Here is a 56,935-nt window from a genome sequence, read left to right as displayed (position 1 = left end):
CGGGCGGTCAGCGGGTAGGCGAGCCCGGGCAGCGCGAACAGGGCGCCGCGCAGCCCGCAGCGCACCGGATCCGGCTTCCAGGGATCGGCCGCGGCGGGCGGCTCGGGGAAGCTGCGCGGCACCCGCCGGTACAGGTCCTCGGCCAGCGCGAACAGGTTGTCGTGGCCGTACTCGTCGGCGATCTGCCGGGCCGTCAAACCCTCCGACTCGAGCACCGCGGCCACCTCGTAGGCGTGCACCGCGGGCCCGATCTGCTCGGCCAGCTGGGCGGCCAGCCGGTCCACCGCCGCGTCCTTGCCCCACCGCGCCGCCCGCCGCCGGCCCGGCAGGCGCAGCGTCATCGTGGACTCGGTGGCGAGCCGCAGCATGAGGGTGTCGTCCCGGCCGTCGGGCGGCTCCAGACGGATGGGCCCGCTCATCCCGCCACCCGGACCGGCTCGTCGGCCGGTGCCCCGGCCGGGACCAGACGCAGCGCCATCGTGTCCCCGGTCCCGTCCGCACGGCGCACGGGGACCGCCCCGCCGCGCACGGACAGTTCGAGGTAGATGGCCCGGAAGGTGTCGACGGTCTGGCGCAGCGTGAACTGCTCGACGACCCGCAGCCGTGCCGCCTCGCCCATGGCCGCGCGCCGCACGGGATCGCCCAGGAGCTCCAGCGCCGCGGCGGCCATCGCGTCCGGATCGCGCGGCGGCACCACGAGACCGGTGTCGCCGACGGCCTCGCGCACCCCGCCCACGTCCGTGGAGACGGTGGCGCGCCCGCAGCTCATCGCCTCGATGAGCGTGAAGGGGAAGCCCTCGCTGATGCTCGACAGCATGACCACGTTGCCCGCGGCGTAGGCGTCCCTGATGTCCTCGACGCGGCCCTCGAAGGTGACCGCGCCGCCCTGGTCGAGCGAGGCGGCCAGCGCCTCGCACCGCTCGCGGTACGCCTCGCCGCCCCGGGGCGTGCCGCCGAACAGACGCAGCGTTGCCCCCGGGAGTTCGCCGCGCACCTTGGCGAAGGCACGGATGAGGGTCTCCAGGTCCTTGATGGGATCGACCCGGCCCGCCCAGCTGAGCGTCGGGGCCGACGGCTCGGGTCCGGCGGGCGGGAACGCCGCCGGGTCGACGCCGTTGTAGACGGTGCGTATCAGCCCGGGATCGGCCCCGCCCTGCTCCTCCCACAGCCGGTTGTACTGGTTGCCCGGCGTGATCAGCGCGGCCCGCCGGTACGTTTCCTCGGCGAGCAGCCGGAAGAACCCGAGCAGCACCGCCTTGACCGGCCAGCGGTAGGGAGCGGTCCGGTAGCCGAGGTAGCGCTCGCGCAGATAGACGCCGTGTTCGGTCAACAGCAGCGGCACGCCGTGGAGTTCGGCGCCCACCAGACCCGGCAGGACGGCCACTCCGCCGCTCACCGCGTGCGAGACGCCCTGGCTCGGCGGCTCGGCCGCGAGCGGGCGCAGCGCGTGTTCGAGGAGCCCGGTCGCGGTGACCGCGTCGTGCAGGGTGGGCCTGGCCTCGCGCACGGCGAGCCCGGGCCGGTTCCACACCTCGGTCAGCACCCGGATGGCCCGGTCACCGCGCAGCGCGGGGCTGAGCTGTCCGTCGCGGGCGGCCCGCGCCATCGTGTAGAGGGCCGGCCCGAATCCGTCCTCGGCGGACGGGTCGAGCAGGGCGGTGAGGAAGCGTTCGTACGCCGTCATCAGGCGCCGTTCCTGTCGGCCGCGCGGGGCCGAACCCCCGGGCGCGGGGCCCCACATGGGGACCGAGACCGCTTCGGACGCGTGCGGCGGGAGGTCCCACACGGTGGCTTCGCGTCCGGTGCCGGTCACCGCGATGATGTCGAAGTCGATGTCGGGCATTCCGGTGACGAGCTGGTCGCACCAGACGCTCACCCCGCCGTGGCTGTGCGGATAGGTGCCCTCGGTGAGCAGGGTGACCCGCGCCGCGCCGGAGCGCGGCGCGCGGTGTGGTACGTGCATGCGTGCGCTCCGCGGCTGAAGAGAGCGGTGGGTGGTGAATACGGCCCGGTGGCCCGCCGCCGCGGCGGCGGCGGACCCTCGGAGCGGAGGCGGACCGGCGTCAGCGCCGCTCGGCGCCGTAGGGAACCGGTTTGCTGACACCGGCGGGGACCGGAGTGCGCGGTGCGCTCGGCGACGTGCCGGGCCCGGCGCTCGCCGCGGCGTGCGCGTGCGGTGCCAGGGCGCGGGCGGGCGCCGGGGCGAGCGAGAGGGTGACACTGCTCTGCCCGGACTGCGGGGACACCCAGCCGGACACGCTCCCGGCGTACGCCTGGCCGAACGCGGTGGTGCCACCGCCGACGACCTGGCCGGTGCCGTTCGGCATCGTCGCGGTGACGGCGACGCCGGCCGGCGCCTGCACGGTCACGCTGTCGCCGATCCGGTACGCGGTGACCTGGCCGGCCTTGACCGCGGCGCTCCAGGCCCCCCGGTCGCGCAGCTCGGCGCCGATGTCCTTCATCCGCAGGTTGACCAGCGGGGCGCTCGGCGCGTACAGCGTCTTGTACTGGTCGAGGACCCCGTCCAGCACGGGGTAGCCGATCCGGTCCTCGGCGAGGTTGGACTGGTGGATGAAGTGCGGCCGGGGGTCGTTGCCGAGCACGTGGCCGAGGGCGACCCGGGTCTCCAGGGGCACGATGTGGCCGGTGTAGCCGGTGGCCGTGTCCAGCGGGGCCGGCAGACAGGTGGTGTTCGGCAGGTCGTCGCAGAGGCCGCTGCCGCCCTGGGCGCGGCTGGTGTAGATCCAGTTGTACTCGTCGACCTGCTCGGCGACGTGGCCCGCGTTGTAGAAGATGTTGATCGGGTAACGGGCGACGGTGAGCGAGGAGCCCACCGGGCGCTGGTCGGGGTCGCGCGACATGTCGGCGCCGAGCCAGGCGATGTGGTTGGCGGCGAGAGCGGGAGCGAGGTAGGGGTTGTCCTGCGGCTGCTGCGGCAGGAGCTTCATCCCCGAGTGCTCACCGGTGATCAATTCGTCGGACTGCACCGGCAGTTGGACGCCCCGCGCCCACTGCTCGTTGTCGGATATCTCCTTGGATATCTCCGTCTGGCTCACGTACTTGGTCGAGCCGTCCGGGTTCGTCGCGCACTTCCACGGCACCACCGAGACGTTCTGCTCGCAGCCGAGGAAGGCGTGGTCGTAGGTGTGGTTGATCCAGCGGAAGTCGCTCTTGCTCGCCACGAGTTGATCGGCCAGCTCGTCCGCGCCGTCGTGGTTCTCGCGGTACTCCACGCTGCCGCCGCCGTTGTAGGCGAGGTCGAGCGTGAAGCCGCGGGACTTCTCCCACGCCACGGCGTTCTGCACGTCCGCCGGGGTCATCCGGATGGAGTCCTCGACCCCCTGTCCGGGCGGGCAGTCCACATCGCCCGGCGTGCAGTTGAGGTTCGGGTCCCAGCGGTCGTCACCGGCGAAGACGTCGTCCACATGGACCGCGAAGTAGTTCCGCGACGCGCCGAGCCGGACGTTCTGGGTCATCCAGTCGACGATGCCGCGGGCGAGCAGCTTGAACTGCTGCTGGTACTGGTTGTAGGCGAAGGTGACGACGAGTTCACGGCGCCCGTCGTGACGGTACTCGCCGACGAGGCTGCCGTTGCCGGTCCTGCCCGGGATGGGCGCCTCGACGTAGGTGGTGAAGTCCGCGCCGGCGGCGGGCTGGGCGAGGAAGGCGTAACTCTCGCTCACCGAGGGCGAGTTGTCCTCGAACGGCACCGAGCCGTTGAGGTAGCCGAACGGGCCCGTGCCGCGGCCCGCGGCGGTGACCTGGGCCTTGAAGCCGTCCGCCGAGCCGCTGTAACCGCTGGTGGCGGCCGGCTGGAGCCCCACCTGCGGACGTGCGTAGGTGTACGCGTCGACCTGCGGGATCGCGTACGTCTTCTCGTACGCGGTGAGCGCGGCCATCTCCGTCGACCCGCTCGGGAAGGGGTTGTCGTTCGGCAGCACCACGGCCTGGAACTTGGCCCGGGGCGCGCCGTTCACGGTGTCGGCGAGGAAGGCCTGGTCGATCACCGGTCGGCCGGATTTGGTGAGGTCGACCCTGGTGTACGGGGTGCCTTCGCCGTCGAGCTCCGCGGTGATGGCGTCGGTGGCGGGGCCGCCGTCCGAGACGACCAGGACCTTGAGGTCGATGCGCGGCGCGGGCGTCGCCGAATACGCCGGCGCCGCCGGTAAGCCCATGGCGAGCAGGACCGTGCCCACGGCCAGGCCGGTGATGTGTCTGCTGCGCTGAGTGTTCCGCTTCACGCGGTGAAGTCCCCTCCCCTGGAGGTCCGTTCGGCTCCCCTGCCTGCCCGGACCCCGCCCACGGCGCAACGGCCGGGCCCCGGTGGGGTGGGCTCGCCGTTCCGCTCTGACGCGTCACATAGTGCGGGTCTTCGAGGAGTTTTCGAGTGGCTACTGTGAAACATGACGAAAAATTGCGGCCCGTGTGATGGGGCGCAGGGCGGTGCACGAAGCGGCGTCATTGATTCCGCACGGCTCGCGGGCGACGCGTGAGCCCCGGAAAACCGGAGTCGTCCGGCGGCGCAACCGCTTTCACCCCGGGGGCGCACGCGGGCGCAAACCATCAATGGTCCAGACAAGTAGGCGTTCCGGGACGTATCCGGTTTTCGGCCATGCGAGCGAAACATCCACTCGATTCCGGGCCGTGAACGACGAGATCCGGACATACGAAACCGGCCGACCCGGGGGGATGGGTCGGCCGGTGTCCGTGGGCCGCGGTGCGGGCGGCCGGTCGGGTGTCAGCGAGTGGCAGCCGGGGCGGGAGCGGCGCAATTGACCCGCATGGTGGGCGAGTTGAAGACGCCGTCCTTGTGGCTCTGGCTGTCGTTGTACTCGTAGTAGACGTACGAGTAGAACGCGATGTTGCCGTTGCAGCCGGAGTTGGCGGCCACCTGCACCGGGATGGTGACGGTGCGGCTCGTGCCCGGCGCGACCGGCACGGAGTAGTTCACCCCGAGCGTGGTGGTGCCGGTCCCGGTGCAGGTCACGCCCTCGCCGGAACACGAGGCGAGCGAGTACTTCAGATCGGGGCGCTGGGTGGTGGCCCAGGTGGGCTGCACCGACTGGTAGACGAACCACACGTCGGTGGTCTGGTTGTTCGTGAACGTCATGCTCAGGTTGACCGTGCCCCCGGGCACCGCCGTCGCCTGGTCGGCGCTGAAGCTCACGTCGGGAGTGTCGGCGCTCGCCGACTGGCTCATGCCGAACAGGGCGAGGGAGGAGGCGAGGGCCGCGGCGAGGCTGAAACGCCTCAGGTGTGTGATTCGCATGAGGACGGAGAGTAGGAGGAAGCACACACAACGTGCACTCGTTCCGCACCATGTGGAGAGCCGCTGGCTCGAACCCGGCAGATGTGAACTGGCCGTGAAATGGCGCCAGTTGGCGTCTTGACCGGACTCCGTGCGCAGCCCGCGAGGCTGCGGCCCGCGGCCCGGGGCGAACGTGTGACCGATAACCGATGCTGCCCCGCGCGACCAGCAATGGCGCATTCCGCCCCGGCCGGACCTCCCTCCGGCGGCATCGGCACCCCGCGTCCGGCACCTCGCGTCCGGTGCCCGCGCCCGGTGCGCCGTGCCCGGGCACCGCGACGGCCCCCCGCCCTGCGGGGCGGGGGGCCGTGTGCGGGGGGAGCGCCGCGGGCTGCTCACGGGATGGAGCCCCGCGGGCTGCTCCCGTCGGGTCAGTCCTGCCGCGGGGGCTCCTGCGCCTGCGGGGCGTCCGGAGCGCTCTGCGCCTTCTGCTGCGCCGCCTCGACCGACCGGCGGACCTCGTCCATGTCCAGACCGCGGGCCTGGCCGATGACGTCCTCCAGGGCCGCCTCGGGCAGGGCGCCCGGCTGCGCGAAGACCGCCACGTTGTCGCGGACGATCATGAGGGTCGGGATGGACCGGATCTCGAAGGCCTGGGCCAGCTCCTGCTGGGCCTCCGTGTCCACCTTCGCGAAGACCAGGTCGCCGTGGCGCTCGGACGCGGCCTCGAACACCGGGGCGAACTGACGGCACGGGCCGCACCAGGAGGCCCAGAAGTCGATCAGCACGAATCCGTTGTCGGACACGACCGAGTCGAAGTTCTCTTTGGTCAGCTCGACAGTGGCCATCACGTACACCTCTTCCCGGCCCCCGGGGGTGGGACCGCCTCGCACAACCGCGCACGCCGTCGCGGTATTCCGTCCTGGGCGGGTGCCCCTGTGGCCACCGAGTACACCGCAGACCAGACTGTGCCTATGACCGAAGCCGAGGAATACGACGTGGTGGTGCTGGGCGCGGGACCGGTGGGCGAGAACGTCGCCGACCGGGTACGGGCGGCCGGCCTGAGCTGTGCGGTGGTGGAGAGCGAACTGGTCGGCGGCGAGTGCTCGTACTGGGCGTGCATGCCGAGCAAGGCGCTGCTGCGCCCGGTGGTGGCCCGGGCCGAGGCCCGCAGGGTGCCGGGCCTTCGCCAGTCGGTGCAGGGCCCGCTCGACACCGAGGCCGTGCTCGCCCACCGCGACGACTACACCTCCCACTGGAAGGACGACGGGCAGGTCGAGTGGCTCGACGGCATCGGCGTCCACCTCTACCGCGGCCACGGGCGCCTGTACGGCACCCGCAAGGTCAGCGTGACCAGCCCCGAGGGCGAGCACCACGTGCTCACCGCCCGCCACGCGGTCGCCGTGTGCACCGGCAGCAGGGCCATGCTCCCGGACCTGCCCGGCCTCGCCGACGTGAACCCCTGGACCAGCCGCGAGGCCACCAGCGCCAAGGAGGTGCCGGGCCGGCTCGTGGTGGTCGGCGGGGGAGTGGTGGCCGTCGAGATGGCCACCGCCTGGCAGGCACTCGGCGCCCGGGTCACGGTCCTGGTGCGCGGCGACGGGCTGCTGCCGAAGATGGAGCCGTTCGCCGGGGAGCTGGTCGCCGACGCGCTGCGCGAGGCGGGCGCCGAGCTGCGTACCGGTACCTCGGTCACCGATGTCGTACGCGACGCGGCGAGCGGCGCCGTGACGGTGTCGGTCCGCGGGCCCGCAGGCGAGGAGCGGATCGAGGCCGACGAGATCCTCTTCGCGACCGGCCGCGCCCCCCGTACGGACGACATCGGTCTGGAGACCATCGGCCTCGACCCCGGCTCCTGGCTGACGGTCGACGACTCCTGCCGGGTCGAGGGCAGCGACTGGCTGTACGCGGTGGGCGACGTGAACCACCGGGCACTCCTCACCCATCAGGGCAAGTACCAGGCCCGGATCTCCGGAGCGGCCATCGCGGCCCGCGCGGCCGGCACCCCGGTGCTTGAGAGCGACCCCTGGGGCGCCCACGCGGCGACCGCCGACCACGCGGCCGTTCCGCAGGTCGTCTTCACCGACCCCGAGGCCGCCTCGGCCGGTCTGACCCTGGCCGAGGCGGAGGCCGCCGGCCACCGGGTGCGGGCCGTCGACTACGACATGAGCGGCGTAGCGGGCGCCGGGCTCTACGCCGACGGGTACACGGGCAAGGCCCGCATGGTCGTCGACGAGGACCGGGGCGTCGTGCTCGGCGTCACCTTCGTCGGCCCCGGTGTCGGCGAGCTGATCCACTCGGCGACGGTCGCCATCGCGGGCGAGGTCCCGCTGGAGCGCCTGTGGCACGCGGTCCCGTCGTACCCCACCATCAGCGAGGTGTGGCTGCGCCTTCTGGAGACGTACCGGGGGTAGGGGCGCGCCGCGGAGCTGAGGGGCGCTGCTGAGGGGCCGCACTGCTGGAGGGCCGGCCGGCTCGGGAACGTACTGGGTCGGGTCGCGCCGGCTGGGTCGGGATGTCCCCGACTGCGCCGGCCCGCCCCGGGCAGGTCGGGCGGTACCCGCTGCGTCGGCCCGCCCTGGCTGCGTCGGCCCGCGTCGGCTACGCCGCGAATGCGTCGACGCCGGTCAGCCCCGCCGAGAGCGTCCAGAGCCGGGCGGCCTGTTCGGGGTCGGTGGCGTGCGGGTGGACGCCGGGGGTCAGCACCGCGGCGTCGAGCCCGCCGTCCGCGGGCCCGTCCCCGGACCCGTCCGCGCCGTCGGCGGGTCCGTCCGCGTGCGGCCCCGCCGGTTCCGCGATGTCGCAGTCCTCGCAGTAGACACCGCCGAGGCCCGCCAGCCGTGGGGAGGTCGCCGCCCACACCTGGGTGGCGGCGCCCTGCTCGGGGGTCTTGAAGGCGGGCGACCAATTGCCCTCGGCGTCGACCCAGCCCTGCGCGATCCGCTCCTCGGCGGAGACGTGGCGCACCAGGGCGGTGTTGATCTCGCCGGGGTGCAGCGAGAACGCGCGGACACCGGCGCCCCGGCCCAGCCGGTCCAGGTGCACGGCGAACAGGACGTTGGCGGTCTTGGCCTGTCCGTAGGCGAGCCACTTGTCGTAACCGAGGCGGAAGTGCGGGTCGTCCCAGCGGATGGCGCTGAGCTGATGGCCCCGCGAGGAGACCGCCACCACCCGCGCCCCGCCGTCGGCGAGGGCCGGCCACAGCCGGTTGACCAGGGCGAAGTGGCCCAGGTGGTTGGTGGCGAACTGGGCCTCCCAGCCGGGCCCCACCCGGGTCTCCGGGCAGGCCATGACTCCCGCGCTGTTGATCAAAGCATCGATGCTGCGGCCGGAGGCGAGGAATCGGTCGGCGAAGGCGCGCACGCTGTCGAGGTCGGCGAGGTCGAGCGCCGCGACCTCGACACCGGGAATGTCCGCCACGGCGGCCCGCGCGATGTCGGTGCGGCGAGCGGGGACGACGACCGTGGCGCCCGCTGCGGCCAGCGCGCGGGTCGTTTCGAGCCCGATGCCCGAGTAGCCGCCGGTGACGACCGCGAGCCGGTTGCGGAGGTCGGTCCCGGCGAGTACGTCGGCTGCGGTGCTCCGGGCGCCGAATCCCGATGCGATGCCGCGCTGAGGGGTGTGCTGTTCGGACGTGGTCATGGCGTCGACGCTACGAGTTGGAGTGCGCTCTCAGTCAACTCCGTTGTGCCGCACGCCTGTTGAGACTGTCTCGCAGGGGTGGGGTGAGGTCAGCGCCCGTCCAGGTCGCCCTCCGGTTCCGGAGTTCGCTCGATCGCGGCGGCCTTCGGCTGCACCGCGTCGGGATCGTCCGCGACCGGCCGCCACACGCGCGGCCAACGGCGCTGCACCCGGGCCGCGATCAGGCCCGCGACGATGCCCGTGATGATGGGCTCCCCGTGTCCGTCGCCGAGCAGCAGCAGGAGCGCACCGTCCACGACGATCGCGGCGGTGAGCAGGTAAGGACGCCGGCCCGGCCGGGTGACCAGGGCGAGCCCCGCGATGCTGGTCGCGATCCGGAAGGTCAGCCCCGAGTTGCCGCCGCCGGAGGGGCCGTGCACCAGGAACGTGTCGACGCTGAACACCAGCAGGAGGGCCGGCGCGAGCGCGAGCAGCATCCGGCTGCCCCACACGCGCTCGGCGGCGAAGCCGATGAGGGCCAGCACGAACAGGTTGAAGGCCGTACCCCCGACACCGCCGTCCTGCACCATGAACGAGGTGTACGCCCGCCACCACTGGCCCTGATCGATGATCTTGTCCGAGTCGCGGTGCAGGGCGTCGTAGATGCCCGGGAACGCGAACTGGAGCAGCGAGGGAACGGCCACGAGCAGCCAGAGGCCGATCGCCACCTTCGGTGGCCTGTGCCGGTCGAACGCGAGCTGGGGCAGTCCGTCCATGACCTTCATGACCAGGACGATCATGACGACGAACAGGGCGGGCGAAAGAACATGGTCGGTCATGCCCCCTATCTACCCCGTGTTCTCCCGGCCCTGCCGACACCACGCGGTATCGGCCACGCGCGGGCCCGCCGCGCCGCACGGAGCACGCCCTCAACGGGCCGCCGGCGCCCGCGAATTCGGCTTGATCCCGCCACGGCCGCGGCTGCGTCGAGGGGTGGGTGAGGGGCGAGGGGGAGCGTCGTCGGGGCGGCCGTGCAGAGGGGGCGGGGCGGTGTGCCGGTTCGTCGCCGGCAGGCCGGCCGGTGGGCGCCCGAGGGGAGGGCCGGTCCGTCGCCGGCAGGCCGGCTGGTGCCCGCCCGAGGGGGAGGGGCAGCATCGTCACACCCACCATGGGTAATACTCTCCCCATGACCTCACGTGTTACGGGCACGACGAAGCGGAGCGGGGTGGCGGTCCGCCGCGCGACCGCGCGCGACGCCAAGCGGCTGACCGCCCTGGTGCGCTCCTCCCGTGCGTACGAGGGCCCGTACGCGCCCATGATCGCCGGGTACCGGGTGGGCCCCGACTACATCGAGGCCCACCCGGTCCACGCCGCCGTGGCCGAGGACGGCCGGGTGCTCGGCTTCTACGCGCTGCTCCTGGACCCGCCCGAACTGGACCTCCTCTTCGTCGCGGACGACGCCCAGGGTCTCGGCGTCGGGCGCCTCCTCATGACCCATCTGCGGGACACCGCCCGCGCAGCCGGCCTCGACCGGGTGCGCATCGTCTCCCACCCGCCCGCCGAGAGCTTCTACCTGGCGGTGGGGGCCCGGCGGACCGGCACCGTACGGGCCAATCCCCCGGCCGTGATGTGGGACCGGCCCGAGCTCGAACTGGCCATCTAGGAAAGCCTGTTGAGGGGCCCGGGCCATCGGTGCCGGGTCGTGCCCCCGGGCGCCGGTGCCCGGTCCGCGCCGCGCCCGGCCGGTCCGGGTGAGCGGGGTGAAGGCCCATCACTTCGCCCGGGACGGCGCGGGGTTGGTGCCCCGAATGGCGTCATCCGGTCGCCCGCCTCCGGTCGATATGCGGAGAAAGCCGGATTACGTTACTTGTCGGCAGGCCGACCGTGGCTGTCCACCGCCGAGGGTGCGCCTCCGTGCGATGCGGCCGCGCGGCTACGACGAGGCCGGGAGAAGGCGACATGGCGGACAGGTCGGGACAGCCGGTGGACGGTGGCGACCGGGGCGGCCCGGGTGGCCCGGGCGCGGGGGCCCCGGCGGGCGCCACGGCGGTGGTCGGCCGGCGCCGTCTGGTGCCGTGGCGGCCCCGGAGTGCCCTGACGCACGAGCAACGCGTGCGGCGCACCCTGGCCACGCGGGCCGCACTCGCGGCCTGCGTCCTGTGCGTGGGCACGATCGGCTACTCGGTGGGCGAGGCCCTGACCTACCCCGGGGACGACAGCACCGAGGCCCGGCTGGCGGGCTGGGCGCGGGAGCATGAGCTGGGCGCGGTGGTCGACGAGCTGGAGAACCTCCAGTACGAACTCGACCCCCCGCAGGTGGGCGGGGCCCTGCCGAACGAGGCGCTGGCCCGCATGCGGGCGACGGCCCCCGCCGTGCCGATCCACCACCAGGGCGTACCGCTGCGCGCCCCGATGCGGCCCCTGGTCACGCCCGCGCTTCCGGGCGAGGGGGTGTGGCGGGTGCTGAGCGGCGCCCATGGCGAGCCCGTGGTGCAGGGCACCTATGTACGGCCCGACGCCGACCACACCTCCTACCAGGCGGCCGTCGCCTGGATCAGCGGCACGAAGGCGCGCTTCGAACTGCACCCCGGGGTGCGCGAGCCCGGCGGCACCTTCTCCGTGCCGCCCACCCTTCCCGAGGGCACGCGCACCGGACTGCTCGCCACCTGGAACGGCGGCTTCAAGGTCACCGACGGCGGTTCGCGCGGCGGCTTCTACCTGAAGGGCGAGACGGCGGGGGAGCTGCGTGACGGCGCCGCGTCGGAGGTCTTCCGCAAGGACGGGTCGATCGCGATCGGCCAGTGGGGCCGCGACGTGCGCATGACCCCGGACGTGGTGGGTGTGCGCCAGTGCCTGGAGCTGATGGTCGACAACGGCAGGGTCGTCCCGGACATCGACGTCGACTCCAAGTGGGGCGCCACCGACCAGAGCCGCATGTTCGTGGAGCGCTCGGGGGTCGGGGTGACCGCCCAGGGCGACGTCATCATGGTCGTCGGCCAGGCCCTCACCGCCCGTACGCTCGCCGAACTCATGCAGCAGGCGGGCGCCGTGCGCGCGATGCCCCTCGACATGAACCGGGCCTGGCCCTCCTTCATGAGCTACGACCCCGCAGACGACCCGGCCAACCCGAAGCCCACCAACATCCTCGACTTCGAGAACCCGCCGGAGCGCTACTACAACCAGGCGACCCGGGACTTCGTCGCGGTGTACGCGAAGTGACACCGCCGCGGCCGGCCGGCCCCGGGCCGGGCGCCGGCCGCGGCTCGGGCGCTGCTCCCGGGCCGGGCGCTGCTCCAGGTGGGGGCGCCGCTCCCGGTCCGGGCCGGTGTCAGGTGGCCGGTACGCCGACCTGGGACCAGGCCTTGAGCACCGCCTGGATCTCGTCCCCCTCGCCGTACAGGTCGCGGGCGGTCGCCGCGGTGAGCCGCGCGAAGTCGGCGAACTGGGCGTCCGACGCCAGGTGCCCGCCGGTGAGCGTGGCGTACCAGATCCGCCCTGCCCGCTCCCAGGCGTTGCCGCCGAGGGCGGTGGCCAGCAGGTAGAAGGCGTGGTTGGGGATGCCCGAGTTGATGTGCACCCCGCCGTTGTCGCGGCTCGTGTTCACGTACTCGTCCATGATCCCCGGCTGCGGATCCTTGCCGAGCTGCGGGTCGTCGTACGCCGTGCCGGGGGCCTTCATCGAGCGCAGCGCGTCGCCGTGGACGCCCGGGCCGAGCAGCCCGGCGCCGACGAGCCAGTCGGCCTGGTCGGTGCTCTGACCCAGTGCGTACTGCTTGATGAGCGAGCCGAACACGTCCGAGACGGACTCGTTGAGCGCGCCCGACTGACCGAAGTAGTCCAGGTTCGCCGTGTACTGCGTCACGCCGTGGGTCAGCTCGTGGCCGATGACGTCGACCGGCAGCGTGAAGTCGAGGAACAGCTCGCCGTCGCCGTCGCCGAACACCATCTGCTCGCCGTTCCAGAACGCGTTGTCGTACTGCTCGCCGTAGTGCACGCTCGCGGTCAGCGGCAGCCCGGCGTCGTCGATGGAGTGGCGCCCGTAGACCTTCAGATACAACTCGAACGTGGCACCGAGGCCGGTGTGCGCGCGGTTGACACTGGCGTCCGCCGAGGGCTGGTCGCTCTCGGCGTGCACCTTGCTGCCGGGCAGCGCTTCCAGGTGCCCGGCGTCGTAGATGGTGCGGTCCGGCCTGTCGGACGGGCTGCCGGTGGGGGCGGTGGCGCCGCGGACGGTGGTGATCCGGCGCCGGGTGCGCAGCAGGGCGTCGTGCTCCAGGGTGCGGCGCGCGGGCCCGTACACGGAGGCGTCCTCGTGCTGGGCGAGCCGGTCGAGGATGTGGGGAGGTACGACCGTGCAGAAAACGGCGGGATTGTTCATGTCGAGCAATGTGGCACAGCGTGACCCAACTGTCACTGGGCGCAGTCGAGTTGGCCGGAATGTGACGTCCGGCGGGCGCCCCTGGTGGGGCAGGGGCGACCCGTGCTATCGGTCCTGCTCCGCGTCCGGGAACTCGCCCGCGAGGGCCGCGGCGACCCGCAGGTGCGGGGCGGCTTCGGCGGGGCGGCCCTGGCGCTCCAGGGTGCGGCCGAGCATCAGTGCGGCGTACTGCTCGACCGGGTCGCGCTCGAGCACGGCCCGCAGCTGGGCCTCGGCCTTCCTGAGCTGGGCCGAGTGGTAGTAGGCGCGGGCCAGGAGCAGCCGGGCGGCCACCTGCTCGGGCACCTCGGCGACGAGCCCCGCCAGGATGTCGGCTGCGGTGACGTACTCCTTCGCCTCGAAGAACATCCGGGCGCGGTCCCAGCGCTCGGCGGGGGTGCCGAACTCGTAGTAGGCGTCGGCCACTTGGGTCGCTCGGGTCGGCTGCGTCGCTTCGGTGCGTGCGGTGGTCATGGGCCGTCCTGTTCCGGGCTCGGGGGTGCAAAGCCGTGCGTCCCGTGCAACATGCCGATGTTGTTGAACATTCCACTGAACCGGGAGGCGCTGGGGGTGGGGACCGCGGCGGAGCCGGTGGGCGAAAGGGGACGCGGTGGGCCCGGGAGGCAATAGGTTGACCGCATGAGCAACCTCGATCGCCAGCCCGCGCTGTCCGTCTGCGGAGGGCGCGGCTTCGTCGTCGCCGAGCCGGTGCGCGAACTTCTGTCGCCCCGCACCGTGCGGCTCGGCGAGTCCACCGAAGTGCGCCGACTGCTGCCGAACCTCGGCCGCCGCATGGTCGGCGCCTGGGCCTTCGTCGACCACTACGGCCCCGACGACATCGCGGACGAGCCCGGCATGCAGGTGGCGCCCCACCCGCACATGGGCCTGCAGACCGTGAGCTGGCTGCACCAGGGCGAGGTGCTGCACCGCGACAGCCTGGGCAGCCTGCAGACCGTACGGCCGCGTGAGCTGGGCCTGATGACCTCGGGCCGGGCCATCAGCCACTCGGAGGAGACCCCGAGGGCGCACAGCAGGTTCCTGCACGGGGCGCAGCTCTGGGTCGCCCTGCCCGACGCCCACCGCACCGTGGAGCCGCACTTCCAGCACCACGCCGACCTGCCGCACGCGACCGCGCCCGGCCTCGACGCGACGATCATCCTGGGCGAGCTGGACGGCGCCGTGTCGCCCGGCAGCACCTACACGCCGATCGTCGGCGCGGACCTGACCCTCACGGAAGGCGCCGAGGCCCGCCTCCCCCTGAACCCGGACTTCGAGTACGCCGTCCTGTCCATGTCGGGCGAGGCGTACGTGGACGAGGTACCGGTCCTGCCGGGCTCGATGCTCTACCTGGGGTGCGGCCGCGCCGAACTCCCGCTGCGGGCAACGTCGGACGCGTCCGTGATGCTGCTCGGCGGCGAGCCGTTCGAGGAGGAGATCCTGATGTGGTGGAACTTCGTGGCCCGCACCAACGAGGAGATCCAGCAGGCCCGTTCGGACTGGATGACGGGATCACGCTTCGGCGAGGTGAAGGGCTACGACGGCCCTCCGATCCCGGCCCCCGAACTGCCGGGGGTGCCGCTGAAGGCGCGGGGTCGGGTGCGCTGAGCTGCGCGGATGTCGGGGCAGCCGCCCGCCTGATCGAGGCGGGCGACAAGGCTGGAGCTGCCCTCTCCTCTCAGTCCGGAGCTCGCTCCTTCGGTGTCGGGATGAAGGCGTGTGCTGCGGATAGTACGAGCTTGTGTGGGCGGGTTTAACGATCCCGATGCTGACCTTTCTGACGGTGCGTCATGTAGGCGGGAAAGGGCAGCGACGCGGCCTCTCGTAGTGGCTGCGGTCCGCTTGGGAGATGGGAGCCCATGCTCGGCAAGGACGACGGCTCCACCCCATGGCTCTCTCCGAGTATGCGAAAGCCGTCTCCGTACCCGGATTCAATCAGGGGCGAGGCGGCTTTCGCGTGCCTGGCGGCCTGTCAGATCTTGGCCTCGGCGTGCGTCAAGCGTGCGTCACGTGCGTCGCTCATGAGTCAAGATATCGCCCGTAACGCACACAACGCCCATAATGCACACTTGGAGAAACAGCAGGTCAGATGCCCTTATCAGTAGCCTCAAGGATCGGCACGCACTCCACAATCATCGCGCTCAAGGACCTCGGACGCGTGTGGCGGGCCCTTACCCCGCCGACTGGCGGGGGCAAGTGTGGCTGCCGTGGGGGTTCACCTCAGGTTTGTGACGCCCGAAGCTAGTAGGACTGCTGGGTCCGGACACCTTCCCTCCAGCGCATAGTTGATTTCGCGATAGGAAGATTGTGCACAAGTCATCACTTCGGGCCATGACTGTCTCAAGCCTTGTATCGGCCACTCTCCTCGGTGCTCTTGCCTCCACCGCGGCAGCGGATTCACGTCCGACGGGGGTCGAACGTACCGGGCGGGCAGTCGAAAAGGCCACCGGCACTACCGGGCTTCTGACGGCCCCCACCCAGGGAAACGCCTTCCCAGCGAATTCTTCTGGCAGGATCCTCCTGGCCACGGGTATCGGCGAGCAGATTTCCATGGGCATGCCCGAGACCAAGGACACTCTGGGTATCCGGACCGGCGCCGGAACCACCGTGTACCCCAATGCGACGTCCGGCGCAGATTTCGCCGTTCAGCCCACCACCGACGGCGCGCGGACCTTGATTGTCATCAAAAACTCCAGCGCTCCCAAGGAGTACACATTCGACCTCGGCCTTCCCCAAGGCGCCCAGGTGAAGCCGCTGCCGAGCGGCGGTCTCCTCGTGGTCAAGGACCGCATGCCGCTAGGTATTCTTGAGTCTCCGTGGGCTAAGGACGCCAATGGCAATCCTGTCGCCACCGCCTACCGGATGGAAGGCAACCAGGTTGTGCAGACGGTGGCCTTCAACGAAAGCACGGCCTTCCCTGTGGTCGCCGACCCGAATTGGAAGGCTATCGCCGCAGCCTTCAAGAAGGTAGGCGGCTTCGCGAAGGCCGCTGCGGGCAGCTACAGCGACTTCAAGAAGTGGTTCGACGGTCTGAATCCGTGGGTGCGCTACCCCCTCAAGGCCGTGATGCCGGGCATGTCGCTGTATGACCTTTGGTGGCACCTCAACCACTGACATGGCCTACAACTTGGTAGGGCCGTTGACCGAGATGAAGGGTGAGGCAGGGCGATACACATGGATGACGGCACGCCTGCGAACAGTGCCACGGAGGCAACTTGGGCCATTCCTACGGTCCTGTTGTTGCCATCCGGGCTCATCACGCTCTTCACCGGCTTGTCTACGGCCTGGTATGTAGCTGCCTGGATATGTGTATGTTGCGCAGTCCTGCTACTGATTGCTGGGTGGGTGCAGGTCACGCGTCACGGTATCCACCAAGCGACGGGCTGGCCTACCTGCGTCGGAACCCATTTTGTCCTCGGCTGGGAGCTCGTCCATCTCCTGAGCTGAAAGCTTCCGTCCCGGCGAGGTTGTCTGGTTCGAGTTTTGGTCGATGACTTTCGTCCGGTAGCCGGTGTCGGCCCACGCCTTGGCCACGCGAGTGGCTGGGGCCGAGATCTGGGTGAGCAGGCGGATGCCTCCGGTGTTGTCGGAGACACTCGTCACGGTCACCCAGACGGCCAGCAGCAGGCCGAGGCCCAGGGTGTTCTTGGGCTTGCCCACGCCTACCGGCGACGCCCGAGCAGGCCGCAGTGCGGCTCTTCTTTGGTGCAGAGAGTGCGCTGGGCGAAAGATACGGAGCGCCCCCACCCCTGAAAGCCTCCCGCCCCATCCCCTCTCGCATACAGTTCGCGCGGATCCGTGGGGATGGGGCAGGAATAAGGTCGGCTTAGGTGCCGGGTCTCTTAGGCCCGCGTCCGCACACCGCGGTGGGACGAAGCCCCAACCCGCGGGCCTGTCTGCTGCAGCCGTGTGAATCGATAGATGCAAGGTCAGGTACGCCTCTGCCTCCATGCGGTGAGCCAACATTCAGTGTCCTCCAAGGACGAACTCGCGCTTCTGGAGCGCCTCCACACCCACGGCGTAGATGCCTGTGGGCGGCGGTCGGAGCGTGGATGCGCTGCTCGGAAGCAATTCCGACCTTGATCTATGGGCGCCGGCCGCACATCTTGGCCCGCCGGTTCGCAACCGCAGCGGCGTGTTCAGCTGCAAGCTCCCACGGTGTCGGCATCAAGGGCCCGGCACTGGCGACGGCTTCGCCCTTGGGAAGCCCCGGGGCCGAGGCACGTGGTCTTCCGGCGGCGTTGCCGTGTGGGCCCAGACCTCATACGACATACTCCGTGCAGGTCCAGCCGCCGACGGGAGCGTGCCACTTCCGGTACACGGCGGACAGGCGGCCCCTGCAAGACAAAGCATGCTCACCTTGTGCCGCGTCAAGGGTGGCCTGCAGCGGGCTTTTGACGCGCTGGCACGCGTCCTACCCTCTGGTCATGCCTTGGACAACATTGGCCAGTGCGGTAGTCGGTGCCTTGATCGCGACCGCTTCTGCGGCGCTACTTGACCGCAGTCGCTGGCGTCGCGAGCAGGAGGACCGCATTACCGCCGCGCGGCGTGTCCTTTACGGGGAGTACCTCGCGTGCCTCTCTCAGGCCCGCAACGACTTCCGTAGCCTGGCACGCAACCAGACCGCGGGCTTAGCGGAGCGAGAGCGCTCCGCTCGCGACAGTTTCGCTCCGTGCTACGGCGTGCGCTATCAGATGTCGATCACCGCTGCGTCGAGCGTAGTCCTCGCTTCGGAAAGCGCCTTCCGCCGACTACGTGACGTGCGGGATCTTGCGGCGGCCGGCACTCGTGCGGGGGACGTGGATTACTCGGGTGGCCGCGCCGAGTATGAAGCTGCACTCACTCGACTTCGGGACGCGATGCGCCGCGATCTCGGAGCCGACCGGGAACCTGTGACGGCCGGATGAGGTGCTCAATTTGCCCAACTCGGGCGCAGACAGCACGCAATCGCTTTCCTGCCGGAGCTGTCGGGGTGCGGTGCCGACGATGGACGCCCATTGTCAAGTGCATCAGCAGCGCGCCGAACGTCTGTAAGGGATCGGGGTTCGTGGAGAGTCCCGCACCGCAGCCGTGCCACCGCCCAGATCCGCCGCCTCGATGCACCAGTCGCCGTCCTCATGGCTTCGAGCAGATGCAGTGCTCGCAGTAGTGGCTGCTGTAAGGGAAGATCCCTGGGTGGACTGGCGTTGTCTTCTGGCATCGCGAAGGGGGAGTGGGTGGTTCGAAGCTGTTCAGCATGGCAAATGGCGTGGTCGCGGTCATGCCGCGCCTGGCCGCCGGCGAAGTAGGTGTGCAGGACCTCGTCGAGGCGCACATGGAGACGCCGGTCGGTGCTGAAGAAGTGCGCGGAAGGCTCGGTAGCCCCGGGGCTTCCGTTGCTGGTCGCAAGTCAGGGGGCTTAGCGACGTCTGCGGCGTAGGCGACGGTGCCCATACCCGTCGGGCGGTCCCCAACAGTGAGTACAGCCGCGAGTTGTCGGCGCAGGTCCACCGGGAGGCCGCTTACTTCCTCGTCCACACCCCCCGAGGTCGCCACCCTCTCCAAGGTCATTTCGTGGGCTTCCGGTCGCTGGCAGATCAAGGAAGCCAACGAGAGTGACAAGCAGCTCGTCGGCCTCGCGCTGTAGTAGGTCCTCAAGCGGACACCCCGGCTCTGCCCTACCGCCGCCGGGCGTCGGGCCTGAGGGGTGTCCGTCCGAACCAGCGCCGGACCTCCTCACCAACCGGCGCTCCGCACCCTTGTGTTGTGGGTGCCGTGGACTGCCTAGTTGGGGGCGGGCCCATTTCATAGAGTCGGATACGCATTCCCGTCGGCGTACATCTGAGGGAAGGAAAGGCTGTGACACACATCGGGAGGAGAATCCGTCCGATATCCATGGTGGTGAGCTTATTACTGGCCGTGGTGCCGTTCGCCGTCGCCGTCCCGGCACCCGCTGCCGAGGCTGCCAGGGGGCCGTCAGACATCGCGCCCTTGCTTGCGAAAGTGCCTGGCCTGACGGTGAGGCAGCAACGGCCCCTGGACGGCGGCCGTCGGCAGTACCTGATGGACTTCCGGCAGTGGATCGACCACCGGGACCACAGGAAGGGAACGTTCCAGCAACGGCTGAACCTCATCCACCGTTCGCTCTCCGCGCCGACCGTCCTCTACTCCACAGGGTACGAACTCGATGAGGGGCAGGCGTTGAGCGAGCCAGCCCAGCTGCTGGACGGTAACGAACTCAAAATCGAGCACCGGTTCTTCGGGCCCTCTACCCCGGGCTCACGCGACTGGAGCACGCTCACCATCAAGCAGTCGGCGGACGACTACCACGTAGTGGTGTCGGCTCTGAAACGGGTGTACCAGGGCAGTTGGATCAGCACCGGGATGAGCAAGGGTGGCATGGCGTCCGTCTATTACCGCCGTTTCCACCCGAGGGACGTAGCCGGTACCGTCGCGTACGTCGCCCCCAATGATGTTGATGATGCCGACGACGGCGCCTTTGACCGCTTCCTGGCCACGGTCGGGAATCCGACCTGCCGGGCCGGTGTGGAGCGCGTAAGTCGCCAGTTGCTCCAGCACCGCGCCGAACTGGGGGCGCGGCTCGATGCCTGGGTGCACTCCCAGGGGCTCACCTTCTCCCAGACGTTCCGGACGACCGACCGGGCGGTGGAATACCTGGCCATGGAGTCGGTCTTCTCGTTCTGGATGCTCTGGGGGGACCGGCAGTGCGGTTTGGTGCCGGCGCCGAGCGCCTCGGTCGACACTCTGTGGGGCTGGCTGAACTTCAGCCTCGACGGCCTCGACGGATACACCGACCAGCGGATCTCCGCGCACGTCGGCTACTACTACCAGGCAGCCACCCAGCTCGGCAGCCCGTCACCGGCGTTCTCTTGGCTGGCGGACCTGCGCCGCTACCCCGACGTGTACCGGATCCGGAACTTCCTGCCTCCGGGGCTACGAGACCGACCCTTTGACAGTGGCGCGATGCGCGATATCCAGAACTGGATCGACCGCCACGGCGAACGGCTGATGTTCGTCTACGGGCAAGAGGACCCCTGGGGCGCCGAGCGGTTCACGGCGGGTACCTGCACCCGGGACTCGGCGGAGTTCATTGTCCCAGGTGCGACGCACGGTACGGCCTCCCTTGCCGCGCTGCCCGCGCCCGCCTCGTCCAGGGCCAAGGCGATGCTGGACCGCTGGGCCGGTCGTATGGCCTCGCAGTAACATGGCGCGGCATCTCCTGCCTATTGTCGAAAGCGGCATATGGCGAGTTTCTCAATTCCCTTTCCAGGCGCGTTCTTCCGTTGATCCGGATACGCGCGTCGGCTTAGATTCCGGGTGTCCGGCAGCAGCATCGAACGTCCCTTTTTCTCGGAAAGGAAGCGCACCATGTCTGCAACTGCACAGGCCGTCGCCGACCCCTTCGTGCTCGACGTCAAGGTGACCTCGCAGGGCGAGAGCGCGGCGGAACCGTTTCCGACGGCCACCTGCCTCGGCTGCACCACCAAGTGCCCCTCGGTCAAGGCCCACTGCACCCTGCTCAGCTGTGTGACGCAGTGCCCGATCGGCTGCTGAGGCACCCGTGAGGCGTGCCGGCCGCCCCTTGGGGGTGGCCGGCACACCTGTGCTGACCTCCGGGACCAGGAACACGCATCAGAGAACGGGTGGCCATGTTGTCGAACCATCTCAATTTCCCCAGTCGCCCAGACCCGTACGCCGCCGCCCACGTCCAGGCCATCCTGATCGGGGAGCGTCTCTCCCTGGAGAAGCTGGTGGCGAACGCCGTGGAGCGAACCGCCGCACGCGCGAGGAACCCCTTCGAGTGGGGCGGGGCATCGCTCGGCAAGGGACACACAGGGGTTGCTCTGCTCCAACTCGCGCTGGCGAGGCATGCGGCAGCCGCGGAGCGCGTGGCCGACGCGACCACCGCGACAGGCGGCGTATCGTCCGAGGAGTGGCTCACCCGGGCGCAGGCCCAGCTGCACAGCGCGGTCGGCAGCACCCACACCCATCCACTCACCAGCACCTCAGTCCTGCTGGGCAGTTCGGGACTGGCCATGGCCGTCGAGGATTTCCAACAGACTGACGACCGCTACGCGAAGAGCGCCAGCCGACTCTGGCAGCAAGTGGCCGAACAGGTACGTGACCACCCATGGCCGGTCCGCGAGAGCGGCTACGCAGCGACCGACTACGACGTGGTCTACGGGGCGGCCGGCGTGCTGGTGGCGCTGCTCTCCTCCCCGGAGGCCCTCTCCGGACAACGGGACGCCGTCGACATCCTGGTGAGTTATCTCCTGAAGGTGGCCGGCCCCTCGGACGGAGAAGATCTGGCCTGCCGGATCCCGCCGGAGCTGTTCCCGCTCCCGGAGTACCGGGAACAGTATCCCTTCGGCTACTACAACACCGGGCTGTCGCACGGCATCCCCGGCATACTGTCGGCCCTCTCCGCCGCCTACCGCTCCGGATACGACGGCCCCGGTGTCCGCTCCACCCTGCGTCGACTCGCGGACCGGCTGCTGGAATGGTCGACGCCGGACCAGCTCGGCCCCGACTGGCCCGCCGGAGTGCCGCTTAATGAGGCCGGTACGCCAAACCCGGTCGAGTCAGTGCCGACCCGTACCGCCTGGTGCTACGGCACTCCCGGCGTAGTGGTCGCGTTGCTACAAGCGGGTGCGGCGCTCGCTGATGCCGATCTGCGGTCCACCGCAATCACCGCCCACCGCGCGGCCATGGCCCGTGTCCAAGCAGTGCCCGATTCGGTGTCCTCGCCGACGATCTGCCACGGCGTGGCGGGCCTGCTCTGCGTGGCCGCTTTCGTCGGGGAACAGACCGGCGACGCGGCAGCCCGGGACGACGTCCGGTGGCTGACCGAGCGACTGCTGACGCACTGCGATTCGGCGAAGCCACTGATCGTGCGGGACGAGGAGTCCACGGGGAACTTCGTGGACGATCCGAGCTTCTTGACCGGCGCAGCCGGCGTGGCTCTGAGTCTGCTGTCAGCGAGCGGCGGACGGCAATCCTGGTGGAACGGCCTGATGCTCCATGGCTGAGCAGCTGAGCAGCGGGAAAGGACAACGACGGTGAAGCACAGCCTGTACGAGCCGGCGGGATTCGCCCTGCTGAGGACACCGATGCAGAGCGTGGAGACCTTCGCGGAGCTGAACGGCGGCCGGGACCGGATCCTCGAGATCGCGAGGCGCCCCGAGGTGAGGGAGGCCCTGCAGATCGCCAGCCCCGACCTGGTGCGGGCACTGGACCGATACACAGCCGACCCGCCCGAACACGGGCGGCGAACCGAGCGGCTGCTGTCCAGCCTGGCCCGCTACATCGGCCGGATGAGCACCCGTCCGACACCCTTCGGCACGTTTGCGGGAGTGGCCCTGGTGCCACTGGCTGACTCCACCACCGCGGTCCTCGCCCCGGCCGAGGCGGCCACCCAGACTCGCTCGGACATGCGATGGCTACTGGATCACCTCAGCGTCCTGGAGTCCGACCCGGAGCTGCTGGCCCAGTCGCGGCTGTTCTGGAACCCGCTGATCGCCGATCTGGACGACCGCTACGTGCTCCCCTACGCGGACGTCTACGGCAAGAGCGACAGCCGTGCGATCACCATCGCCTCCACTCCGATGCTGCGCCGGATCGCGCAGCTGTGCGCGAGGCCCCTCCCGTTCCGTGAACTCGTCGAAACGCTGATCGCCGAGGCGGGCCCGCAGTACCGGGAGGCTGCACGCGGGTTCCTACTGATGCTGCACGAGTCCCGCTACCTGCTGACCGATCTGCGGCCGCCACACACCGAGTTCCGGCCCGAGGAACATCTGCACCGGCTGCTGGCCGAGCGCGCCGCGCCCAGAAACGTCGATGCGTGGTCGGAACTGCGGGACCTCCTCGATCGCAGCGATCGGGCCACGCCCGGTGCCCGGTCCGCTCTGCTGCAGCAGGCGGCTGGCCGACAGCGCGAGATTCACGAGGGTGAGGCGGCTGTTCCGTTCCACGTGGACACCCGACTCGGCGTGCACGAGCCGGCCGTGCACCGGGCGATCGGTGCGGCTGCCGCCGAGGCGGTCGAGTCGCTGATGCGGCTGGGCTGTCACCCCGTCCGCCAGCCACACCTTGGCGAGTACCACGAGCGATTCGTCGAGCGGTACGGCACCGACACCGAGGTGCCGTTGCTGGAACTGCTCGACGCCCGTACCGGGCTGGGCGCCCCGGCGACCTACACCCGACCGGCCCCGGAGCGCAGCCCGCGAATCCCGTCGTATCCGGGTCGGCCCGAGACTCAGCAGCGCCACCTCTCCCGGCTCCTCGCCGACTGTCTGCGCGCGGGCAGCCGCTCCCTCACCCTGTCGGACGAGGATCTGACACGGCTGACGGTCTGGGAGCCGAGCGCCTCGGGCGAACCCCCGTTGTCCGCCGTCGACCTGTTCTGCCAAGTGCAGGCAGCCTCCCCAGCAGCGCTGGACGCCGGGGACTGGAAGCTGGTGGTGGCAGCCGACGGCGTCGCCTTCGGTGGCCGGTCACTGGGCCGTTTCGGCGGCGTGCTTGGCACAGAGGCGGTCGGGGGGCTTCGCCGGTACCTGGCCGACGCACAGGACCGGGACGGCGACGCGATACACGCCGAGGTGAATTACCATCCGGCCTTCGCCGTCGGAGCAAATGTGGCGGCCCACCCGGTCACGCGGGAGTACGAGATCCTCGTCAACGCCCAGCCGACGATGGGGCACGAGCGGCAGATCCCTCTCTCGGACATCGTCGTGGGCGCCACCCCGAAGCGGTTCTACCTGCGTTCGCTGCGCCTCGGCCGGGAGGTGGTCGCGCACCAGACGCACATGCTGGTCGGGACCAGCGCGCCGAACGCGGCCCGGTTCGTTCTTGAGGCATCCTGGGACAACTTCGCACTACCGTCCGGCTTCCAGTGGTATGACCTGGACACCCTGCCGTTCCTGCCGCAGGTGTGCCGGGGCAGGGTGGTGCTCCGCCCGGCGCAATGGAACCTTCGACCCGGTGAGCTGGTGGCCGGCCCGGACGATCACGACAGTGAGCGCTTCGACGCGACGTTGGCGGGCCTGCGCGAGCGCTGGAGCATCGACCGGTACGTGTATGTCGTCCAGCTGGACAACCGGCTGCTGGTGGATCTGGACAGCCCGTCAGGTCGGCGGCAACTGCACCGGGAGGCGCTGTCGGCCCTGCGTGACGGCTCGCCCGCCTTCCTGGAGCTGCACGAGATGCTGCCGACGATGGACGGTCTGTGGCTGCGGGACACGGACGGCAGACCCTACGTCAGCGAGTTGGTGGTGCCGGTCGTACTGAGCAAGGAGGCCGGCATTCCACCAGGGACACCGCGCACCCCCGAGGTCGCACACCGGCGACTGGTGCAGTCGGGGGAGCGGGTCAGCCTGCGCAGCCCGCTGCGGCGGTTCCCGCCCGGTGGAGAGTGGACGTATTTGAAGGTCTACTGCGACGGCGCGTCCCAGGACGACATGATCACAGGTCCTCTGGCCGAACTGGTCGACGGACTGCGGGAGCGGGCACTGATCGACCGCTGGTTCTACGTCCGATATGTCGACCCAGAGGCCCATCTGCGGGTGCGCTTCCACGCCGCTGACGGGGACGCCCGGGAGAATGTGCTGCTGGAGGCGGTCCGCTGGGGGCACCAAATGGTCGGCACGGGAACCGCCCGACACGTGCAACTCGACACCTATGAGCGGGAGATAGAACGCTACGGCGGCATCGAGGTGATCGCGGACGCCGAACGGCTCTTCACCGCGAACAGCGACCTGGCCATCGGTTTGCTGCGGGCCCGGAGCGAGGACGGTCCACCCTCCGTGGAACACCTCATGGTCCACGCCCACCAGGCGCTGTATCAGGACTGGTATGACACACCGCCCGAGCGGTCGCCGCTGCTGCCGGAACTGACCGCAGCCATGCGCGACGGCTTTCGGCGCAACCGGCGCTACCTCGCCAATCTGCTGGCGCCCTGGGCTGCGCACCCGGACCCGCTCGCTGAGGCCCACCGAGAGGCGCTGGAGCCGTTGTTCGACGGGCAGCGGGCGGCGGTGGCCGGAATGCGGCGGGCGGTGCGCCGGCAGCACCCCGGGCACCGGGGTGCTGCGGTCGAGCAAGCCGTGCTGGTCAGCCTGACACACATGCAGAGCAACCGGCTGCTCGGCGTGGACCGGGAGAAGGAGGAGTACTGCTACGGGTTGTGGCGCCTCGCCCTGGACGCGATCCGGACCAGGCCCGCAGGCGTACCGGCCGGGGCGGAGGCCCGATGAGTGGCGGCACCGGAACGGCGGCGGCCTCTTGGCCGCGTGTCCGCTCAGGCATGCGGGTGGTCGCGCTGTTCTGGCGCGTCAGTCCGCGGACGGTCTGTGTGGTGCTCGGTCTCACGCTGATCACCGGACTGTTGCCGTCGCTGCAGATCAAGGTGACGCAGGCGGCGGTACAGAGCGTCGTCGACGCAATCCGTGTTGGCGGCGATACCACCCGGGCAGCTCTGGTCAACGGTGGTCTGCTGGCCCTGCTCGCGGTCCTTGCGCACCTGTTCGGCACCTGGGAGCAGTACGCCCGGATGTTGCTCCAACTGCAGTTCACGTACCGGATCAACGAACGATTGATGGGCAAGGCGACCCGGCTGGATCTGGAGCAGTACGAGAACGCCGACACCTATGACGTCCTCCAGCGGGCCAACCGGGAAGGCGCGAGCCGTCCGTTCCAGATCTTCCAGGGGATCATCGAGGTCGGACAGAACACCGTCCAACTGGCCTCCGTGGCAGGCGTGCTGCTCTCCTGGAACATCTGGGTCGGACTGCTCATTCTGGCGTCGCCCGCGCCGTCGATCGCGGCGTCTTTGATCTACGGGCGGCGCGGTTACACAGTGGAACGCGAGCGCACGTCGAAGCGCCGGATGATGCAGTACCTGCAGTACCTGACGACCACCGACCGGACCTTCAAGGAGGTCCGGCTGTTCGCTCTCGGCGACGAACTGGTCGGCCGGTACCGCGCGCTGAGCCAGGAGTTCTACGGGACCGACCGGGTGCTGGCCAGGAAGCAGGCGTTTGCGGCTTTTCCGCTCGGCCTGGTCAGCGTCCTGGTCTCCTCCGGGGCACTGGTGTACGCGCTGGCGACCACGGCGACAGCCGCGGCCGTGGGCCGGCTCGCCGCGTACACCCAGGCGATCAACTTGGTCCAGACGTCCGCACACAGTGTGCTGTTCGGTATCGGTGAGCTGTACCGGAATGTACTGTTCGTGGGCAACGTCTTCGAGTACCTTGACCTGCCCGAATCCCGGATCAGCGGTGGCACCCGCAAATTCCCGGCCAAGCTGGAACACGGGATCGAGTTCCATGACGTCAGCTTCACCTATCCCGGGACGGAGCATCCCGTGTTCTCCGGGCTGTCCTGCATGATCCCGGCCGGCCGTTGCACGGCTATCGTCGGGCACAACGGCGCCGGCAAGACCACGCTGGTCAAGCTCCTCGGTCGGCTCTATGAGCCGACATCCGGGGAGATCCTGATCGACGGGGCTCCGATCCAGGAGTACGACCTGGCGGACCTGCGAGCCAACATCGGCGTCATCTTCCAGGACTTCGTCCAATACGAGATGACGGCCGCAGAGAACATCGGCTTCGGGTCGATCACCAACCTGGCGGACAGAGACCGGATACGCCGGGCCGGCCGCGACAGTAGCGCCGACGCCTTCCTCAGCCGCCTGCCAGACGACTACGACTCCGTTTTGGGAAAGATGTTCGAGGGTGGTAGACAGCTGTCGATCGGGCAGTGGCAAAAGGTGGCCCTGTCTCGCGCCTTCATGCGCAGGGCGCCACTGGTGGTGCTCGACGAGCCGACCGCGTCGATCGACGCGGAGGCTGAAGCTGAGATCTTCGGAAAGCTTCAGGAGATCGCCGCCGGCGCCACCGCCGTCCTGATCGCTCACCGGTTCTCCACCGTCCGGATGGCCGACGAGATCCTGGTTCTGGAGCAAGGGGCGTTGATCGAGCAGGGTAGCCACCGGGAGCTGATGCGGCTGAACGGAGCGTACGCGCGGCTCTTCACGCTCCAGGCTGCCGGATACCTGGACGACGATTCGGTGGCCGATAAGGAAGGTCGATCACCAACCGAAAAGTAGGATCGCGGCATGACCTCGCAAAATCCTGACCTGCCCGACGGCATCGACGGCGGGAGTAAGTCCACAGATCCACGAGCGGCGCGCCAGTTATTGGTACGGGGAGTGGCACTCGCGCTACTGGGGATCGCGCTGGTGGCAGTCGCGACTCTGGGCTTGTTCCCCTTCGGTGAAAACTCGCTGGTGCGGCACGGACCGCAGCTCATCGGAATCCTGATGATCAGCCAGGGCGCGTACTGGGTAGCCCGGTCGCGCTCGCGCGAAGACGACGGCTCCTGATCCGGCGCTGGCCGGTCTCCTGTTGAACAACTGCCAACAGGTGACCGGCCGCGCCATTTTCCTTTCGCAGTCCGGGTGCCCCCAGCATTGATTTCGGACGACTTCCCACACCTGCATCCGCGCTGCTCCCGCCCGGCGCTGCTACCGCCTGGCGAAAAATCGCCTGTCTTGCGCTTGGCGGAAACTTTACCCAGGAACCCGCCACTCCGGATCCCTCTGTGATGATCGGAATGCCGTTCGATCTGCAACTAAAGGGGGAACGATGAGTTCTTGGGATTCGACGGACGCGCCTCAGTGGATGACCGCCCTTCGGCGCGTGGGACGACTCACCGGGCGAGAGCGAGAAGTATTCGCACTCTTGGCGGAGGGGCCGACCAACATGGAAATCGCCAGGGAAATCTTCGTCACAGAGCGAACGGTCCGTGCGCACATCATGAGCATTCAAGCCAAGCTCGGGTTGCGCACTCGCCTGAAGGTCTGCCTCGCGGCTGCGGCGTACGCCCAAGGACTGTCGCAGACGACAGTAGGCGGAGCTGGATTCGATGAGCAGGATGGATGCCGCCGCCAATGGCCCGAGCATGCAGAGGGGGTGATTGCGATGAAGAAGCCTTACCAGGCTCCGAAGCTCACGGCACGCGGTGCGTTCGCCGCCGCCACCGCCGGGTTCGGCAAGTTCAAGGCCGACCAGCTGGTCGGCCGACTCATCCCGTGAGAGGACGCTTAGCGTGACGAAGGCACTCGGCGGCAGCACCGACCGCTTCGTGTTGCTGCCGGACCACGAAGCGGCATCCGCTGTTGCCGGGTGTCTTCCCTTCCGGCCCACCCATCTGGTGTCCCACCCGTCCGGACGCCCCTGGATCCTCGCCGACCTCCCGCACGGGCGGCTCACCGACATACGTGTCGGCGCCAGCGCCCTCGTCCTCATCGGCCCGGGCCCGGTCGAGTGCGAGCCGCTACAGGCGGCACTGGGCCGCTGCCGGGACATCGACGAGCTCGATCGCATCCTGGCTTCACTCCCCGGTGTGTTCCACATGATGGCCTGTATCGGCGGCGTGATCCGAGTGCAGGGCACGGCCTCCGGCGTGCGTCGGGTCTTCCACGCCCGCCAGGGCGCGACGCTGTTGGTCGGCGACCGGGCCGAGACACTGGCCGAGTGGGTTGGCTCCCCCGTGGACGAGGCCGCCCTGGCCCTGCGCCTGCTGGAGCCGCTCCCACACCCGCTCGGCGAACGCACCACCTGGCACGGCATCAATTCCACACCGCCGGGCAGCTACCTGCGGATCGACGGCCGGCAGTACGTCACGACACGTCGGTGGTGGCAGCCGCCTCTCCCGAGCCGTCCGGCGACCGCTGGAGCCGCCGCGGTGCGCGAAGCTCTCGAATTGTCCGTCCGTCTCCATCTGGCCGGCCGCGCGACGGTGAGCACCGAACTCTCCGGCGGCTTCGACTCGACCGCGGTCAGCTACCTCGCCCAGCGCGAGCGCACACGGCTGAGCGCCCCGGCAGTACTGGCTATCACGGCCGGGAGCCGGGACCCGCTTGACGACGACCACGACTGGGCGGCCCTCGCGGCGCGGCTGAATCCGGCCCTCGACCACCGCATCCTGCCCGCCGAACGTCTCCCGCTCACCTACGACAGCCTCGCGGACGCCGCAGCCGAGCGCATGGACGAACCCTCCATCGCGATCGCGCAGCGGTCGCGGGTGCTCGCCGTTACCGCGCTGGGCCGCGAGACCGGCTCACAGGTCCACCTGACCGGCCACGGTGGAGACCACCTGTTCGTCGGTCTGCCCACCCTCTCCCTCGACCTGCTGCGCACCCGACCAATGGCTGCCGTTCACCGGATTGCCACCTACCGGAGCATGTTCGGATGGTCCTGGCCGGACACAGCCCGTCAGCTGGCCCGGCATGGGTCCTACCACCAGTGGCTGGCCCGCTCCGCCGTCAGCTGCGGACGGGTTGCGGACTGGCACACCCCGCTACTTACCTGGGGCGTGCCGGCAACCCTCCCGGACTGGGTCACGCCCTACGCCGCTGACCTGGTGCGGGGTGAACTCGGCCGGGCCGCAGCCACCGCCCGTCCACTGGCGCCGACACCCGGCCGCCACCTTGAACTGGACGGCATCCGTGACGGCGCCCGGCTGGTTCGGGCCCTCACGGACATCACCGGCCGCGCCGGCCTGCCCATCTCGGCTCCGTTCCTGGACGACCGGGTGATCGAGGCCGCACTCTCGACACGGATCGAGGACAGGGTCCAGCCACATGCCTACAAGCCGCTGCTGCGCCAGGCCATGACCGGCATCCTCCCGGCGCGGCTGCTCGCCCGGACCACCAAAGGCGTCGGAGACCTGGACCTCGCCCTCGGAGTCCGCGAGCACGCCACCGACCTCGCCGGTCTCTGGTCGGACTCGCGCCTTGCCGCTCGCGGGCTTGTGGACGCGGAACGGCTCACCGCGCTGTGCGACCAACCCGAAGCACCCGAGCTGGACGACGGCGCTCTGCTCACCACGGTGGCCTGCGAACTCTGGCTGCGGGCCGTCGACCGCACCACAACCCCTCAGGAGCACACCCATGCCCCTTCGCTTACGTGACGACGTGACCTTAGTGGCCACCGACTACGGCGCCGTCCTCCTTGACGAGCGTGCCGGGCGCTACTTCCAGCTGAACCCCACCGGCCGGGTGGCCGCCGAGCGCCTCCTCGCCGGGGGCGACACCGACGACGTCGTGGCCGCGATCACTGCCGAGTACGACGTAACAGAGGAGCGCGCGAGAGCGGATCTCACGGCCCTGGCCGACCAGCTGCGTCAAGCCGGACTGGTGGGTTCATGAGCGTCGGCATGACCGTGCCCACGACCCGCCCCAGCGGCCCCCGTCGGGCGGTCACCGTCCGGGTGGCCGTCGTCAGCGGACTGCTCCTGGCCCGGCTGTCACCGCGTCGGCTGCGCACCGTCCTGGAACGGTTCGCCACCGACGCACGCCCCGCCCCTCACGGGCAGGTGGAGGAGTACTACCGCGAGGTTGTCGGAGCCAGTGCCCGATGCGCCGGGTGGCAGGGCTGCCTCCCCCGATCGATCGCGGTTGCCCTGCTCTGCCGCCTTGGCGGCGCCTGGCCACAATGGTGCGTCGGTGTGCGTGCCACCCCGCCGTTCGCCGCGCACGCGTGGCTGGAGGCCGACGGGCGGATCGTGGCCGAGCCCGGCACCCCCGACGACTACCGGACACTCATGCGAGTCGGAGCGGGCCATGGCTAGCACCGGCCAGGCCACCGCTTCCGGCGCCGCCGCGGACGCGCAAGCCGGTCTGCGCCGTCTCCTGGCATTGATTCGTCCGGAGTCCCGCGGTATCGGCGCGGCCGGCCTGCTCGTCGTCACCGCGTCCGGGCTCGGACTGGCCCAGCCGCTGCTGGCCGGCGCCGTCATCGAACGAGTCCGCACCGGCGGTGGGCTGACCGGCCCGGTAGCCGTACTGCTCGGCCTCTTCGCAGCCCAGACCGTCGTCGACACACTCGGCCGCTATCTACTGGAACGCGCTGGGGAGAACGTCGTCCTGCGCATGCGCCGACAGATCGTGGGCCACCTGCTGCGGCTGCGCATCGCTGTCCTGGAACGGCATCGCGTCGGCGACCTGATCTCACGGGCGACCACCGACACCGCCGCGCTGCGGGACGCAGTCAACCGCAGCCTGGTCGAGATTGCCGTCGGCGTGCTCACCGTGGTCGGCGCCACCGTCCTCATGCTCAGGATCGACCCGCTGCTCTTCCTCGCTGTGCTGGGCGTCTTCGTGGTCGCCGGGCTCGGCGTCACGACCGTCCTGGACCGGATCAGGGCGGCGGGCGAGCAGGCGCAGACGGCCGTCGGATCGTTCGCGGCCGACCTGGAGCGGGGACTGACGGCCGTACGCACCATCCGGGTGAGCGGTGTCGAGGAGTCCGAGTCCGCAGGCATCCTCGCCTCCGCCGAGGCCGCCCGACGGGCCGGCATCCGCGGCGCCCGGCTCGGTGCGGCGGCGGCGCCGGTCACCCAGCTCGCCGCGAGCGGCTCCTTCCTGCTGGTCCTGGTCTTGGGCGGCGCCCGGGTCGCGGACGGCAGCCTCGCGCTCGGCGACCTGATCGCCCTGCTGCTGTACGCCACCTATCTGGTGATGCCGCTCGGCAACCTGCTGGACGGCCTCACCACGCTGAAGCGGGCCATGGGAAGTTTGCAACGCATCGACGACTGCCTCGCCTGGGACGCCGAGCCGGCCGAGCCCGCCACCCGCGCCGAGGTGCGCCCTGCATCCCCAAAAGAGTCGATCCTGGAGTTCCACGACGTGCACTTCGCCTACGACGGACGACCGGCGCTGCGCGGGGTGAGCTTCGCACTCGCACCGGGCACCCGGACCGCAGTGGTCGGGTCGTCCGGCGCGGGCAAGTCCACCATCCTGTCCCTGATCTGCCGACTGCACGATCCCGACCGCGGCTCGATCCGCTATCTCGGCCAATCAGCCGAGGACCTGACGCTACGGCAGTCCCGCTCGTTGCTGGCCCTGGTGGAACAGAACCCTGCCGTGCTGCATGGCACGCTGCGCGACAACCTGGCCCTCAGTGGGGAAACCTCGCCGAAGGCACTGGATCAGGCTTTGCGGCAGGTGAACCTGCACCGGCTGGTCGACCAACTCCCGCAGGGCCTCGACACTCCCGTCGGCGAACACGGCGCACTGTTGTCGGGCGGCGAACGCCAGCGCCTAGCCATCGCACGTGCGCTGCTCAGCAGGCCCGCGCTGCTGCTCCTCGACGAGCCCACTTCCGGCCTCGACACCGAGAACGAGACCACCGTGTTGACCGGTCTGCGCGGCCTGCACCAGCACACCGCCGTGCTGATAGTGGCCCACCGTCTCTCCACCGTCCGCGACGCCGACAGGATCCTCGTCGTCGACGACGGCAGGATCGTGGCGGCCGGCGACCACGACGAGCTCATCCGCACCAGCCAGCGCTACCGTCTGCTGCTCGGCGAGCAGACTCGCGAGCAGCCGCGGGGCCGGATCGGCGGACCGCTCGAAGTCGAGCCATCCGTCACCAGTTCGCCTGGAGCCACGCAATGAACGACGATCTCGCCGCCCACCAGTTCGCCGAAGCCGTGAGCGGACTGGCCCCCGTCGCCCTGCGATCCGCCGCAACTCTGCGACTGGCGGACCACATCATCGCCGGCCACGACCGTCTGCCCGCCCTCGCTGAACAGGCCGGGGCCGACCCAGACCTCCTGGAACGCCTCATGCGATTCCTCGTCTGCCGCCAAGTCTTCGACGAACCCCGGCCCGGTGTATACGGGCTGACGAGTCTCTCCGTCGCCCTGCTGGACGGTCACCCCTCACGCCTGCGATCTTGGCTCGACCAGTCCGGCATCGGCGCCCACCTGGACGCCGCGACCACGAACCTGCTCCAGGCTCTGCACACCGGTCGCCCGCCCTACCCGGATCTGCACGGCAGGCCGTTCTACGAGCATCTCGCGTCCCACGCCGCAGGCACGCCCTTCGACGGGCTCCGCGGCGCCCACGCGGAAAGCTTCGCAGCCGAGTTGGTCAAGTCCTACCCATGGCCCGCCGACGGGCACGTGGTAGACCTCGGAGGCGGTACCGGCGTCCTGGTGGACGCACTGATGAGGGCCTATCCACGCCTGCGCGCGACCCTGCTCGACCTGCCGGACGCCGTCCGTCTGGCCACCGAAAGGTCGACCGCCGCCGGTCACGGCGACCGGTTCACGGCCATGGCCGCGAGCTTCTTTGAGCCGCTGCCGTCAGGGGACGTCTACACGCTGGTGAACGTCCTGCACAACTGGAACGACGACGACGTGGTACGCATCCTGCGCAACTGCGCCCGCGCAACCGCGCAAGACACGTACATCCTGGTGGTCGAGAGGCTGCTGGACGAGAGCGATCCTTACGCGATGACCGCGATGGACCTCGGCATGTTCCTCTTTCTGGGCGGCCAGGAACGCACCCTCGGCCAGTACCAGCAACTGGCCTGCTCCGCCGGTCTGGCGCATGTGGAGACCATGGAGACTCCTGCAGAGCTGCGGGTCCTGACCTTTGCCCCGAGGGCGCCTGCCGGGTGACTGAGAGCAAGGCACCGACCAGGATTCGCATGGCACATTTGTTGATCAGCATGTGATGCCGAGGGTTGCAGTCTGGGCGGCGTCTGATCTTGGGTGGTGGAACTTCGTGGCCCGCACCAACGAGGAGATCCAGCAGGCCCGTTCGGACTGGATGACGGGATCACGCTTCGGCGAGGTGAAGGGCTACGACGGCCTTCCGATCCCGGCCCCCGAACTGCCGGGGGTGCCGCTGAAGGCGCGGGGAAGGGTGCGCTGAGCTGCGGGAATGTCGGCACAGATGCCTACGTGACTGAGGTGGGCGGCAAAGCGGCAAGTGCCCTCCCTCCTCAGTCCGGAGCTCTCGTTTTCGGCGCCAGGGCGAGGGTGTGTGCTGCGGATGGTTCGAGCTTCTGTGGGCGGGTTCAGCAGTCCCAATGCCGACCCAATGCCGGGTTCCGTCGCTCGCAAGTGCAGCCCGGCGCCTCTTGGAAGCCGTCCTGGAGTAGGATCCGCCGGTCGGCGGCGTTGTAGCCGGTGGTGGTGATCTCGCCAGTGATGGCGTGCCGGATCGTCATGAAGGGCTCTGCGGGTGCTTCTGGCAAGGCGGATCTCCTATGCGTCTTCGCCCAACACCCCACCGCTTTCCCGCCACCACCGATCAGAGTGAGGTCAGGGCCAGCCACGGGGAGGCCCGCACCGACGTGGGGGTCCGGCGCAGCGTGCGGCTGCTGTGTGCGGCGTTCCGGACGCTCGCCTCCGGATGACCTGTCAGGCCAGCGGCTTGCGGTCCGGCCACCACCGCTGGACGGCCTCGATGGTCGTCGTCGGACTCACGTTGAAACAGAGCTTCGCGGCGGGCGCCAGTTCGCGGGTGACGTCGACCAGGACTTCGAGAAGCGGGGTCAGCGCCGGGTCAAGCCGGATACCGGCGCCGATCACCACCAGGTCGTAGTCCTTCGCGGACAGCGCGGCGCGGTAGACCGCCTCCGCCGTGCGGCCGTAGTCGAGCAGGCAGAGGTCGACGGTGAAGCCCAGCTCCTGGAGCCTGGCCCGCTCGGCGGCCACCTCGGCCCGGACCACGTCGACGTCGAGATCGGGGAACGCCACCCGCGACGAGGCCGCGTTCTCCACGAGGACGGGTTCGAGCCCGATGGTGAGTACGGACGCGGGCGCAGATGCGGATACGGATGCGGATGTGGTTCCGGACATGCCTCGGTACCTCCTGTGCGGTGCGGTTTCCTGACCGAGGGTGGCATCGGGCTGCCCGCGTCGCCAGCCCCGTACTCCTGGGGCGCCGTTCGGCCGGCCGTCTCAACTCGTGCGGCAGCATGGTGGCATGGAGCGGCCGCGCCAGATGATCGACTGCGACCTCCCCGAGCCGGCAGAAGGGCACACGGGCTCGTCCCCGGGCGACCACCACGGGTGAAGCGGTACAGCTCCGCTCGGGTTGTGCGGGCAACCCGTCCTGGGTGAGAGCTGCTACAGGTCGACGCTGCTCAAGTCAGCTAGTTTTGCGGGACGTTGAGGCTCGCTTGGCGGACGATGTCATCGACCAAGGTGGGCACTGTTCGTGCCGGGGGCCGGGCTGCGGGCGCTCTGGCGGGGACGGCCTGCCGGCATGGGGTTCCGCCCGGGGTGGCGAGCACGACGGGTGCGCGCAGCGAGGAGAAACCTCGTATCCGAACTGCCGTGCCTGCCGCGGCTCCTGCATCAGCCTGCCCCGCCCCGCCCCACACCACTGCCGATCCGTAGCAGTTCTCCGGTAGCCGCACATCGCGTCAAGAGCTGAACAGGCCGCAATCCTTCAGCAGACGGCAGGAGCCGCGGTACGTTCGACGTCGTGGGCGGCCGGCGCTACGGCACGTTCCACCCGAGCACGACGGGCAGCCCGTGCTCGTAGCCCAGCGTGTTGATCGTCCCCGGATGCGGGTGCCCGAACTGCCGCGCACTCGACGCAGGGAGCCCGAGCCGGCGCGCGGTGAGGATGCGTGACAGATGGCCGTGGGCGACGACGGCCACGTCACCCTTCTCCAGCAGCGGCCGGAGCCGGCCGAGGAAGGCGTCCACCCGCACGGTCACGTGCCCGAGGTCCTCGCCCGCGTCCACGCCGTCACGCCACAACCCCCAGCCCGGCGTGTCCTCCTGGATCTGCTCGGCAGTCAGTCCCTCATAGCGGCCGTAGTCCCACTCGATCAGGTCGGCTTCCGCGCCGTTCAGCCCCGCCAGCTCAGCCGTCCGCACGGCACGGGTCAGCGGGGTGCTGTAGACGGCGACGAACTCCCGTCCGGCTAGCCGAGGCACGAGCGCACGTGCCGCTGAACGAGCTGCCGGACCGGGCTCCGTCACGTGGGCGAGACCCGTAGCTTGATCACGACGACCCGAACCCGGCCTCTAGTACGCGTTGTCGACCCACCAGGACTGGTAGCCGGAGTTCTTCGACGGGTCATTGCACGGGTAGCCGCGCACGCCGTACTCCGAGTCGTCGAGGCAGTTCCACGGGGCGTTGATGCCGTTGCGTACGACTTGGGTGTTCGCGCCTGAGCTGGTGGTGAAGAACTCCAGCGCCCACTTCTGGTAACCGTTGAGGAAGCTGGGGTTGTTGCAGTCGTAGGTGCGCAGGCCGTAGTCGGAGGACCAGTCGAGGCAGCGGCCGGTGTTGACGTTCTGGAGCTGGCCGTAGCCGGAAGACCAGTTGATGACGTGCCAGCGCTGCCAGCCGCCGTCGACGCTGGGCTGGTTGCACTCGTAGGTGCGCAGGCCGTAGTCGTTCGAGTCGTCGAGGCAGCCGCCCGTCCAGTGCGAGCCGATGATGTAGTCGTGACCGACCTGCCAGCCGTAGGCGGTGCCACCTTCGGCGTGGGCGGCGGTGGCTCCTGTGAAGCTGATGCCTGCGGCGACAGCGAGAGCGGCGGTTGACCTTGCCAGGTGCTTTCCGAGCTTCTGGAGCATGGTGCCCTCCTTGACGTTCGTGGTTGACGGCGCTTAGTGAGCGGCGGCGTCGGCCTGGTCCGTGAACGGCTCTGTCTGTGGACGACCCCGCGGTGTATGGACTCGTCCGTGAACGGCCGTGTCCGACAACGACTTCGTCCTGACGTCGGCCGGCCGCCCTGGGCCTGGGCCGCGCCCCCACCCCGGCGCGGTGACAGCAGCCGTGACCGCCACCGGGGCCCGGACCGAACGTCGTTCCACCGCTGTTCCCCTCCTTGTGCGAAGCGGCACATTGCGCGGAACGGCACTTCGGTGACGTTACGGATGCCGGTCCTGCGACCGTCCTCGTTTCGTCCTAACCCCTGGTCGGAGCCCCGGAGGAGCACGGGTGAACACACAGCCGCCCCGGGGGCACCCCAGGGGAGCCGCCGCGTCCCGCAAGGAGAAAACCCATCGACCCCCGGCCTGCCTGAAAGCCGGCTCGCGCCCGCCGCTCTATCTGCAACCTGCGTTGTTCCTAGAATGGCCGGGTGAGAGATATCGACGCGGTCGCGGTGTTGCAGGATCCGGTGCGACGCCGCCTGTACGAGTACGTGGTGGCGCAAGGGCGCGAGGTCGGGCGCATCGAGGCCGCCGATGCGGCCGGGGTCTCGCGCACGCTCGCTGCGCATCATCTGGACAAGCTGACGGAGGCGGGGTTGCTGGAGAGCGGCAGCCGCCGCCTGTCCGGACGCTCAGGGCCGGGAGCGGGCCGTCCGGCCAAGGTGTACACGCGGGCCCGGGGCGAGCTGTCGGTGTCTCTGCCCCTCCGTGACTACCGCACCGCCGCCACGCTGCTCGCCGAGGCGGCCGAGCAGGCCGGGCTGGATGACGGGTTGCGCGCGGCGGCACACCGTCGGGGCGCGGCCCTGCGTGGTACGGCGGCGCCCTGCGCGGACCTCCGGGACGCCATGGACCTGCTTGCCGACCGCGGCTACGAACCGCATCTGGAGGGAGCCGAGGACACCGACGGCACGGCGAAGACGGCGGCGCACGCCGTGCGTCTGCGCAACTGCCCCTTCCACGCCGTCGCCGAACGCTTCCCCCCTTTGGTCTGCGGCATGAACCTGGCGCTGCTGGAAGGGCTGTTCGGCACGGACGGCCCCGTGCGTGCGCGCATGGACGCCAGGCCCGGCGAGTGCTGTGTGGTGATCGAAGACTCTAAAAACCAAAGTGATTGACATAGAAAAGACGACCGTGCTGGGATGAGGCCATGACCGCATCCGTGCCCGTCGCTCATCTCGCTCACCTCAACGTCGCCACGCTCCGGCACCCGCTCGACGACCCGCGCACCGCGCCCTTCGTCGCCTTGCTCGACTCGGTCAACGCCTCCGCCGACGCCGCGCCCGGCTTCGTGTGGCGGCTCGTCGAGGAAGGTGAGGCGGACGCCACCGGCCTGCGCCCGGCGGGCGAAAACGTCGTCGTCACGCTGTCGGTGTGGGAATCCCCGCAGGCCCTGTGGGACTTCACCTACCGCAGCGGACACCTGGCGGCCATGCAGCGGCGCCGTGATTGGTTCGAGCGCCCCCTCGAAGCGCACCTGGTGCTCTGGTGGGTCCCCGTCGGCCACCGCCCCTCGGTCGAGGAAGCTCTGCAGCGGCTCACGGACCTGCGGACGCACGGGCCGTCCCCCCGTGCGTTCACGTTCACCGCTCCCTTCACCGCAGCCGAGGCCGCGCAGCGCTCTGAAGTCGCTTGCACGCACCAGTCCGGACAGGCGCAGCTGATGAAGTGCGAGGACCGTCCGGCCGCCGGCGCGGCTGACGCCGGAGCCCTTGCGCCCGCATCCCGTCCGTGAAGTTCCATGGCCATCGGCTGTCACGGCGGGCCCTGGATGCTCAACTGATGCGTCCCGCACGGCAGTTCACACGTCCGCTCAAGTCGGCGGATCAACCGGCGCAAGGAGAAGATCATGAACAAGGTATGGCTGGTCACCGGGGCGAGCAGCGGGTTCGGCCGGGCGATCACCGACGCGGCGGTGGCTGCTGGAGACACCGTGGTCGCCGCCGCCCGCCGCACCGCGCCGCTCGATGACCTGGTCGCCGCACACCCGGACCAGGTCGAGGCGCTGCCGCTGGACGTCACCGACATCGCCGGCATCCAAGACGCGGTCGACGGCGTGGTGGCCCGGCACGGCCGTATCGACGTCCTGGTCAACAACGCCGGACGGGGCATGGTGGGGGCCGTGGAGGAGACCACCGACGCCGAACTGCGGGATCTTATGGACCTGCACTTCTTCGGTCCGGCGGCACTCACCCGCGCCGTACTGCCGCACATGCGCCGCCGGGCCGCGGGCGCCATCGTGCAACTGACCAGCATGGGCGGGCGGTTCGCCTTCGCCGGGGTCGGCGCCTACTGCGCCACCAAGTTCGCCTTGGAAGGCCTCTCCGAGGCGCTGGCCGCCGAGGTCGCCCCGCAGGGGATCCGGGTGCTGATCGTCGAGCCCGGCGCCTTCCGCACCGGCTTCGCCGGTGCCGGAACTCTGCAGCAGTCCGCGCCCCTGAACGCCTACGAGGACACCGTGGGCCCCGTCCGTTCCGGCCTGCCGGGCGGCGCGGGCCAGGAGCCGGGGGACCCGGCCAGGGCCGCGGCCGCCATTCTCACCGCGCTGGACGCTGACGAACCGCCGCTGCGTCTGCCCCTGGGCAACGACGCCACCGACGCGATCTACGACCACCTCGAACGGGCCCGCACCGAACTCCACTCCTGGGAGAAGCTCACCCGCTCCACCGACTTCGACAACTGACGGCCCCCCGGCCCCCGCCCGCGTCCCGCCGCCGTTCCCGCACGGGCGCGGCAGCGGGGTCCTGCCGCGCGAGGCGCGGCTTCCCTCTCAGGAGCGCCCTCATGAGATCGCCGCAAGCGTCCGCCACCGCCGCACGCACCGCGGGCCCGGCCAAGGACGGATCCCCCCTGGTGCTCGGCGCCGCCCTGCTGGGCTTCTTCCTCATCTCGCTGGACGCGCTGATCGTCACCGTTGCCCTGCCCGACATCGGCCGCAGCCTGGGCGGCGGCATGGCCGGGCTGCAATGGGTCGTGGACGGCTACACCCTCGTCTTCGCCGCCCTGATGCTCTCGGCCGGTGCCGTGTCCGACCGTATCGGTGCCCGACAGGCGTACGGCGCCGGGCTCGTCCTCTTCGCGCTGGCCTCGGCCGCCTGCGGGCTGGCACCCGGCCTCGGCGTACTGGTGGCCGCCCGTCTCGTGCAAGGCGGTGCGGCCGCAGTGATGATGCCGGCGTCGCTGGCCCTGGTCCGGCAGGGCTTTCCCGACCGGGCCAGGCGGGCACAGGCGATTGCTGTGTGGACCGTGGGCGGGGCGGTCGCGGTGGCGGCCGGGCCGGTCGTGGGCGGGGCGCTCACCGCCTCCGTGGGCTGGCGGTGGATCTTCTTCGTGAACCTGCCCGCGGGCCTGCTGGCGCTTGCCCTGCTCACCCGGGTCCCCGACTCTCCCCGGCTGCCCGCGCGCCTGGACACGGCCGGACAGATCACGGCCGTCACCGCCATGGGGGCGTTGACGTACGGAGTGATCGAGGGCGGCGAGAAGGGCTTCGGTCACTCGCTCGTGGTGGTATCACTACTGGCGGCCGTAGTCGCGGCGGGCCTCTTCCTGGCGACTCAGGCCAGGGGTGCGCAGCCGATGCTTCCGCTGCCGCTGTTCCGCTCCCACGTGGTGGCGGTCTCCCTGGTCGTCGGCTTCATGCTCAACGCCGCTTACTACGGAGGGGTGTTCGTCTTCAGCCTCTACCTCCAGCAGCAGCGCGGACAGTCGGCACTGCACGCCGGCATGCTGTTCCTTCCCATGACGGCACTTGTCGCCGTGGTCAACCTGGCCTCGGCGAAGCTCGCGGCCCGGTTCGGCCCCCGCGTGCCGATCGTGACCGGACAACTGGTCGGCGCGGCGGGCGCGCTGTCGCTCCTCACGATCGGCCCGCACACGCCCGTGGGCGCGGTCGCGGCGCTGATGGTGCCGGTCGGCCTCGGCGGAGCGCTCGCCGTCCCCGCTCTGACCGCCCTGCTCCTTGACGCCGTACCCGCGGACCGGGCGGGCACCGCCTCCGCCGTCCTCAACACCGCCCGCCAGGTCGGCGGAGCCATCGCGGTGGCCGTCTTCGGCGCACTGCTTGCCGGGGCGGACACGTTCCTGTCGGGCATGCGATGGGGCATGCTGATCGCCGCGGCCGGGCTTCTGCTGGCGGCGGGTGCGGCAGCGACACTCCCCGGGCGCGGGCCCCTCTCCACGCAGCCGTGAGGGCAGGATCCGGGGCCGCCGCACTGAGCCTGACGGCGATCCAGCTGCCGGCTCTCGTCATCGGTGGCGCGCGCAAGCGGTACGGCATCCACGCCGCCCCGCGTACACGCACGCCCGTCAGCGGAACTCCGCTGACGGGCGTCGACCGTCTCCCCGTTCCTCCGTCCGTTCAGCCGTTGTTCACGACGTAGAGCAAGGTGAAGAAGGACCACCCGGTGAGGGCGACCCAGCCGGCAGGTGACGGGTATGTCCTGCGCAGCAGGCAGATCGCGAAACAGGTGATGAGGACCAGCAGCGTCATGCCCTGAAGTGACCACCCGATCACCGGGAGAAGGGAAGGCGCCCTGTCCTCGAAGAGGAAGCACAGGAAGACAGGGGCGGACGTGTACGCGAAGACGAGGAATGCCTTGTCCGTGACCGTGGACGTCTGCCGGTCTTCTCGTTCTGTCACGATGATTCCTCCGCGCTGCTGGGGCTAAAGGTGGTTCAGGTATTCCCAGATCTTGTAGCCGAGCTCGCCCTTGACGCCCCACCACGCAACCTTGAGGGCCCAATTCTGCTTGCCGACCCATTTCTCGAAACTCTGGTACGAACCGTGCGCCGCCTTGGCCCAGCCAGGAATCTTCGTGATCAGCTTGACGACCGCCTTGGCGGCTCCGCTGAGGTTCGGGTCTGCGACGACGGGGAACGCCGACGCCTCCGTGAAGGCCACATGCTGAATCAGCCTCTGGCCCTCCACGCGGTACTGGGTGGCGACGGGCTTTCCGGCCGCGTCCCTGGCCCACGGCGTAGCCACCTCCCCGATGACGGCGCCGTCGGCCGCCTGGATGAGAACTCCGCCGTCGTCTTCCGGGGTGAGAGTCGCACCCTTGGGCAAGGTGAGGTCGTAACGGTAATCGTGCGCCGCCGCGGCGCTCTTGATGTTGACCAGGGCGCGGGCGCCGGCGCGCGTGGGCTGGACCGCGATGTCCGCGGACGGTGCGGCGTCCGGGTAGAAGACGGTGCCGGAGGCGGTGGTCACCCCTGTCACGTTCTTCATCTGCGGAAGTGAGAAACCGACCAAGGGGTGGCCCGGACTCGTGACGGTCACCGAACCTGCGGCGGTCGCGGGAACGCCAACATGAACGGTGCCACTGCCTATTGCCTCAGCGTGATGCGAATCGAATGCGGCCGCCACGGAATCCACGGCCGCTGCGGCACGGGTCGTGCTGGTGCTGTCCGTGCCGTCCGCGTAGGCATGCGGGGCCACAGTGCCGACCATCAGTGCAACGCTGGTGGCAAGGGTGGCTCCCACCGTGGCGCGCTTGCGGGAAATTCTCACGTGTATTGCCCTTCAAGTGAAGAATTCAGGAAGAGTATTGACCTTCCGGTCCCGCACAGCTTGGCAAGCAAATCGGCGCCCGGTAACCCGCCACCTGGCGGTGTTGTGCCCCGCTGAACCACGGCATCTGCCGCCCTTTGCCCCGCCACTTGGGGGCTCCGCCGAAGCACTGGGCCACCGTGCCGGCCTCCGCCGCCGGCGCCGCTGTCACCGTGGGCGGCGCCCCGACCTACAGAGGGAACGTCGCCGTCACCAGGAACCCGCCGTCAGGTGTGGCCTCTGCTGCGAAGCGTCCGCCGAGCAGGTGAGCCCGTTCGGCCAACCCCCTCAGCCCGAGCCCCATTCCGCGTGGTTCCACGGTGGGCGCGTCCCGGCGTGGCGTGCCGCTCTCCACTTCGACGCGCAGGACCCCGTCAGCCGTGGTGACGCTGACGGAAACGGGCGAGCCGGGAGCGTACTTGGAAGCGTTGGTCAGCGATTCCTGCACGGTACGCCAGACGGCGTGCTCCGCGGCCTTGGTCATGACGGGCCAGGGATCGGGAGTGTGGAGGCGGAAGCGGATCCCGCCGGCGTGCACGTGTTCGGCGAGTTCGGACAGGCGGTGACGCAGCGGCATCCGGGTGTCAGCAGTGTCGACCTCGTGGAGGACTGCCAGCATCTCGTGCAGTTCTGTCACGGCCTGGGCGGACAGCTGCTGGATCAGTTGGGCGGTCTCCTTGGTGTCCATCTCGCTGGGACGCGCCACCTGGAGTGCGCCTGCTTGGAGACTGATGAGGCTGATCTTGTGCGAGACGACATCGTGCATCTCGCGGGCCAGACGGCCCCGTTCGGCAGCCGTGGCCTCCTCCGCGACCATCCATTTCTCCCAGTGCTGACGAAGCGCCATCTCCTGGAGCCGCTTTCTGCGCGAGCGCGCCAGACGGCCGGTGGCGACGGCGGCCGTGGGCCCCAGGAAGCACACGATGACCGGCGTGGGGGAGAGGTGCTCCAGAACGATGGCGGGAATGCCGTCCGACGCTGCCTGAACTGTGGCGTACGTAATCCCGGTTGCGGTGGCCCCGGTTGCGCTGAGGAGGACGGGGCCGCGCAGCTCAGCCAGGTAGTAGAGCGCGATCAGCGGGGCGAGGGAGCCCGGGCCCAGCAGCGCCAGAAGCAGTGCCGCCTCCGGTGCACGGTGGCGGAGCAGGAGACCCGCGGCCGCGCTGACGGAGAACGCCACGCGCAAGGCTGACGGAGAGTGGCTGATGAACGTGTACTCATCGAGGAGCGCCATGAGTACGGGCAGGGCATGCAGGGCGGCGCTTCTGGCCCGCGTGAACGTTCCCCTAAGCTCCCGCCGCCCGCCCAGCACTGCGGAGCGCACCCTGCCATCCGCGAGCCGGAGCTGGAGCTGAAGTTGGAGCTGGAGTCCAATGCTTCGCAAGCGGGGTCGTGCAGGGACATTCACAGCCGGCCCGGTCTGCTCCGGAGCAGTTGGGCACGGTCCGCCAGCACCGCCGCCTGGACCCGGTTGAGGCCGCCGAGCTTGGCGAGTATCGCGCTCACATGGTCTTTGACGGTCCCTGGGGAGAGGTGCATCCGCCGGGCGATGTCGCTGTTGGTGCGACCGTGGCCGACGTGGGTCAGAACCTCCCGCTCCCGGGCGCTCAGCGTGCCCATCCGCCGTGCTTCCTCCCGGTCCTGGCCCGACGCGAGGTAACCCGCGATGACCTGACTCGTCGCCTCGGGCGCAAGCACACGGCGACCCGCCGCGAGACTGCGCACGGACAGAACCAGCTGCTGCGGCGCAGCGTTCTTCAGCAGGAATCCAGCGGCCCCGGCGCGCAGGGCTTCGTCGACGTACGTGTCGCGACCGAAACTGGTGAGCATGGCGACCACGGGCGCGTCCGGCCGTTCCGTGATCTGCCGGAGGAGCGAGATCCCGTCCGCTTCCGGCATCCGGATGTCGAGGAGCAGCACGTCCACGGGGCGGGAGGTCACGGCTTCGAGTGCGCCCGCGGCGCCGCTCTCGACCACCACCGTCATGTCGTCCGCCGAGTCGAGGATGACGCGTAGGCCGGTGCGGACCAGTGGTTCGTCGTCCACGACGGCAACTCGGATCACTCGCACTCCTCTTTCGCGTTCCTGGCATCGGCTACGACGAGGATTCGAGGAGGGGCGTTGCTCGACGGACATGTGTCCCGGGCCACACGCACGGCTTTCGCCGGGCCTGGGCCCGTGGGGCCGAGTTGCTTCCGTGGTGGGAGCGGGCCGTGTCCCCTTGCCGGAGCGCCGGCCGGGGGACACGGCATTCGGCTCAGGTCACTTGTTCCGGCACTCGATGACACCGGTGGCGATGCCCTTGAAGGTGCCTGTCATCATGCCGATGGCCAGCCCTTCGGGGCCGCCGGTGAGGGCTCCCCAGGCGCCGCCCTTGACGATCCCGAGACCGATCTTCTTGGCCATGCACTTGTCGTGTTCGTCGCTGCTCGCGGCAGCGAACGTGCCCGCGAAGAGGCTCCCGGATGTCCTCGTCCTGAGGGTCGTCTTCAGGGTCGTCGGCGCGTTGGTGTCCGTGCCGAGCGAGTAGGTGGGAGGCGTGATGGTGCCGGTGACGGTGTCGCCGGTCACACCTTCGATGGTCTGGGTGACCTTGTTGCCCTCCACCGAGAGGCGTGCCTTGTGCAGCGTCCCTGAGGTGTCCGTGACGCTGCCGGGCTGCACCGTGGCGATCGTGCTCCCGTCGGCGTCGTTGACCCGGACACCGCCGTTGTACGCGGTGAGCGTGGCGCCCTCGGGCACGTCCACGACGGCTGCCGCGGTTCTCGCGAGGACGGCCGGCTGGTCGGCGGTGTTCGCGGTGCCGCTCTTGGGCGTCTCCGCGCTGGTGCGAGCGACGTACATCGTGGAGCCCGCGGCCGAGTTGATGACGGGAACGGTGACTGACGCGTCCGTGGTCCACGGCTGGTTGTCGGTGTTGAAGGTCCAGGTGCCGGTGACCTTCTTGCCGATGGCGGCGAAGTCGACCCATCCGTAGTTCTTGGCAGGCACGTCGATCGCGATGCCGTTCACGGTGGTCTCGTCGGACTGATAGGTCTGCGTCGCGGTGAGCTGGTTCGAGATCATCGCCTGGATCTGGGAGGTGACGCCGACGGAGGTCGACACCCCCGCCGAGAAGGACTGCTCCCAGCCGGAGTGGTAGATCGTGGTGAAGATCTGCTTCATGGGCCCGCTGGTGTCGTTGTACCAGACCGAAGAGGCGGGCTGACTGGGGAGGGCCTGGGGCGGACCCTCGGACTTCTGCGTCCAGGAGCAGGTCGACGTCTTCTTGGAGCAGAGGTCGGAGTAGTAGTCCAGGGCCAGGCTCGCCGCCTCGGCGGCCTTCGAGGCGGGGATGGTCCACTGCTGGCTCGCGCTGCCGTTACAGGGGTTGGGCTGGGCGAGGATGCCCCACAGGTGCAGGCCGCCGCGGTTGTCCATGCAGTACTCGAGCCCGCTGCTGTCGTCACGGCGGGTGATGCCGAAGGTGTTGGGCTTGCCGTCGACGGGGCGGAAGTGCCACTGCTCGCCGTCCTTGCCACAGGACTGCTGCTGGGCGGGCTGAGAGGCGTAGATGCACTTCCCGCTGGAGGTGCTGGCGATGTTGAACGTGCCGGGGGCGCCGAGCCTGATCAGCCTGAAGCCCGTGTAGTTGGTGCCGTCCGGGGTGACGGAGATCTGGTTTCCGTCGTTGTTGCCCGTGGCGTTCAGGGTGCCGTCGCCGTTGCTGAACGTGTACACGTCTGCCCCGGCCGCGGCCGGGGTCACCGCGCCGGCCGCCGGGGCCGCGGCCAGTAGGGCTCCGGAGAGGAACAGGGCGACGGCGGGCACTCTGAGGTGTCTTGCTGCTCTCGCTATGCGACTTCTCATGGTCACTTCCTGTGGTCTGGGCGGGCACGTGAGGGACAGGCGGCGTCCTGAGGTGCCCGACCCCACTCGTCGAAACAGCACGCCAAGTCCCCTTCTGCGCAGTGCCGAAGCTTTGGCCAGAGGCTAGGTGGCGCCTGTGAAATCGCGGTGAAACGCGGCCCGGGGGGCTCGGGGTGCCAGCTCCGGACGAGCGGCGCGCCGGGGGAAACATGCTGTGCGCGGGGTTGTGGCGTCGCATCGTGGGGGCGGCCGATCAAGCTGTCGGCCTGGCGAAGATGTGAGAGGCCCGGGGGGCGTGGATGTGGTCGCACGTGTCGTCGAAGGCGTTGCCGACAGGGGAGCGGTTCGACTGGTTCGAGGAACTCATTTCGCGCGAGGTGATCCCCACCGATCTGCGCACCGACCGTCCCGCCGACTTCGAGGCGGAGGCCGCCGTGCTGGCGCTGGGCGAGGTCAGGGTGGCCACCTTCGCGTTCTCGCCGCTGCGTTCGCGGCGCACGCCGGCCCTGATCCGGCGGGGTGACCCCGAGCAGTACCAGCTGGGGCTGATCCACTCGGGTGCCGCCGCGTTCGCGCAGCACCGCAACGACTGCCGGGTGACGACCGGCGACCTCGTGTTCTGGGACACCTCGCGACCCTCCGAGGCGGAGATCCCCGCAGCGACCGGACCGGTGAGGCTGCTGATGCTCCAACTGCCGCGCCATGCACTGCCGTTGCGAGGAGGCCATGTCGACCGGCTGCTCGCCGGGCGCATCCCCGGTGATCGCGGCACGCCGGCCGTCCTGGCCGACTTCCTGCGCTCCCTCGAAGGGCGCGCGGCCGGGTGCACGCCGGCCGAACTGGCGCGGCTCGGCTCCATCGCAGTCGACCTGCTGGCCGCCGGCCTGGCGCAGAACCTGGACGTCGAGGAGCGGCTTCCCGCGGAGGTCCGCACCCAGGCCCTGCTGCGGCGGGCCCATGCCTTCGTCGACACCCACCTCAAAGACCCCGGGCTGTCGCCCGCCACCGTCGCGGCCGGCCTGGCCGTCTCGGTGCGCACCCTCCACGAGGCGTTCCGCGGCACCGGCGAGACCGTGGCGGCCCGCATCCGGCGGCGGCGCCTTGAGCGGTGCTGCGAAGAGCTGGCCCGGCCGGGCCCGCGGGCGTACCCGGTCGCGGTGATCGCCGCCCGCTGGGGCTTCAGCGGGCCGGCCGTCTTCAGCCGCGTGTTCAGGGAGGCGTACGGGACGACACCCACCGAGTTCCGTGCGCTGAGGGTCAAGGAAGCCCGCGCTGAGTGCACACTTCCGTGATCATCCGCTTCCTAATCTGGGCGTCGTTCGCACGACCTGCACAGGAACACGACGCACACAGGAAACGGGAGGAGCCATCATGAAGAGGAAAGTGGCACAACTGGCCGTGACGGCGGTCGCGATGCTCGGTTTCGGCCTCATCACCGTCGGGCCGGCGAGCGCGGACTCGGCGGTCTGTGAGAGCTGGGGCGGTGTGTGCACCAGTGGCTCGATAGCCTCGAACGGCAACCACGAGGTCTGCTTCTCCGGCAAGCACAAGGCCCTGGCCTACTGGGGTCGGGCCGAGCTGTGGGACGCCGACACCGGCGTGATGGTCGGCTCGTTCGCCACCAACGCGTATGACAACAAGTCGCGTTGCGTCGGCGGTCTGTACGGCCAGCACTACTACGAGCGTGGCACGGGCGGCTACTTCTACGGCACGGTCTGGAACTGACCCCCGGCTCGATCACGGTTGGGCCTGACCCGCACCGCGCCCGCCGGGACCCCTCCCGGCGGGCGCGGTGCTGTCGTGCTCGTTCGGGGGGGGCGACCGGCGCGGAGACGGGCGGGGCCGACCCACCGCTCAGCCGGGGAAGCGCCCCGTCGAGCGCAGCAGCCAGCGGCGTTCCGCGTAGGCGAGGTCGTCGCGCCACAACCGGCCCGCGGTGTGGTTGACCAGCGGGCGGGCCAGCGGGCCCAGCAGTTGGGCCACGCGGAAGCCGGGGCGGTCGGAGGTGGCGATGACGGCTTCGACCACCGCGGTGCGCGGCCGGCCCCGGGCATCCGTCCCCAGGGGGGTGGCATGCGTCTCGACGACCGAGCCCTCGCCCTCTCCCCGCACGATGTGCATGACCACCGTGCGCGGTTCCGGCGCCGTGAACGTCGCGCGCACCGGGACGACGACGCGTCCGGCGACCTTGAATGACACATCGACGACGAACGCGTCGTCCGCGCCGCCCGCGTCACCCGTGTCGGCCCCGGACCCGGCCCCGTCCGCGCCGTCGCGTCGCGGAGCGCGCACCACCGTCAGATCCACGAAGGCGTACGGGTGGAACCACGCGCCGTGCCAGGGGTCGAGGCGGTTGGCGACGATGTCCTCCGGCTCGCACGTGCCCACCGTCGTGTAGACCGAGACGAGCGACCGGTCGAGGGTGGGACGCGAGGGCAACACCGGCTCCGGGAGCGGGAGTTGGGCGCCGTCCGTCGTGTCGAGGCGCACCCAGATCAGCACGCCGTCGTCGTGTACGGGCACGGGCTCCCAGCCGGCCGTCGCGGCGCCGTCCAGCGTCAGACCGTGCCAGTGGCAGACCAGCGTCCCGCAGAGCACCGGGCTGTCTTTGAGCGGCGCCCCGAGATGCGGGCACTGCCCGGGCCCCGCCACCGGCACCCCCTGGGCGTCGCGCCACACCACGATCTCCCGGCCGGCGATGGTGCGTCCCCAGGGGGCGGTGGAGGTCAGGTCACGCGATGCTCCCGCGACGTACCAGTTGCCGGACGGTCTGGCCTGGGCGCGGCGCAGTGCCGCGCCGATGAGGGCCGGCTGGGCGTCCCGCCACGTGCTGCGCTGGTGTTCCCACGGCACGGCGCCTCTGCGCAGGCCGAGGGGAAGGCGGGAACGCCGTGCCGGATCGCGCGAAACCATGCGTCGCTGCTTTCGTGAGTAACCATTGCCGACTCCCCTCCTGGGAGGGGACCGCGCCCCTCGCAAGCAAGCGAGCAACCCGTGCCCCTCGCAAGCAAGCGAGCAACCCGTGCCCCTCGTCTGCCCGCGCGCGAGCAATCCGTGCCGCCCGCCGCCCGCGCAAGCGTCAGCCGGCCCCGGAACGCTCCGGTCGCCGTGCCACGGCTGCGGCTGCGGCGGCACTGTTCGGTGCCCCGGTGTGCACCACGGCGTCCGGTGTGCGGCGGTGACGGGCCCGTGCCCGGCTGACCAGCCCGTCGAGGGCGATCAGCGCGCGCCGGCGGCGCGGGACCACGGCGCGGCGGTGCACGACCTGGTAGCCGTCGGCGGCGATGGCGTCCAGGATGCCGCGGTAGAGCACGAAGGCGGTGCGGATGCAGGGCCTGGAGCGCGGACTGAGCATCGCGAGGCCGGGCGCGGCCTCCCGGTAGGTGTGCCGCGTGAGGTCTTCCGCCGCTCGGAGCGCCCCCGTGATGCGGGCGTCTCCCTTTCCCGTACGTCTGCTCCACTCCAGGAGGGGGAGGTCGACGCCGTGCGCGGCCAGGAGGTCGAGGGGGAGGTAGACGCGGCCCCGGTCCAGGTCCTCGCCCACGTCCCGCAGGAAGTTGGTCAGTTGGAACGCCACGCCCAGGGCCGCCGCGTGCGGCTGCGCCTCGGCGGCCGGCACCACCGTGCCCAGGACCGGCAGCATCTGGAGGCCGATGACGGCCGCCGACCCGTGCATGTACGAACGCAGGTCGGCGTAGGTGGCGTAGGAGGCAACCGTGAGGTCGCTGCGCATCGACGCCATGAAGTCCCGGAAGAGCTGGGGGTCGATGGCGTAGCGGTCCGCCGTGTCCGCCACCGCGCGGATGACGGGACGGGCGGTGGCGCGGCCCGGGCTCAGCCCGGCGTCGAGGTCGCGGCCCAGCTCGTCGAGCGCGCACCGGCGCTGTTCCGGCGTGGCCGTGCTGTCCAGGGAGTCGACGATGTCGTCGGCCCAGCGGGCGAAACCGTACAACGCGTGCACGGCGGCCCGGTGTTCGAGGGGGAGCAGGCGCGTGGCCAGGAAGTACGTCCGGCCGTGCTGGGCGTTGAGCGCCCTGCACCGCTGGTACGCGTGGCGCAGAGCGGGATCGGTGATACCGGCGGCGTTGAGTTCGCGGGCGGTCATCAGGGGCGCTCCTCGGCGGAGTTCGGGGCGGCGGCCGGGTGCGGCCGGCGGCGTGGGCGGGGAGCGGCTGCCCCGGTGATGCGCGCCGCGGCGAGCTTTCCGGAGATGAGCACCGTGGGCACGCCGACCCCCGGGGTGGTGCCGCAGCCGGCGAGGACGGCGTTCTCGGTGCCGTTGACGAGGTTGCGGGGGCGGAAGGGGCCGGTCTGCGCGAAGGTGTGGGCGGCGGAGAACGGGGTGCCGTACAGATGGCCCTGGGCCTGCCAGTCGGCCGGAGTGACCATCAGCTCGTCCGTCACGGAGGCGGCGAGCCCGGCCAGGCCCCGGCGTTCCAGTTCGGTGAGGAGCTGGGTGCGGTAGCGCGGGGCGAGTTCGGCCCAGGCCCGCGCGTCGGGGCCGATGGCGGTGTTGGGGCACGGCGCGAGGACGTAGTGCAGGTGGTGGCCCGGCGGGGCGAGGCCGGGGTCGCTCGCGGTGGGGCGGGTGATGAGGAGCGAGGGGTCGCTCATGAGCCGGCCCCGGCGGGTGACTTCGTCGAACGTCGTCTTCCACGCGGCGCCGAACGAGATGGTGTGGTGGGCGAGTTGGGGCCAGGTGCGGTCGCAGCCCACGTGCAGGACCACCGCCGACGGGGCGGCCCGCAGCCCCACCGGGCGGCGCGGAGCACGACCGAGGAGGCGGTAGGCGACGGGCAGGTCGGCGGTGATGACCACGGCGTCGCACGGGATGCGCTCGTGCTCGGTAACCACCGCGGTGACCCGCTGCCCCGAGCGGTCGAGCCGCACCACGTTCTCGCCGTAGCGCAGCCGGGCCCCCGCGGAGCCGGCGGCCTTCGCCATCGCCGCGGGGAGCGCGTGCATGCCGCCGCGCGGGAAGTAGACCCCGGCGACGGTGTCCATGTACGCGATCACGGCGTACGCGGCGAGGGCGCGGGCCGGGGGCACGCCCGCGTACAGGGACTGGAAGGAGAAGACCCTGCGCAGCCGTTCGTCCTTGAGGAAGCGCCCGATGCGGGCGTCGAGACGGCCGAAGCCGCCGAGTGCGGCGAGCCTGGCGAGGTCGGGGGTGAACAACTGGAGCGGGGAGTCGAAGTTGGTGTCGATGAAGCCGGCGATCTGCGCCCGGTACAGCTGCTGGAGCCAACGGCGCAGCCTGCGGTAGCCCTGCGCCTCCCCGGGCCCCGCGAAGCGGGCGACCTCGCTCTCCATGGCGTCACCGTCGGTGTGCACGTCCAGGGTGGCGCCGTCCGCGAACTGGGCCCGGTAGGCCGGGTGCAGCGCGATCAGCTCCACGTGGTCGTACAGGCTCGTGCCGACCGCGGCGAAGGCCTCGTCGGCGAACTCCGGCATGGTCAGCACCGTCGGCCCGGTGTCGCGCAGGAAGCCGCCGCCCGCCAGGCGCCCCGCACGGCCGCCGGGGCCCGGTGACCGCTCGACGAGCGTGACGCGGCGGCCCGCCCCGAGGAGGTGCAGCGTCGCGGACAGACCGGCGAGTCCCGCGCCGATGACGACCACGTGGTCGGTGCGGCCCGGCAGGGTGCGCGTCATGAGGCTCCTTCCGTCACGCGGACGGGGGCGGCGAGCGGGGTGGTCACGGGCGTCGCGCCGTTGGGGGACGCGGGGAGGGGCCGTCCGGCCGCCGTGTGCATCAGCTGGAGGAGACGGCCGTGGCCGTCGGCGTGCAGATGGGCACGCAGCAGATGCCGGCGGGACAGGGCCAGCAGTTGGTCGATCCTGCGCAGCACGGTCCGGTGGGCTCCCGTGGACGTCACGGCCTCGCGCACCGCCAGCAGCCCGTCCGCGTCCAGGCCGGCGCACCCCAGGTGCCGGGCCAGCGCCTGCTGGGCCGCGGTGTTCGCCGAGGACTCCGCCCGCGCCAGGGCCACCGCGATCAGATAGGTGGGCTTGCCGGCCCGGATGTCCTGGCCCGGGGGCCTGCCGGGCAGGCCTGCGGTGGCGGGATCACCGAACAAGTCCCTCACGTCGTCGTGAAGTTGGAAGGCCAGGCCGGCACACCGACCCGCCGCGCGCAGCGCCGCCGTGGTGGTCGCGTCGGCTCCCGCGAGCAGGGCGCCGAGGTGCAGCGGGCGCTCCACCGTGTACAGGGCGCTCCGCAGACAGGCCGCGCGTACGGCACGGGCCCGCGTCCGTGTTCCGGTGAGGGCGCCGTGCATGTCCAGGTACTGCCCGGCGACCATCTCGGTGCGCATCACCGCCCAGGTGGCGCGTACCTCCCTCGTCACGGTTGCGGGCAGGTCGAGTTCGCCGATGAGGTCGTCGGCCCAGGCGAGCGCCAGGTCCCCGGCGAGGATCGCGGCGGCCTCGCCGAGCCGGCGCCGGCCGTCGGCCGTCGTGTCGGCGGCGTACTGCCCGGCCACCGCGGCGTGCACCGAGGGCCGGCCGCGCCGCACCAGGTCGCCGTCCATCACGTCGTCGTGGATCAGCGCGCCGCACTGCAGGAGTTCGAGCGCCGCGGACAGGTCGAGCGCGGCCCGCGTCCGCGTGGCGCACGGCCGGGTGCGGCCGCGCAGGGCCCACCACAGGAACTGGGGCCGTACCCGCTTCCCGCCGTCGAGCGCCAGCCGTTCCAGACGCGCCGCCACGTCGTGTGCGAACGTCTCGTCCAGCGCGCCGGCCCCCGCCGTCCGGGGCGCGAGCCAGTCCCGCAGCCGGTCACGGACCGCCGCGGGGACGTCGGCGTCGACCTGCGCGTACCCGGGCGCCACCCCCGCCGCCGCGCCGTCCGGCGTCACGGAGCGTCCCGGCGTCACGGAGCTGCCCGCCCGGCTCGATCCCTCGTGCGGCCGACCGTCTTCCCAGCCCATCGCGGCAGCTCCTTCGGCTCGTCCGTGCCGGGCGGCCGGCAGACCCCCCTCCGTGGGCGGTGCCCGCCGCGGCGAGGGATACGCAGAACAGACATCGCTCGTCGCCCCTTTCGGCGTGAACACCGGCTCACCGTGGTACTCGTGACCACGGCACGCCTGCGCGTACCGGAGCGCCGCGGAAGCGAACCTGATGGAGTCACGCGATTAGAGCGAGGGGAGCATCGACGCCGATGGACGAAGCCGACGTGGTCGTCGTCGGGGCGGGTGCGGCGGGCCTGTCCCTGGCCGACCGGCTCGCCGCCCCCGGATACGCCGGGGGAGCGCCGTCCGTCGTCCTGCTCGACGCCCCGGCGGGACCCTTGCGCCCGCCCCGGCGGACCTGGTGCTTCTGGGAAAACGGGGCCGGCCGTCACGACGCCGCGCTCGCCGCCTCCTGGCACTCCCTGCGCGTCCACGGCCGGGACGGACGCGGCACCCGCCAGGACATCGCACCGCTGCGCTACAAGATGATCCGCTTCGACACCTTCGAGTCCCTGGTGGACGAGCGCCTCGCCGAGGCGCCCCACATCACGCGGCGCCGGGCCACCGTGGAGCGCGTCACCCCGGCCGGCCGGGGCAGCCACGTCCACCTGCGCGACGACGACGGGCGGGCCCGCGTCCTGCACGCGCGCTACGTCTTCGACTCCCGCCCGCCACGCGTCCTGCCGCCCGCCCGCACCTGCCTGCTCCAGCACTTCAGGGGCTGGTTCGTGCGCACCCGGCGGCCCGTCTTCGACCCCCGGACCGCGGACCTGATGGACTTCCGCACGCCCCAGCCCCCCGGGGGCCTGGCCTTCTTCTACGTCCTGCCCACGAGCACCACCACGGCGCTGGTCGAATACACCCAGTTCTCCGCCGCCGTGCTGCCCGCCGAGGCGTACGACCGCATGCTGCGCGGCCATCTGGCCGACGTCCTCGGCGCGGGAGCCCACGAGGTGACCGACACCGAGTCCGGGGTCATCCCGATGACCGACGGCCGCTTCGCGCGCCGCAGCGCCCCCGGTGTCTTCCCCATCGGCGTGGCCGGGGGCGCCGTACGGCCCTCCACCGGGTACGCGTTCTCCGCCATCCAGCGCCAGGCCGCCGCCATCTCCGAAGCACTGCGCGCCGGACGCGATCCGCTGCCGCCGGCCCCGCATTCGCGGCGCTCCCGAGCCATGGACGCGGTCCTGCTGCGCGGTCTCGCCAGCGGCCGGGTGGACGGCGCCGCCTTCTTCGGGCAGCTCTTCGGCCACGTCCCGATGGAGCGTCTGCTGCACTTCCTCGACGGACGGACCACGCCGGCCCAGGACTTCGCGATCGGGCTGCGCACCCCGATCCTGCCCATGGTGCGCAGCGCACTCGCCACCGCCACCCACCCCAGACGCCCCGTCACACCGCCCGCCCGCCCCTCCTGAGCTTCACCTGTCTCGCCCGCCTACCTGAGAGCCCTGTGCCGGCTGCCCCTCCCGAGAGTCCCGTCCCGTCCGGCCCTCCCGAGCACCTCCTTCCGTCCGGCTCCCCGGAGGTCCCGTCCCGCCCGGCCCTCCTGAGCCTCCCCGTCCACCGAGGAACACCATGCCCGTCCCGCCCGACCCCGTCCGCCACGACCCCGCCGCCCTCCACCGCGCCCCGCGCAGCCGTGGCACCCACGGCCCGGCCCCTTCGACGCCCGCCCGCCGCCCCGCGCCCGTTCCGCGGGTGTCGCGGTCGCTTCCGGCCCCCTGGCCGCCGGCCGACGGGGCGTGTGCCCGATGAGGCGCGGCCGTCCCGGGCCCGGGCGGGACACGCGCGCCCGTCTGCTGCCCGCACGCCCCGGCACCCGTCGCGCCCGTGACGCCGGTTCGCTCTCGGTGGGCGTCGTCGGCGGCGGCATCGCGGGGCTCGCGGCGGCGACGGCGCTGGCCGAGCGCGGCGTACGCGTCACCCTGTACGAACGAGCCGACACGCTGGGCGGACGTCTGGCGGGATGGCCCACCACCCTGCGCGACGGCAGCCAGGTCACCATGAGCCGGGGCTTCCACGCCTTCTTCCGCCAGTACTACAACCTCCGCGCCCTGCTGCGGCGCACCGATCCCGCGCTGCGGCGCCTGACGCCGCTGCCGGACTATCCGCTGCGGCACGCGGAAGGCCTCCGCGACAGCTTCGCCGCCGTGCCCAGGACGCCGCCGTGGAGCGCCCTGGTCTTCGCGGCCCGCAGCCCCTCGTTCCCGCTGCGCGAACTCACCCGGGTGAACGCGGGGGCCGCGCTCGGCCTGCTCGACGTACGCGTCCCCGACGTCTACACCCGGCTCGACTCCATCAGCGCGTACGACTACCTCGACACCATCCGCTTCCCGCGGTCCGCCCGGCACCTGGCGTTCGAAGTCTTCTCCCGCAGCTTCTTCGCCGATCCGCGCACCCTGTCGGCCGCCGAGATGGCCCTGATGTTCCACATCTACTTCCTGGGATCCGCCGAGGGCCTCCTCTTCGACGTGCCCGACGAGCCCTTCCCGCAGGCGCTCTGGGATCCCCTGGCGGAGCGGCTGCGTCTGCTGGAAGCAACGGTGCGCAGCGCCACGGAAGTTCACGCCGTCGCGCCCGATCCCCGAGGCGGCCTGCGCCTGGCCACCGATGAGGGGGAGGACCAGCACGACGCCTGCGTACTCGCGCTGAACGTACCCGGCCTCGTCCAACTCGTCGGCCAGAGCCCGCAGTTGGGGGACGCAGCGTGGCGCGCGCGCATCGAAGGGCTGCGTACGGCCCCGCCGTTCCTGGTCAGCCGCCTGTGGCTGGACCGGCCCGTGGCCCGCGACCGCCCGGGCTTCCTCGGCACCAGTGGCTACGGCGACCTCGACAACGTGAGCGTGCTCGAACGGTGGGAGGGCGAGGCGGCCCGCTGGAGCGCCCGCACCGGCGGCTCCGTCGTCGAACTGCACGCGTACGCCCAGCCCCACGACGCCGACCGACGGGCCGTGCAGGACCGGCTCCTGGGTCAGCTGCGCCGCGTCTATCCCGAGACGCGCGACTGCTCCGTGACCGACGCCCGCCACGAATGGCGGGACGACTGCCCGCTGTTCCCGGTCGGCGGATACCAGGACCGCCCGACGGTACGCACCAACCACCCCGGCGTCATGCTCGCCGGTGACGCGATCCGCTGCGACCTGCCGGTCGCGCTGATGGAACGGGCCGCCACGACGGGGATGCTCGCCGCGAACGGACTGCTGGCGCGGTGGGGCATCGCGGGGCACGACCTGTGGACGGTGCCGCCGCACGGCCGTACCCTCCCGAACCGGCGACTGGCGGCGCTGTCCCGCACTTAGACCGTTTCGATTCGGCAACTGCGGCTAAACGCAGTGCATGTCGGAAACAGCGAAGACGAACGGGACCACGAAGAGCACCGCGGCCAAGAGCACGGCTCGACGCGCGAGCAGCGGGGCGCGCTCTGCCACGGCCAAGACCACAGCGGCTGCCGATCAGGCCAAGTCGGTGGCGTCCGACGCCAAGGACGCCACGGGCGGCGGCATGGTGGCGCTGCGTTCGAAGGCCAAGGCGGGTGGCGAGATGCTGTCCGCGGTCCCCGGCAAGTCGATCAAGGTCGCGTCCACCGCGTGGACGGTGGTGCGCAAGCGCAAGCAGATCGCGGTCGGTGTGGGCGGCGGCGCCGTCGCGGCGCTGGCGGGTGCCTACAGCCTCGGCCGGGCGACGGCCCGGCGGGCGCAGGGACCCTTCACGCGGGCGACGGGCGGCCGCTTCTGACGCGGGCCGCATGACGGCGGGGGGGGGCCGCGGGGGGGGGGGCCGGCGGGCCCCGCGGAGCATGGGGCGCGGCCCCCTGGGCGGGCGGCGGG

49 protein-coding genes and 1 pseudogene (1 of these 50 running past the window's edge) are annotated in these 56,935 nt (G+C 70.7%); 28 read left to right on the top strand and 22 right to left on the bottom strand.

Annotated features, from left to right (window positions below; genetic code table 11):
* The 5 genes from ACGF3I_RS06510 to trxA form a co-directional block, all read right to left on the bottom strand.
* Positions 1-419: the start of a hypothetical protein gene (locus tag ACGF3I_RS06510; protein WP_393129467.1), read on the bottom strand. It extends 973 nt beyond the left edge of the window; 419 of the gene's 1,392 nt are visible here — the first part of the coding sequence; the start codon lies at positions 417-419; the stop codon falls past the left edge of the window.
* The gene (gene pelF, locus ACGF3I_RS06505; protein ID WP_393129466.1) at positions 416-1,963 is read right to left on the bottom strand and encodes a GT4 family glycosyltransferase PelF; all 1,548 of its coding nucleotides are present in this window, start codon (positions 1,961-1,963) and stop codon (positions 416-418) included. Before pelF ends, ACGF3I_RS06510 begins: the two co-directional genes overlap by 4 nt.
* A gap of 100 nt (positions 1,964-2,063) precedes the next feature.
* A complete protein-coding gene (locus ACGF3I_RS06500; RefSeq protein WP_393129718.1) occupies positions 2,064-4,175 on the bottom strand; it encodes a hypothetical protein in 2,112 nt (703 codons plus the stop codon).
* Between the two features lie 563 nt (positions 4,176-4,738).
* Positions 4,739-5,269 (bottom strand): hypothetical protein, encoded by a 531-nt coding sequence (locus ACGF3I_RS06495; protein WP_393129465.1) that lies wholly within the window; start codon positions 5,267-5,269, stop codon positions 4,739-4,741.
* A 410-nt stretch (positions 5,270-5,679) separates the two neighbouring features.
* Positions 5,680-6,096, bottom strand: a complete 417-nt coding sequence (gene trxA, locus ACGF3I_RS06490) for a thioredoxin (protein WP_393129464.1) — start codon at positions 6,094-6,096, stop codon at positions 5,680-5,682.
* 126 nt (positions 6,097-6,222) lie between these two features.
* Between trxA and ACGF3I_RS06485 the strand changes: the two genes are divergently transcribed.
* Entirely contained in the window at positions 6,223-7,662 is a 1,440-nt protein-coding gene (locus ACGF3I_RS06485; RefSeq protein ID WP_393129463.1) for a dihydrolipoyl dehydrogenase family protein, read from the top strand.
* Between the two features lie 187 nt (positions 7,663-7,849).
* Here ACGF3I_RS06485 and ACGF3I_RS06480 read toward each other — a convergent pair whose 3' ends face one another.
* Positions 7,850-8,890: an SDR family NAD(P)-dependent oxidoreductase gene (locus tag ACGF3I_RS06480; RefSeq protein WP_393129462.1), complete on the bottom strand. Its 1,041-nt coding sequence runs from the start codon at positions 8,888-8,890 to the stop codon at positions 7,850-7,852.
* Positions 8,891-8,979: 89 nt separating this feature from the next.
* Complete coding sequence (locus ACGF3I_RS06475) at positions 8,980-9,708, bottom strand: hypothetical protein (protein ID WP_393129461.1); 729 nt, start codon at positions 9,706-9,708, stop codon at positions 8,980-8,982.
* Positions 9,709-10,055: 347 nt separating this feature from the next.
* Between ACGF3I_RS06475 and ACGF3I_RS06470 the strand changes: the two genes are divergently transcribed.
* Complete coding sequence (locus ACGF3I_RS06470; protein WP_393129460.1) at positions 10,056-10,532, top strand: GNAT family N-acetyltransferase; 477 nt, start codon at positions 10,056-10,058, stop codon at positions 10,530-10,532.
* A 296-nt stretch (positions 10,533-10,828) separates the two neighbouring features.
* Positions 10,829-12,088 (top strand): phosphodiester glycosidase family protein, encoded by a 1,260-nt coding sequence (locus ACGF3I_RS06465; RefSeq protein ID WP_393129459.1) that lies wholly within the window; start codon positions 10,829-10,831, stop codon positions 12,086-12,088.
* Positions 12,089-12,197: 109 nt separating this feature from the next.
* Here the strand turns inward: ACGF3I_RS06465 and ACGF3I_RS06460 are convergent, their stop codons facing one another.
* Positions 12,198-13,247 carry a M4 family metallopeptidase gene (locus ACGF3I_RS06460; RefSeq protein WP_393129458.1) on the bottom strand — a complete coding sequence of 350 codons (1,050 nt, stop codon included), beginning with the start codon at positions 13,245-13,247 and terminating at the stop codon, positions 12,198-12,200.
* Between the two features lie 105 nt (positions 13,248-13,352).
* The gene (locus ACGF3I_RS06455) at positions 13,353-13,760 is read right to left on the bottom strand and encodes a tetratricopeptide repeat protein (RefSeq protein WP_393129457.1); all 408 of its coding nucleotides are present in this window, start codon (positions 13,758-13,760) and stop codon (positions 13,353-13,355) included.
* 165 nt (positions 13,761-13,925) lie between these two features.
* Here ACGF3I_RS06455 and ACGF3I_RS06450 point away from each other — a divergent pair, with 165 nt between their 5' ends.
* Positions 13,926-14,891, top strand: a complete 966-nt coding sequence (locus tag ACGF3I_RS06450; RefSeq protein WP_393129456.1) for a pirin family protein — start codon at positions 13,926-13,928, stop codon at positions 14,889-14,891.
* A gap of 723 nt (positions 14,892-15,614) precedes the next feature.
* Positions 15,615-16,397, top strand: coding sequence for a hypothetical protein (locus ACGF3I_RS06445; RefSeq protein ID WP_393129455.1), 783 nt, complete (start codon positions 15,615-15,617; stop codon positions 16,395-16,397).
* A 213-nt stretch (positions 16,398-16,610) separates the two neighbouring features.
* On the opposite strand, the gene ACGF3I_RS06440 is transcribed toward ACGF3I_RS06445, so the two are convergent.
* Entirely contained in the window at positions 16,611-16,943 is a 333-nt protein-coding gene (locus ACGF3I_RS06440) for a hypothetical protein (RefSeq protein WP_393129454.1), read from the bottom strand.
* A gap of 767 nt (positions 16,944-17,710) precedes the next feature.
* Here ACGF3I_RS06440 and ACGF3I_RS06435 point away from each other — a divergent pair.
* From ACGF3I_RS06435 to ACGF3I_RS06370, 14 genes and pseudogenes are all read left to right on the top strand, one after another.
* Positions 17,711-18,190: a hypothetical protein gene (locus ACGF3I_RS06435; RefSeq protein WP_393129453.1), complete on the top strand. Its 480-nt coding sequence runs from the start codon at positions 17,711-17,713 to the stop codon at positions 18,188-18,190.
* A gap of 967 nt (positions 18,191-19,157) precedes the next feature.
* Positions 19,158-20,486, top strand: coding sequence for a S28 family serine protease (locus ACGF3I_RS06430; RefSeq protein ID WP_393129452.1), 1,329 nt, complete (start codon positions 19,158-19,160; stop codon positions 20,484-20,486).
* A gap of 165 nt (positions 20,487-20,651) precedes the next feature.
* Positions 20,652-20,837, top strand: a complete 186-nt coding sequence (locus ACGF3I_RS06425) for an FDLD family class I lanthipeptide (protein WP_388722463.1) — start codon at positions 20,652-20,654, stop codon at positions 20,835-20,837.
* A gap of 95 nt (positions 20,838-20,932) precedes the next feature.
* Positions 20,933-22,312, top strand: a complete 1,380-nt coding sequence (locus ACGF3I_RS06420; protein ID WP_393129451.1) for a lanthionine synthetase C family protein — start codon at positions 20,933-20,935, stop codon at positions 22,310-22,312.
* Between the two features lie 30 nt (positions 22,313-22,342).
* Positions 22,343-25,534, top strand: a complete 3,192-nt coding sequence (locus ACGF3I_RS06415; RefSeq protein WP_393129450.1) for a lantibiotic dehydratase — start codon at positions 22,343-22,345, stop codon at positions 25,532-25,534.
* Entirely contained in the window at positions 25,531-27,387 is a 1,857-nt protein-coding gene (locus ACGF3I_RS06410) for an ABC transporter ATP-binding protein (RefSeq protein ID WP_393129449.1), read from the top strand. The genes ACGF3I_RS06415 and ACGF3I_RS06410 overlap by 4 nt, the downstream gene beginning before the upstream one ends.
* Before the next feature lie 9 nt (positions 27,388-27,396).
* The gene (locus ACGF3I_RS06405) at positions 27,397-27,663 is read left to right on the top strand and encodes a hypothetical protein (protein ID WP_393129448.1); all 267 of its coding nucleotides are present in this window, start codon (positions 27,397-27,399) and stop codon (positions 27,661-27,663) included.
* Positions 27,664-27,925: 262 nt separating this feature from the next.
* Positions 27,926-28,375: a LuxR C-terminal-related transcriptional regulator gene (locus ACGF3I_RS06400; RefSeq protein ID WP_393129447.1), complete on the top strand. Its 450-nt coding sequence runs from the start codon at positions 27,926-27,928 to the stop codon at positions 28,373-28,375.
* 13 nt (positions 28,376-28,388) lie between these two features.
* Positions 28,389-30,254 (top strand): asparagine synthase-related protein, encoded by a 1,866-nt coding sequence (locus ACGF3I_RS06395; RefSeq protein ID WP_393129446.1) that lies wholly within the window; start codon positions 28,389-28,391, stop codon positions 30,252-30,254.
* 4 nt (positions 30,255-30,258) lie between these two features.
* Entirely contained in the window at positions 30,259-30,492 is a 234-nt protein-coding gene (locus ACGF3I_RS06390) for a lasso peptide biosynthesis PqqD family chaperone (protein ID WP_388722473.1), read from the top strand.
* A gap of 8 nt (positions 30,493-30,500) precedes the next feature.
* Positions 30,501-30,914, top strand: coding sequence for a lasso peptide biosynthesis B2 protein (locus ACGF3I_RS06385; protein WP_393129445.1), 414 nt, complete (start codon positions 30,501-30,503; stop codon positions 30,912-30,914).
* A complete protein-coding gene (locus ACGF3I_RS06380; RefSeq protein WP_393129444.1) occupies positions 30,907-32,742 on the top strand; it encodes an ABC transporter ATP-binding protein in 1,836 nt (611 codons plus the stop codon). Before ACGF3I_RS06385 ends, ACGF3I_RS06380 begins: the two co-directional genes overlap by 8 nt.
* Positions 32,739-33,752, top strand: coding sequence for a methyltransferase (locus tag ACGF3I_RS06375; RefSeq protein ID WP_393129443.1), 1,014 nt, complete (start codon positions 32,739-32,741; stop codon positions 33,750-33,752). The genes ACGF3I_RS06380 and ACGF3I_RS06375 overlap by 4 nt, the downstream gene beginning before the upstream one ends.
* A 94-nt stretch (positions 33,753-33,846) precedes the next feature.
* Positions 33,847-34,008: pseudogene (locus ACGF3I_RS06370) on the top strand (pirin family protein); the annotation flags it as partial.
* A gap of 491 nt (positions 34,009-34,499) precedes the next feature.
* On the opposite strand, the gene ACGF3I_RS06365 reads toward ACGF3I_RS06370, so the two are convergent.
* From ACGF3I_RS06365 to ACGF3I_RS06355, 3 genes are all read right to left on the bottom strand, one after another.
* On the bottom strand, positions 34,500-34,940 hold the full coding sequence (locus ACGF3I_RS06365) for a hypothetical protein (protein WP_393129442.1): 441 nt from the start codon (positions 34,938-34,940) through the stop codon (positions 34,500-34,502).
* A 645-nt stretch (positions 34,941-35,585) separates the two neighbouring features.
* Positions 35,586-36,077: a histidine phosphatase family protein gene (locus ACGF3I_RS06360; protein ID WP_393129441.1), complete on the bottom strand. Its 492-nt coding sequence runs from the start codon at positions 36,075-36,077 to the stop codon at positions 35,586-35,588.
* Positions 36,078-36,122: 45 nt separating this feature from the next.
* Positions 36,123-36,680: a hypothetical protein gene (locus ACGF3I_RS06355; RefSeq protein WP_393129440.1), complete on the bottom strand. Its 558-nt coding sequence runs from the start codon at positions 36,678-36,680 to the stop codon at positions 36,123-36,125.
* A gap of 509 nt (positions 36,681-37,189) precedes the next feature.
* On the opposite strand from ACGF3I_RS06355, the gene ACGF3I_RS06350 reads away from it, so the two are divergent.
* The 4 genes from ACGF3I_RS06350 (at position 37,190) to ACGF3I_RS06335 (ending at position 40,949) form a co-directional block, all read left to right on the top strand.
* Complete coding sequence (locus tag ACGF3I_RS06350; RefSeq protein ID WP_393129439.1) at positions 37,190-37,879, top strand: helix-turn-helix transcriptional regulator; 690 nt, start codon at positions 37,190-37,192, stop codon at positions 37,877-37,879.
* A gap of 32 nt (positions 37,880-37,911) precedes the next feature.
* A complete protein-coding gene (locus tag ACGF3I_RS06345; protein WP_393129438.1) occupies positions 37,912-38,496 on the top strand; it encodes a DUF3291 domain-containing protein in 585 nt (194 codons plus the stop codon).
* 114 nt (positions 38,497-38,610) lie between these two features.
* Complete coding sequence (locus ACGF3I_RS06340) at positions 38,611-39,444, top strand: oxidoreductase (RefSeq protein WP_393129437.1); 834 nt, start codon at positions 38,611-38,613, stop codon at positions 39,442-39,444.
* 101 nt (positions 39,445-39,545) lie between these two features.
* A complete protein-coding gene (locus ACGF3I_RS06335) occupies positions 39,546-40,949 on the top strand; it encodes an MFS transporter (protein ID WP_393129436.1) in 1,404 nt (467 codons plus the stop codon).
* A 169-nt stretch (positions 40,950-41,118) separates the two neighbouring features.
* On the opposite strand, the gene ACGF3I_RS06330 is transcribed toward ACGF3I_RS06335, so the two are convergent.
* The 5 genes from ACGF3I_RS06330 to ACGF3I_RS06310 all read right to left on the bottom strand — a co-directional run bounded on the left by ACGF3I_RS06330 (position 41,119) and on the right by ACGF3I_RS06310 (position 46,158).
* On the bottom strand, positions 41,119-41,400 hold the full coding sequence (locus ACGF3I_RS06330; protein WP_393129435.1) for a hypothetical protein: 282 nt from the start codon (positions 41,398-41,400) through the stop codon (positions 41,119-41,121).
* Between the two features lie 24 nt (positions 41,401-41,424).
* On the bottom strand, positions 41,425-42,270 hold the full coding sequence (locus tag ACGF3I_RS06325; RefSeq protein ID WP_393129434.1) for a hypothetical protein: 846 nt from the start codon (positions 42,268-42,270) through the stop codon (positions 41,425-41,427).
* Positions 42,271-42,499: 229 nt separating this feature from the next.
* Positions 42,500-43,543, bottom strand: coding sequence for a sensor histidine kinase (locus tag ACGF3I_RS06320; protein WP_393129433.1), 1,044 nt, complete (start codon positions 43,541-43,543; stop codon positions 42,500-42,502).
* Between the two features lie 170 nt (positions 43,544-43,713).
* A complete protein-coding gene (locus tag ACGF3I_RS06315; RefSeq protein ID WP_393129432.1) occupies positions 43,714-44,373 on the bottom strand; it encodes a response regulator in 660 nt (219 codons plus the stop codon).
* 198 nt (positions 44,374-44,571) lie between these two features.
* Positions 44,572-46,158, bottom strand: a complete 1,587-nt coding sequence (locus ACGF3I_RS06310; RefSeq protein ID WP_393129431.1) for an RICIN domain-containing protein — start codon at positions 46,156-46,158, stop codon at positions 44,572-44,574.
* Positions 46,159-46,457: 299 nt separating this feature from the next.
* On the opposite strand from ACGF3I_RS06310, the gene ACGF3I_RS06305 reads away from it, so the two are divergent.
* Together ACGF3I_RS06305 and ACGF3I_RS06300 are read left to right on the top strand one after the other, a co-directional pair.
* Complete coding sequence (locus tag ACGF3I_RS06305) at positions 46,458-47,450, top strand: helix-turn-helix domain-containing protein (RefSeq protein WP_393129430.1); 993 nt, start codon at positions 46,458-46,460, stop codon at positions 47,448-47,450.
* A gap of 79 nt (positions 47,451-47,529) precedes the next feature.
* Positions 47,530-47,883 (top strand): hypothetical protein, encoded by a 354-nt coding sequence (locus ACGF3I_RS06300; protein WP_393129429.1) that lies wholly within the window; start codon positions 47,530-47,532, stop codon positions 47,881-47,883.
* 129 nt (positions 47,884-48,012) lie between these two features.
* On the opposite strand, the gene ACGF3I_RS06295 is transcribed toward ACGF3I_RS06300, so the two are convergent.
* From ACGF3I_RS06295 to ACGF3I_RS06280, 4 genes are all read right to left on the bottom strand, one after another.
* The gene (locus ACGF3I_RS06295) at positions 48,013-49,071 is read right to left on the bottom strand and encodes a DUF5914 domain-containing protein (protein WP_393129428.1); all 1,059 of its coding nucleotides are present in this window, start codon (positions 49,069-49,071) and stop codon (positions 48,013-48,015) included.
* A 166-nt stretch (positions 49,072-49,237) separates the two neighbouring features.
* Positions 49,238-50,263 (bottom strand): phytoene/squalene synthase family protein, encoded by a 1,026-nt coding sequence (locus tag ACGF3I_RS06290; protein ID WP_393129427.1) that lies wholly within the window; start codon positions 50,261-50,263, stop codon positions 49,238-49,240.
* A complete protein-coding gene (gene crtI, locus ACGF3I_RS06285; RefSeq protein WP_393129426.1) occupies positions 50,263-51,810 on the bottom strand; it encodes a phytoene desaturase family protein in 1,548 nt (515 codons plus the stop codon). Before crtI ends, ACGF3I_RS06290 begins: the two co-directional genes overlap by 1 nt.
* Positions 51,807-53,087, bottom strand: coding sequence for a polyprenyl synthetase family protein (locus tag ACGF3I_RS06280; RefSeq protein ID WP_393129425.1), 1,281 nt, complete (start codon positions 53,085-53,087; stop codon positions 51,807-51,809). Before ACGF3I_RS06280 ends, crtI begins: the two co-directional genes overlap by 4 nt.
* Positions 53,088-53,317: 230 nt before the next feature.
* Here ACGF3I_RS06280 and ACGF3I_RS06275 point away from each other — a divergent pair, with 230 nt between their 5' ends.
* From ACGF3I_RS06275 to ACGF3I_RS06265, 3 genes are all read left to right on the top strand, one after another.
* Positions 53,318-54,523 (top strand): lycopene cyclase family protein, encoded by a 1,206-nt coding sequence (locus ACGF3I_RS06275; RefSeq protein WP_393129424.1) that lies wholly within the window; start codon positions 53,318-53,320, stop codon positions 54,521-54,523.
* A 336-nt stretch (positions 54,524-54,859) separates the two neighbouring features.
* Positions 54,860-56,407 carry an FAD-dependent oxidoreductase gene (locus tag ACGF3I_RS06270; RefSeq protein ID WP_393129423.1) on the top strand — a complete coding sequence of 516 codons (1,548 nt, stop codon included), beginning with the start codon at positions 54,860-54,862 and terminating at the stop codon, positions 56,405-56,407.
* A gap of 37 nt (positions 56,408-56,444) precedes the next feature.
* Positions 56,445-56,843, top strand: a complete 399-nt coding sequence (locus ACGF3I_RS06265) for a hypothetical protein (protein WP_393129422.1) — start codon at positions 56,445-56,447, stop codon at positions 56,841-56,843.
* Positions 56,844-56,935: the final 92 nt, after the last annotated feature.

It is taken from the genome of Streptomyces sp. NPDC048111, assembly GCF_043202815.1.
Lineage (GTDB): Bacteria > Actinomycetota > Actinomycetes > Streptomycetales > Streptomycetaceae > Streptomyces.
Note: the sequence above shows the minus strand (reverse complement) of the source record. Positions and strands in the feature narration are given on the sequence as shown.

Excerpts from the sequence above, each read along its gene's own strand:
- ACGF3I_RS06385 (WP_393129445.1), top strand. The coding sequence starts at position 30,501 with ATGACCGTGCCCACGACCCGCCCCAGCGGCCCCCGTCGGGCGGTCACC.
- ACGF3I_RS06500 (WP_393129718.1), bottom strand. The coding sequence starts at position 4,175 with ATGGGCTTACCGGCGGCGCCGGCGTATTCGGCGACGCCCGCGCCGCGC.
- ACGF3I_RS06485 (WP_393129463.1), top strand. The coding sequence starts at position 6,223 with ATGACCGAAGCCGAGGAATACGACGTGGTGGTGCTGGGCGCGGGACCG.
- ACGF3I_RS06480 (WP_393129462.1), bottom strand. The coding sequence starts at position 8,890 with ATGACCACGTCCGAACAGCACACCCCTCAGCGCGGCATCGCATCGGGA.
- ACGF3I_RS06455 (WP_393129457.1), bottom strand. The coding sequence starts at position 13,760 with ATGACCACCGCACGCACCGAAGCGACGCAGCCGACCCGAGCGACCCAA.
- ACGF3I_RS06320 (WP_393129433.1), bottom strand. The coding sequence starts at position 43,543 with ATGGCGCTCCTCGATGAGTACACGTTCATCAGCCACTCTCCGTCAGCC.
- ACGF3I_RS06470 (WP_393129460.1), top strand. The coding sequence starts at position 10,056 with ATGACCTCACGTGTTACGGGCACGACGAAGCGGAGCGGGGTGGCGGTC.
- ACGF3I_RS06365 (WP_393129442.1), bottom strand. The coding sequence starts at position 34,940 with ATGTCCGGAACCACATCCGCATCCGTATCCGCATCTGCGCCCGCGTCC.
- ACGF3I_RS06305 (WP_393129430.1), top strand. The coding sequence starts at position 46,458 with ATGTGGTCGCACGTGTCGTCGAAGGCGTTGCCGACAGGGGAGCGGTTC.
- ACGF3I_RS06450 (WP_393129456.1), top strand. The coding sequence starts at position 13,926 with ATGAGCAACCTCGATCGCCAGCCCGCGCTGTCCGTCTGCGGAGGGCGC.
- ACGF3I_RS06290 (WP_393129427.1), bottom strand. The coding sequence starts at position 50,263 with ATGACCGCCCGCGAACTCAACGCCGCCGGTATCACCGATCCCGCTCTG.
- ACGF3I_RS06475 (WP_393129461.1), bottom strand. The coding sequence starts at position 9,708 with ATGACCGACCATGTTCTTTCGCCCGCCCTGTTCGTCGTCATGATCGTC.
- ACGF3I_RS06435 (WP_393129453.1), top strand. The coding sequence starts at position 17,711 with ATGCCTTGGACAACATTGGCCAGTGCGGTAGTCGGTGCCTTGATCGCG.
- ACGF3I_RS06405 (WP_393129448.1), top strand. The coding sequence starts at position 27,397 with ATGACCTCGCAAAATCCTGACCTGCCCGACGGCATCGACGGCGGGAGT.
- ACGF3I_RS06355 (WP_393129440.1), bottom strand. The coding sequence starts at position 36,680 with ATGCTCCAGAAGCTCGGAAAGCACCTGGCAAGGTCAACCGCCGCTCTC.
- ACGF3I_RS06275 (WP_393129424.1), top strand. The coding sequence starts at position 53,318 with ATGGACGAAGCCGACGTGGTCGTCGTCGGGGCGGGTGCGGCGGGCCTG.
- ACGF3I_RS06335 (WP_393129436.1), top strand. The coding sequence starts at position 39,546 with ATGAGATCGCCGCAAGCGTCCGCCACCGCCGCACGCACCGCGGGCCCG.
- ACGF3I_RS06270 (WP_393129423.1), top strand. The coding sequence starts at position 54,860 with ATGAGGCGCGGCCGTCCCGGGCCCGGGCGGGACACGCGCGCCCGTCTG.
- trxA (WP_393129464.1), bottom strand. The coding sequence starts at position 6,096 with ATGGCCACTGTCGAGCTGACCAAAGAGAACTTCGACTCGGTCGTGTCC.
- ACGF3I_RS06460 (WP_393129458.1), bottom strand. The coding sequence starts at position 13,247 with ATGAACAATCCCGCCGTTTTCTGCACGGTCGTACCTCCCCACATCCTC.
- ACGF3I_RS06280 (WP_393129425.1), bottom strand. The coding sequence starts at position 53,087 with ATGGGCTGGGAAGACGGTCGGCCGCACGAGGGATCGAGCCGGGCGGGC.
- ACGF3I_RS06295 (WP_393129428.1), bottom strand. The coding sequence starts at position 49,071 with ATGGTTTCGCGCGATCCGGCACGGCGTTCCCGCCTTCCCCTCGGCCTG.
- ACGF3I_RS06420 (WP_393129451.1), top strand. The coding sequence starts at position 20,933 with ATGTTGTCGAACCATCTCAATTTCCCCAGTCGCCCAGACCCGTACGCC.
- ACGF3I_RS06445 (WP_393129455.1), top strand. The coding sequence starts at position 15,615 with ATGACTGTCTCAAGCCTTGTATCGGCCACTCTCCTCGGTGCTCTTGCC.
- ACGF3I_RS06345 (WP_393129438.1), top strand. The coding sequence starts at position 37,912 with ATGACCGCATCCGTGCCCGTCGCTCATCTCGCTCACCTCAACGTCGCC.
- crtI (WP_393129426.1), bottom strand. The coding sequence starts at position 51,810 with ATGACGCGCACCCTGCCGGGCCGCACCGACCACGTGGTCGTCATCGGC.
- ACGF3I_RS06430 (WP_393129452.1), top strand. The coding sequence starts at position 19,158 with ATGGTGGTGAGCTTATTACTGGCCGTGGTGCCGTTCGCCGTCGCCGTC.
- ACGF3I_RS06265 (WP_393129422.1), top strand. The coding sequence starts at position 56,445 with ATGTCGGAAACAGCGAAGACGAACGGGACCACGAAGAGCACCGCGGCC.
- ACGF3I_RS06375 (WP_393129443.1), top strand. The coding sequence starts at position 32,739 with ATGAACGACGATCTCGCCGCCCACCAGTTCGCCGAAGCCGTGAGCGGA.
- ACGF3I_RS06310 (WP_393129431.1), bottom strand. The coding sequence starts at position 46,158 with ATGAGAAGTCGCATAGCGAGAGCAGCAAGACACCTCAGAGTGCCCGCC.
- ACGF3I_RS06465 (WP_393129459.1), top strand. The coding sequence starts at position 10,829 with ATGGCGGACAGGTCGGGACAGCCGGTGGACGGTGGCGACCGGGGCGGC.
- ACGF3I_RS06410 (WP_393129449.1), top strand. The coding sequence starts at position 25,531 with ATGAGTGGCGGCACCGGAACGGCGGCGGCCTCTTGGCCGCGTGTCCGC.
- ACGF3I_RS06300 (WP_393129429.1), top strand. The coding sequence starts at position 47,530 with ATGAAGAGGAAAGTGGCACAACTGGCCGTGACGGCGGTCGCGATGCTC.
- ACGF3I_RS06380 (WP_393129444.1), top strand. The coding sequence starts at position 30,907 with ATGGCTAGCACCGGCCAGGCCACCGCTTCCGGCGCCGCCGCGGACGCG.
- ACGF3I_RS06400 (WP_393129447.1), top strand. The coding sequence starts at position 27,926 with ATGAGTTCTTGGGATTCGACGGACGCGCCTCAGTGGATGACCGCCCTT.
- ACGF3I_RS06340 (WP_393129437.1), top strand. The coding sequence starts at position 38,611 with ATGAACAAGGTATGGCTGGTCACCGGGGCGAGCAGCGGGTTCGGCCGG.
- pelF (WP_393129466.1), bottom strand. The coding sequence starts at position 1,963 with ATGCACGTACCACACCGCGCGCCGCGCTCCGGCGCGGCGCGGGTCACC.
- ACGF3I_RS06495 (WP_393129465.1), bottom strand. The coding sequence starts at position 5,269 with ATGCGAATCACACACCTGAGGCGTTTCAGCCTCGCCGCGGCCCTCGCC.
- ACGF3I_RS06425 (WP_388722463.1), top strand. The coding sequence starts at position 20,652 with ATGTCTGCAACTGCACAGGCCGTCGCCGACCCCTTCGTGCTCGACGTC.